This window comes from Pseudomonas extremorientalis, from assembly GCF_024584605.1.
Lineage (GTDB): Bacteria > Pseudomonadota > Gammaproteobacteria > Pseudomonadales > Pseudomonadaceae > Aquipseudomonas > Aquipseudomonas extremorientalis.
The window spans coordinates 4,586,084-4,643,083 of the sequence record NZ_CP089519.1 but is presented as its reverse complement, the minus strand read 5'-3'; the positions used below and the strand labels follow the sequence as shown (position 1 = coordinate 4,643,083).

Annotated in this window: 54 protein-coding genes (2 of these 54 only partly in view); 40 read left to right on the top strand and 14 right to left on the bottom strand. The window is 61.0% G+C overall.

The annotated features are described in order from the left end of the window. Both LUU92_RS20815 and LUU92_RS20810 read left to right on the top strand, forming a co-directional pair. On the top strand, positions 1-564 hold the final stretch of the coding sequence (locus LUU92_RS20815) for an MFS transporter (protein ID WP_162276405.1). 636 nt of this gene lie to the left of the window's left edge; only the last 564 of its 1,200 coding nucleotides appear in the window; its start codon lies off the left edge, out of view; its stop codon occupies positions 562-564. A gap of 150 nt (positions 565-714) precedes the next feature. Then, on the top strand, positions 715-1,266 hold the full coding sequence (locus tag LUU92_RS20810) for a glutathione peroxidase (RefSeq protein WP_257102578.1): 552 nt from the start codon (positions 715-717) through the stop codon (positions 1,264-1,266). A 65-nt stretch (positions 1,267-1,331) separates the two neighbouring features. Here LUU92_RS20810 and LUU92_RS20805 read toward each other — a convergent pair whose 3' ends face one another. The 4 genes from LUU92_RS20805 to LUU92_RS20790 form a co-directional block, all read right to left on the bottom strand. After that, a complete protein-coding gene (locus LUU92_RS20805; protein WP_257102577.1) occupies positions 1,332-2,615 on the bottom strand; it encodes an OmpP1/FadL family transporter in 1,284 nt (427 codons plus the stop codon). A gap of 146 nt (positions 2,616-2,761) precedes the next feature. Then, positions 2,762-3,244 carry a hypothetical protein gene (locus tag LUU92_RS20800; protein WP_092242982.1) on the bottom strand — a complete coding sequence of 161 codons (483 nt, stop codon included), beginning with the start codon at positions 3,242-3,244 and terminating at the stop codon, positions 2,762-2,764. A 280-nt stretch (positions 3,245-3,524) separates the two neighbouring features. Next, entirely contained in the window at positions 3,525-3,749 is a 225-nt protein-coding gene (locus tag LUU92_RS20795; protein WP_005790139.1) for a hypothetical protein, read from the bottom strand. 444 nt (positions 3,750-4,193) lie between these two features. Further along, positions 4,194-4,499: a hypothetical protein gene (locus LUU92_RS20790; protein ID WP_058424938.1), complete on the bottom strand. Its 306-nt coding sequence runs from the start codon at positions 4,497-4,499 to the stop codon at positions 4,194-4,196. A 457-nt stretch (positions 4,500-4,956) separates the two neighbouring features. On the opposite strand from LUU92_RS20790, the gene LUU92_RS20785 reads away from it, so the two are divergent. Further along, complete coding sequence (locus LUU92_RS20785; protein ID WP_025855837.1) at positions 4,957-5,280, top strand: SEL1-like repeat protein; 324 nt, start codon at positions 4,957-4,959, stop codon at positions 5,278-5,280. A 175-nt stretch (positions 5,281-5,455) separates the two neighbouring features. Then, on the top strand, positions 5,456-6,820 hold the full coding sequence (locus LUU92_RS20780) for a DNA recombination protein RmuC (protein WP_170856059.1): 1,365 nt from the start codon (positions 5,456-5,458) through the stop codon (positions 6,818-6,820). 24 nt (positions 6,821-6,844) lie between these two features. Here LUU92_RS20780 and LUU92_RS20775 read toward each other — a convergent pair whose 3' ends face one another. The 3 genes from LUU92_RS20775 to LUU92_RS20765 form a co-directional block, all read right to left on the bottom strand. Next, positions 6,845-10,315, bottom strand: coding sequence for a hybrid sensor histidine kinase/response regulator (locus LUU92_RS20775; protein ID WP_257102576.1), 3,471 nt, complete (start codon positions 10,313-10,315; stop codon positions 6,845-6,847). Positions 10,316-10,432: 117 nt separating this feature from the next. Continuing rightward, the gene (locus LUU92_RS20770) at positions 10,433-10,816 is read right to left on the bottom strand and encodes a YbaN family protein (protein WP_071491302.1); all 384 of its coding nucleotides are present in this window, start codon (positions 10,814-10,816) and stop codon (positions 10,433-10,435) included. A gap of 20 nt (positions 10,817-10,836) precedes the next feature. Beyond that, a complete protein-coding gene (locus LUU92_RS20765) occupies positions 10,837-11,424 on the bottom strand; it encodes a UPF0149 family protein (RefSeq protein ID WP_058424934.1) in 588 nt (195 codons plus the stop codon). Positions 11,425-11,689: 265 nt separating this feature from the next. Between LUU92_RS20765 and recQ the strand changes: the two genes are divergently transcribed. Together recQ and LUU92_RS20755 are read left to right on the top strand one after the other, a co-directional pair. Further along, positions 11,690-13,816 (top strand): DNA helicase RecQ, encoded by a 2,127-nt coding sequence (recQ, locus tag LUU92_RS20760; RefSeq protein ID WP_071491301.1) that lies wholly within the window; start codon positions 11,690-11,692, stop codon positions 13,814-13,816. A gap of 121 nt (positions 13,817-13,937) precedes the next feature. Continuing rightward, positions 13,938-14,372: a MarR family transcriptional regulator gene (locus LUU92_RS20755; RefSeq protein ID WP_058424932.1), complete on the top strand. Its 435-nt coding sequence runs from the start codon at positions 13,938-13,940 to the stop codon at positions 14,370-14,372. 229 nt (positions 14,373-14,601) lie between these two features. Here LUU92_RS20755 and LUU92_RS20750 read toward each other — a convergent pair whose 3' ends face one another. Further along, positions 14,602-16,791 (bottom strand): patatin-like phospholipase family protein, encoded by a 2,190-nt coding sequence (locus LUU92_RS20750; protein ID WP_071491300.1) that lies wholly within the window; start codon positions 16,789-16,791, stop codon positions 14,602-14,604. Between the two features lie 84 nt (positions 16,792-16,875). On the opposite strand from LUU92_RS20750, the gene LUU92_RS20745 reads away from it, so the two are divergent. Further along, positions 16,876-17,163, top strand: coding sequence for an Rdx family protein (locus tag LUU92_RS20745; protein ID WP_058424930.1), 288 nt, complete (start codon positions 16,876-16,878; stop codon positions 17,161-17,163). Between the two features lie 42 nt (positions 17,164-17,205). Here the strand turns inward: LUU92_RS20745 and LUU92_RS20740 are convergent, their stop codons facing one another. The 3 genes from LUU92_RS20740 to LUU92_RS20730 all read right to left on the bottom strand — a co-directional run bounded on the left by LUU92_RS20740 (position 17,206) and on the right by LUU92_RS20730 (position 19,353). Next, on the bottom strand, positions 17,206-17,487 hold the full coding sequence (locus tag LUU92_RS20740) for a hypothetical protein (RefSeq protein WP_071491299.1): 282 nt from the start codon (positions 17,485-17,487) through the stop codon (positions 17,206-17,208). A gap of 132 nt (positions 17,488-17,619) precedes the next feature. Continuing rightward, positions 17,620-18,504: a DMT family transporter gene (locus LUU92_RS20735; protein WP_092242999.1), complete on the bottom strand. Its 885-nt coding sequence runs from the start codon at positions 18,502-18,504 to the stop codon at positions 17,620-17,622. 99 nt (positions 18,505-18,603) lie between these two features. Continuing rightward, complete coding sequence (locus LUU92_RS20730) at positions 18,604-19,353, bottom strand: helix-turn-helix transcriptional regulator (RefSeq protein WP_071491297.1); 750 nt, start codon at positions 19,351-19,353, stop codon at positions 18,604-18,606. A gap of 137 nt (positions 19,354-19,490) precedes the next feature. On the opposite strand from LUU92_RS20730, the gene LUU92_RS20725 reads away from it, so the two are divergent. Continuing rightward, positions 19,491-20,300, top strand: coding sequence for a UDP-2,3-diacylglucosamine diphosphatase (locus LUU92_RS20725; protein ID WP_257102575.1), 810 nt, complete (start codon positions 19,491-19,493; stop codon positions 20,298-20,300). 61 nt (positions 20,301-20,361) lie between these two features. Here LUU92_RS20725 and LUU92_RS20720 read toward each other — a convergent pair whose 3' ends face one another. The 3 genes from LUU92_RS20720 to phhA form a co-directional block, all read right to left on the bottom strand. Further along, a complete protein-coding gene (locus LUU92_RS20720) occupies positions 20,362-21,555 on the bottom strand; it encodes an amino acid aminotransferase (RefSeq protein ID WP_257102574.1) in 1,194 nt (397 codons plus the stop codon). Continuing rightward, positions 21,555-21,911, bottom strand: a complete 357-nt coding sequence (locus tag LUU92_RS20715; RefSeq protein ID WP_010208721.1) for a 4a-hydroxytetrahydrobiopterin dehydratase — start codon at positions 21,909-21,911, stop codon at positions 21,555-21,557. Before LUU92_RS20715 ends, LUU92_RS20720 begins: the two co-directional genes overlap by 1 nt. 97 nt (positions 21,912-22,008) lie before the next feature. Then, a complete protein-coding gene (gene phhA / locus LUU92_RS20710; protein ID WP_071491294.1) occupies positions 22,009-22,800 on the bottom strand; it encodes a phenylalanine 4-monooxygenase in 792 nt (263 codons plus the stop codon). A gap of 257 nt (positions 22,801-23,057) precedes the next feature. Between phhA and LUU92_RS20705 the strand changes: the two genes are divergently transcribed. From LUU92_RS20705 to fliP, 32 genes are all read left to right on the top strand, one after another. Then, positions 23,058-24,620, top strand: coding sequence for a sigma-54-dependent transcriptional regulator (locus tag LUU92_RS20705; RefSeq protein ID WP_071491293.1), 1,563 nt, complete (start codon positions 23,058-23,060; stop codon positions 24,618-24,620). Positions 24,621-24,867: 247 nt separating this feature from the next. Then, on the top strand, positions 24,868-25,608 hold the full coding sequence (locus LUU92_RS20700; RefSeq protein ID WP_071491292.1) for a flagellar basal-body rod protein FlgF: 741 nt from the start codon (positions 24,868-24,870) through the stop codon (positions 25,606-25,608). 58 nt (positions 25,609-25,666) lie between these two features. After that, positions 25,667-26,452: a flagellar basal-body rod protein FlgG gene (gene flgG, locus LUU92_RS20695; RefSeq protein ID WP_025855853.1), complete on the top strand. Its 786-nt coding sequence runs from the start codon at positions 25,667-25,669 to the stop codon at positions 26,450-26,452. A 53-nt stretch (positions 26,453-26,505) separates the two neighbouring features. Beyond that, positions 26,506-27,201, top strand: a complete 696-nt coding sequence (gene flgH, locus LUU92_RS20690; RefSeq protein WP_015885208.1) for a flagellar basal body L-ring protein FlgH — start codon at positions 26,506-26,508, stop codon at positions 27,199-27,201. Between the two features lie 27 nt (positions 27,202-27,228). Next, a complete protein-coding gene (locus LUU92_RS20685; RefSeq protein WP_033901075.1) occupies positions 27,229-28,317 on the top strand; it encodes a flagellar basal body P-ring protein FlgI in 1,089 nt (362 codons plus the stop codon). Between the two features lie 4 nt (positions 28,318-28,321). Then, positions 28,322-29,593, top strand: a complete 1,272-nt coding sequence (gene flgJ, locus LUU92_RS20680) for a flagellar assembly peptidoglycan hydrolase FlgJ (RefSeq protein ID WP_257102573.1) — start codon at positions 28,322-28,324, stop codon at positions 29,591-29,593. A gap of 10 nt (positions 29,594-29,603) precedes the next feature. Continuing rightward, positions 29,604-31,658: a flagellar hook-associated protein FlgK gene (flgK, locus tag LUU92_RS20675; protein WP_071491290.1), complete on the top strand. Its 2,055-nt coding sequence runs from the start codon at positions 29,604-29,606 to the stop codon at positions 31,656-31,658. 14 nt (positions 31,659-31,672) lie between these two features. Then, on the top strand, positions 31,673-33,274 hold the full coding sequence (locus tag LUU92_RS20670; RefSeq protein WP_071491289.1) for a flagellar hook-associated protein 3: 1,602 nt from the start codon (positions 31,673-31,675) through the stop codon (positions 33,272-33,274). Positions 33,275-33,550: 276 nt separating this feature from the next. Then, complete coding sequence (locus LUU92_RS20665) at positions 33,551-34,480, top strand: ketoacyl-ACP synthase III (protein ID WP_058424918.1); 930 nt, start codon at positions 33,551-33,553, stop codon at positions 34,478-34,480. 266 nt (positions 34,481-34,746) lie between these two features. Beyond that, a complete protein-coding gene (locus LUU92_RS20660) occupies positions 34,747-36,162 on the top strand; it encodes a flagellin N-terminal helical domain-containing protein (protein ID WP_071491539.1) in 1,416 nt (471 codons plus the stop codon). A 74-nt stretch (positions 36,163-36,236) separates the two neighbouring features. After that, entirely contained in the window at positions 36,237-36,587 is a 351-nt protein-coding gene (locus LUU92_RS20655) for a flagellar protein FlaG (protein WP_071491288.1), read from the top strand. 81 nt (positions 36,588-36,668) lie between these two features. After that, a complete protein-coding gene (gene fliD, locus LUU92_RS20650; protein ID WP_071491287.1) occupies positions 36,669-38,072 on the top strand; it encodes a flagellar filament capping protein FliD in 1,404 nt (467 codons plus the stop codon). A gap of 141 nt (positions 38,073-38,213) precedes the next feature. Then, the gene (gene fliS, locus LUU92_RS20645) at positions 38,214-38,618 is read left to right on the top strand and encodes a flagellar export chaperone FliS (protein WP_058424915.1); all 405 of its coding nucleotides are present in this window, start codon (positions 38,214-38,216) and stop codon (positions 38,616-38,618) included. Between the two features lie 26 nt (positions 38,619-38,644). After that, positions 38,645-38,941, top strand: a complete 297-nt coding sequence (gene fliT / locus LUU92_RS20640; RefSeq protein ID WP_071491286.1) for a flagellar protein FliT — start codon at positions 38,645-38,647, stop codon at positions 38,939-38,941. Between the two features lie 170 nt (positions 38,942-39,111). After that, positions 39,112-40,587, top strand: a complete 1,476-nt coding sequence (locus tag LUU92_RS20635) for a sigma-54 dependent transcriptional regulator (RefSeq protein ID WP_071491285.1) — start codon at positions 39,112-39,114, stop codon at positions 40,585-40,587. Between the two features lie 110 nt (positions 40,588-40,697). Then, positions 40,698-41,909, top strand: coding sequence for a sensor histidine kinase (locus tag LUU92_RS20630; RefSeq protein ID WP_093514081.1), 1,212 nt, complete (start codon positions 40,698-40,700; stop codon positions 41,907-41,909). Positions 41,910-41,915: 6 nt separating this feature from the next. Then, positions 41,916-43,292: a sigma-54-dependent transcriptional regulator gene (locus LUU92_RS20625; protein ID WP_257102572.1), complete on the top strand. Its 1,377-nt coding sequence runs from the start codon at positions 41,916-41,918 to the stop codon at positions 43,290-43,292. 132 nt (positions 43,293-43,424) lie between these two features. Beyond that, positions 43,425-43,754: a flagellar hook-basal body complex protein FliE gene (fliE, locus tag LUU92_RS20620; protein ID WP_015885194.1), complete on the top strand. Its 330-nt coding sequence runs from the start codon at positions 43,425-43,427 to the stop codon at positions 43,752-43,754. 16 nt (positions 43,755-43,770) lie between these two features. Then, positions 43,771-45,552 carry a flagellar basal-body MS-ring/collar protein FliF gene (gene fliF, locus LUU92_RS20615; RefSeq protein ID WP_092243027.1) on the top strand — a complete coding sequence of 594 codons (1,782 nt, stop codon included), beginning with the start codon at positions 43,771-43,773 and terminating at the stop codon, positions 45,550-45,552. Continuing rightward, entirely contained in the window at positions 45,545-46,564 is a 1,020-nt protein-coding gene (gene fliG, locus LUU92_RS20610) for a flagellar motor switch protein FliG (protein ID WP_010208743.1), read from the top strand. The genes fliF and fliG overlap by 8 nt, the downstream gene beginning before the upstream one ends. A 10-nt stretch (positions 46,565-46,574) precedes the next feature. Next, positions 46,575-47,339 (top strand): flagellar assembly protein FliH, encoded by a 765-nt coding sequence (gene fliH, locus LUU92_RS20605; RefSeq protein WP_257102571.1) that lies wholly within the window; start codon positions 46,575-46,577, stop codon positions 47,337-47,339. Beyond that, positions 47,329-48,687: a flagellar protein export ATPase FliI gene (gene fliI / locus LUU92_RS20600; RefSeq protein WP_071491281.1), complete on the top strand. Its 1,359-nt coding sequence runs from the start codon at positions 47,329-47,331 to the stop codon at positions 48,685-48,687. Before fliH ends, fliI begins: the two co-directional genes overlap by 11 nt. Positions 48,688-48,690: 3 nt before the next feature. Continuing rightward, positions 48,691-49,140, top strand: a complete 450-nt coding sequence (gene fliJ, locus LUU92_RS20595; protein ID WP_071491280.1) for a flagellar export protein FliJ — start codon at positions 48,691-48,693, stop codon at positions 49,138-49,140. Positions 49,141-49,205: 65 nt separating this feature from the next. Then, positions 49,206-49,508 (top strand): STAS domain-containing protein, encoded by a 303-nt coding sequence (locus LUU92_RS20590; protein ID WP_058424909.1) that lies wholly within the window; start codon positions 49,206-49,208, stop codon positions 49,506-49,508. Beyond that, positions 49,505-51,223, top strand: coding sequence for an ATP-binding SpoIIE family protein phosphatase (locus LUU92_RS20585; RefSeq protein ID WP_071491279.1), 1,719 nt, complete (start codon positions 49,505-49,507; stop codon positions 51,221-51,223). Before LUU92_RS20590 ends, LUU92_RS20585 begins: the two co-directional genes overlap by 4 nt. 30 nt (positions 51,224-51,253) lie before the next feature. Continuing rightward, complete coding sequence (locus LUU92_RS20580) at positions 51,254-51,601, top strand: Hpt domain-containing protein (RefSeq protein ID WP_071491278.1); 348 nt, start codon at positions 51,254-51,256, stop codon at positions 51,599-51,601. 691 nt (positions 51,602-52,292) lie between these two features. After that, complete coding sequence (locus LUU92_RS20575) at positions 52,293-53,633, top strand: flagellar hook-length control protein FliK (protein WP_222540180.1); 1,341 nt, start codon at positions 52,293-52,295, stop codon at positions 53,631-53,633. A gap of 209 nt (positions 53,634-53,842) precedes the next feature. Beyond that, complete coding sequence (fliL, locus tag LUU92_RS20570) at positions 53,843-54,343, top strand: flagellar basal body-associated protein FliL (RefSeq protein WP_092243038.1); 501 nt, start codon at positions 53,843-53,845, stop codon at positions 54,341-54,343. Positions 54,344-54,352: 9 nt separating this feature from the next. Further along, positions 54,353-55,321: a flagellar motor switch protein FliM gene (fliM, locus tag LUU92_RS20565; RefSeq protein WP_071489822.1), complete on the top strand. Its 969-nt coding sequence runs from the start codon at positions 54,353-54,355 to the stop codon at positions 55,319-55,321. Positions 55,322-55,363: 42 nt separating this feature from the next. Then, positions 55,364-55,831 carry a flagellar motor switch protein FliN gene (fliN, locus tag LUU92_RS20560; protein ID WP_058427232.1) on the top strand — a complete coding sequence of 156 codons (468 nt, stop codon included), beginning with the start codon at positions 55,364-55,366 and terminating at the stop codon, positions 55,829-55,831. Position 55,832: 1 nt separating this feature from the next. Further along, the gene (gene fliO, locus LUU92_RS20555) at positions 55,833-56,276 is read left to right on the top strand and encodes a flagellar biosynthetic protein FliO (protein WP_071489821.1); all 444 of its coding nucleotides are present in this window, start codon (positions 55,833-55,835) and stop codon (positions 56,274-56,276) included. After that, positions 56,276-57,000, top strand: partial view of a flagellar type III secretion system pore protein FliP gene (gene fliP / locus LUU92_RS20550; RefSeq protein ID WP_016976565.1) — the 5' portion only. The gene runs 19 nt beyond the window's last position; the window shows 725 of its 744 coding nt (coding positions 1-725); it begins with the start codon at positions 56,276-56,278; its stop codon lies beyond the right edge, outside the window. Before fliO ends, fliP begins: the two co-directional genes overlap by 1 nt.

Genomic DNA, 57,000 nt, shown 5'->3' with positions numbered 1-57,000 from the left:
CTGGCGTTCGGCTTTTTTGTCTGCGGTTTTCAAGTAGTGTTTATCGGCGTGCACCTGCCGGCTTACCTCGTAGACCAGCACTTGCCGGCCACGGTTGGCACCACGGTGCTGGCCCTGATTGGCCTGTTCAATATCTTCGGGACCTACACCGCCGGCTGGCTCGGCGGGCGCATGTCCAAACCGCGCTTGCTGACGGGCTTGTACCTGCTGCGTGCGGTGGTGATCGTGCTGTTTCTGTGGGCGCCGGTCACCGAGATCACGGCCTACCTGTTTGGCATGGCGATGGGCTTCCTGTGGCTATCCACGGTACCGTTGACCAACGGCACCGTGGCAACGCTGTTTGGTGTGCGAAACCTTTCCATGCTGGGTGGGATCGTATTCCTGTTCCACCAGTTGGGTTCGTTCCTGGGTGGCTGGTTGGGCGGGGTGGTCTATGATCGAACCGGCAACTACGATTTGATCTGGCAGGTGGCGATTCTGTTGAGCCTGCTCGCCGCCGCCCTGAACTGGCCGGTGCGTGAGCGGCCGGTGGCGCGCTTGCAGGCGCAGATGGAGGCGGCATGAGTGTAGCGTTACGCGGTCTGATCCTCGTCGCGGGACTGATCCTGGTGCTGCTGGCCTGGTGGGGCTGGCAGCATGGCGGGCTGGCGTTGATGCAACTGGGTATGGCGATCTGTTAAGTTCGTGGTCTGAATACTTTTAAGGACACACGACATGCAGATGCGTTGGCTCGCTGTACCCGTCCTGATGGCCATTGGCAGTGCCGCCCTGGCCGCCAGTTGCACGCCGCTGCTGGAGGGCCAGTTGCCCAAGCTGCGCGCCAAGGAATCCATCGACCTGTGCCAGCGTTTTGCTGGCAAGCCGCTGGTTATCGTCAACACTGCCAGCTTCTGCGGGTTCGCCCCGCAGTTCAAAGGCCTTGAGGCGTTGTACCAACGCTACAAGGGCCAAGGGCTGGAAGTGATCGGCGTGCCGTCCGATGACTTCAAGCAGGAAGCCAAGACTGGCGAAGAGACTGCCAAGGTCTGCTACGTGAATTACGGCGTGACCTTCACCATGACCGAGCCACAGAAGGTCAAGGGACCGGATGCGGTGCACCTGTTCAAGGTGCTGGCGCAGCAGACCGACACGCCGCCGAAGTGGAATTTCTACAAGTACGTGGTGGATCGGCAGGGCAAGGTGATTGCCAATTTCTCCAGTTTGACCAAGCCGGACAATCCGGATCTGATCAAGGCGGTGGAACAGGCGATCGCCTCCAAACCTTGAGGGCCAGCCATTAAAAAACCCCGCTTCCTTTGCAGGAGAGCGGGGCTTTTTCACACCCGTCTGGATCAGAAGGTGTAGGTCATGCCCAGGCCGAAACCGTTGGCGCTGTTTTCATACTTGGCGCGGTAGCTGGCGGTTGAAGGAGCGGCAGCGGTCTGGTTGACCTTGACGTCCTCTTCCTTCAGGTACGAGTAAGCCAGGTCGATCGTCATGTTATCCATGACTTTGTAACCAAGGCCCACACTGAAGATCGTGCGGTCGCCTGTAGGAATCCGCGGAGAACGATTGGTGTTGTTGGTGGGTGACTGGTCGAAGGTCAAACCGGTGCGCAACACCACTTGGTTGGTCAACTGGTAAGAAGTACCCACTGCGTAGGCCCAGGTATCGTGCCAGTTCTGTTCTTCGGTGATCGCGCTGAGTTGGCTCGGTGCCAATAAACCACCTGCCCCCGTTACACCTTTGTTGTTGACGGTGATCTCTTTCAGGCGACTCCAGCGCGTCCAGGTAGCACCGCCATACAGTTTCCAGGCGTCAGTCAGGTCTTGTGTAACCGACAGGTCGTAGGACTCTGGGGTATCGATTTTCAGCGACGCGTCATAACGGTTGTTACGCAGGAACGGTTGAGTGGCGGCGGGACCACTCACGGTGGTGTGGCCGTCCAGCTTGTACTTGACCTTGGAGTGGTAGGTCAGGCCAACACGTGTGGTATCAGTCGCTTGGACCAATACACCGACATTGAAGCCCAGTGCCGTATCATCGCCCTTGATTTTGACGTTGGTATCGCTGACGGCAGGGTTAAGGGTCTTGTCCGATTCCAGCACACCGGAGATCCGGTTGATGGTCGGGCCAAAGCCGACCGATACGCGGTCGTTGAATGCATAGCTGACAGTTGGCTGGAAGGTGATGACCTTCACTTCGCTCTTGCTGCCGAAACCACGGCCCTGAAAGCCGCTTTCGTAGTCAGTCACCAGGCCGAACGGTGCGTATACACCGAAGCCAACGGCCCACTGATCATTGAGTTTGTTGGTATAGAAACCAAATGGCACTGCGGTGAACGGAACCATGTCACCTTTGTTGGAGCCGCGAGAATTACCACCTGTGTTACTGATATCGGTCGACGCATCAATGGCAGCAACACCGCCCGTGATTTGCTGGCCATTCAAGCGGGACATACCGGCAGGGTTACCGTAAACCGTGCTTGCATCATCGGCAGAAGAAGAGCGACCTGCGAAACCCGTACCCATCCCGCTGACGCTCTGTTCGTTCAGTGCAAAACCGCTTGCAAACAGTTGGGAGGATGACATGGCAACGGCGAGGCTAAGTGTGGTCTTGAGCATTACTTTTTTCATTATTAGAACTCCGTGGTGATCACCGCTGCGGAAAGTAACAATAAATTTAACATCGCGCTATAGGCTGTAATGCAGGAGATAGAGCGGTTTTGTAGGACAATCCGACCAAATTTCAGGTTTTTTGGCGAATCTTGCAAATTGCCCGGTCAGCAAACCACCTGATTCATGGGTGAAACACAGGTTTGCCAGGCTTGAGTGAAATCGCGCAGCCTTCCTTGTGGATGAAAAATTTCTTTCCAGATACGTGCCATGCCCAGCACATCACCGGGCGGGGGCAGTGCAGGGGTGTGTTGTTCCACCAAAAGCCAGGCGATGGCCGTGGCATAACGCAGGTTGACCGTCAGCTCAAGTTGCGGTGCGCTGAGGAACGCGTGCTGGCTGGCGAGGCCGCGTACCAGGCTGGCGCGCTCGGGGTCCAGCGCCAGGTAGTCGTCCCACAACGCGCGGTGGCGCGGTTCGGTGATGCTGTACAGGCCGTGTCCACGCCGGTCGTGCAAGGCGGAACCGAGTTCCGACTGGCTGGCGGCAATGCCCAGCAGCAGTGACTCGGCCGTCGGGTTATGTCGGCCAAGGTACATCAACGTCGGCCTGATCACATAACGACACAATTCGCTGGCAGCGATACCCATACAAGCCTCAATCCGTGAAAGTGGACGACGAGGCCTGAGAAGGTGGGGGCTTGGCAGCAGTGGATCGGATCTCAGGCTCGCCGGAAGCGGATCATGCCGCTTGAGTTGAAGTGTAGTGTCATATTTGCGATGTAAAGGACTGTTTTTAAAACATCTTCTTCATTTAGTTATAACGTTTATATCTATTTGAACTTAGTGCAAAAGCTCGGTGGGCAAATTCCGGGCAATAAAAAACCCTGCTTTTTAAACAGGGTTTTTGTGTTTCAGCGACTCAGGTCGATCAGGCAGTCAGTGCCTGACGGGTACGCTCGATCACGGCCTGCAGCGGTTCTGCGCTGGAGTATTGATCGGGGTACAGGCGTTCGCTGTGACGAGCGATGCCGTGTTCGTTGACCAGGGTGAAGCTGAAGCAGCCTTTGCGAGCGGCCATGATCAGGCAGTTCATTGGAGCAAAAGCGTTGGTGAGGGTGCGAATGGCATCCTGAGTATGGATTTGAGCGTTCATAATTATTGGTGTTCCTACAAATGACACAGATAAGAACTGTGCCGTATTAAAACGTTCCAGTGACGTTGATCACCATTGATCGAACGAAGAACCCGACTGGAACAAAGCAGCCAGTTTGAAGCGCTATTAAGTTAGGCGCGCTTGGGCTGGCAGGTAGGTACTTAGGAGGGCAGGCGACACAACAGGGGCAAAGGTTCTGGGCCCAGGGTGAAGATCCTGATCAATTTGCAGGTTGGTTCGGTCAGAGTATGGAAACTTCGCGGCACCCTTTGCTTGTTCAAAGGCAGTGTCGTCGCAAGTAATACCTGGAAACCATCGAGGTGGTCGATCCCGTGTTGTACAAGGGAGTTGTTCGACCAGAATTGACTTTCAGCTTGGTACTAACGCCGCGGATAGTAACGGATTGAAACGGGTAAGGGAAGTGTGTTAGCGAAAAAACTTCAATCAGCCGCCCAGCAGGCCCCGATAAACCAGTACCGTGGCTGCCGCTGCCAGCGAGCAACCCAGGCCGTAGGCGGCAAGGGTCAAGCGCAGGGATTGGCCGGTCTCGACCACTTTCATCACGTCACCCATATCGTTGATCCGGCCTTCGCCGAGCTCAATGCACAAGCTCACGGCCGTGAACGCCGCCGACAGCAAAATGGCGATGGCGAACAGTGCCCCGTCCGGAGAGGGCAGCGCCGCATTGATTCCCAAGGAAATGGCACAGATGGCCAGGAGCAGCACCGCGAACAACAGAATTCCCTTCATCGACCCCTCCACCCATGCGCTGTAGGTCGGGGAGTGTGGCGAGCCCGGCAAGATTTGAAAAGTCCCTGGTTGGCCTTGGCGGTAACATCTTTGCAGCAAGTTGCTTCAAAAAACGCCGGTGATATAACCGTCGGATGGGTACTTGTGCACATTAGTTGCGGGGTGTGTAACCGCGTTGTCAACTGCTCTGAGGGGCTGCCATTTGCCTGCAATGGAAATTTAAGTCAATGAAAAATCTGGCTTTTTTTTATTGGTGAAAAAATCGTCAGTTTGACTGCGACCCCCATTCCATGGGGCTTTGCGCGAGTTAAAGGGGGGTTGTCCACTGAGTTATCCACAGCTTCTGTGGATTGTCCCAAGCGCTTGCTCTAGAACGGGCGTGCAGAGTTTTTTCAGCTTTACCTGTACGAAAAAAAGAGTAGAGTGGCGCGCCTTCCGATCTGTCCCACAGTGCTTTATGAAGTTTCGCTCAGTATCACCTTCTGTTACCGATACCCCTCAAACTGTTACCGCCCCCAAGCGCTTCTCCTTGAAAGTTGCCTTGTGGCTGCTCGACAGTCCGCGCCTGGGTCATAACACCAACGTCAAACACTTCGCCGGGCGCTTGCTCAAGCAGCCCGCCCGTGAAGGCGTGGTCGCTGCCCAAAGTCGCCTGGGCCAACTGATGTGCCGTGAATGTGGGAATGCCCGCGACCGCCGCATCGGCCACGACCTGTTGCGCCTGGCGGCCCGTGCCGGCGACCGTCGCGCCCAGCGTGAACTGGGCCAGGTCGAAGACTGAGCTGTCCTCAGGCCCTGGGCTCCGCTAACCTTGCTTTTTTTCGGTGATGGCAGACATGTCTATGGTTTTTGACTGGACCAGTATCGCCCTGGGCCTCGCAGGCGCTGCCGTGCCTTTATTGGCGGTGTGCTGGCAGCTTCAGCGGCGTCTGACCGCACGCATGACCGGCTGGGAACTGCTCGAAGAGCGCCTGGCCACCGCACAACTGGCCCAGGAGGGCCTCGCCGCGCAGTTGGATGCCAGCCGCGACGAGATCAGCGATCTGAGCCAGGCCAACGCCGCCAAGCAGGCCGACCTGGCTGCCTTACGCCGCGAAGTCGAGCTGCTGCAGATCGACCGCGACAATGCCCGCGACGCCGCCCACGCCTGGAACCTCGACCGCAGCGCCAAGGAGACTGAGCTGCGCCGCCTCGACGCTCTTTCAGCTGCCTTGCGCGCCGAATTGCGCGAACAACAGGACAGCCATCAACAACGCCTGACCGACCTGCAAGGCTCGCGGGATGAGCTGCGCGCGCAGTTTGCCGAGCTGGCCGGCAAGATCTTCGATGAGCGCGAACAGCGCTTTGCCGAAACCAGCCAGGAGCGCCTGGGCCAATTGCTCGACCCGCTGAAGGAGCGCATTCAGTCTTTCGAAAAGCGCGTGGAAGAAAGCTATCAGAACGAGGCGCGCGAGCGTTTTTCCCTGGCTAAAGAGCTGGAGCGCCTACAGCAACTGAACCTGCGTCTGTCGGATGAAGCCACCAACCTGACCCGTGCGTTGAAGGGCCAGAAAACCCAAGGCAACTGGGGTGAACTGATCCTCGAACGGGTATTGGAGCACGCGGGCCTGGAAAAAGGCCGTGAGTACCAGACCCAGGTCAGCCTCAAGGGCCCGGATGGCGAGCGCTTCCAGCCGGACGTGCTGATCATGTTGCCTGGTGACAAGCAGGTGGTGGTGGATTCCAAGGTCAGCCTCACCGCGTATCAACAATACGTGGCGGCGGATGATGAGGTCATCGGCCAGGCGGCCCTGAAACAGCACGTACTGTCGCTGCGTAATCACGTCAAGGGGCTGGCGAGCAAGGATTACAAGCGCCTGGAGGGCCTGCACAGCCTGGATTTCGTGTTGCTGTTCGTACCTATTGAAGCAGCGTTTTCCGCTGCGTTGCAGGCCGAGCCGAACCTGTTCCAGGAAGCCTTCGACCGCCATATCGTGATCGTCAGCCCGACCACGTTGCTGGCCACCCTGCGCGTGATCGACAGCCTGTGGAAGCAGGAACGTCAGAGCCAGAATGCCCGGGAAATCGCCGAGCGCGCCGGTTGGCTGTACGACAAGTTCGTATTGTTTATCCAGGACCTGGATGAAGTGGGTAACCGTTTGCAGCAGTTGGATAAGGCTTACAGCGCGGCGCGTAACAAGCTGACAGATGGGCGCGGAAATCTGGTCAGCCGGACTGAGCAATTGAGGTTGCTCGGTGCGCGGGCCAGCAAGAGTCTTCCTGCTGATTTGCTGGAACGGGCGATGACCGACTCAGATGGCGTGGCCCATCTGCCCGAGTAACGGTAGGCGTCGGCCTGCCGTCTCCTACAAAGGCAGATGCCGACTCAACAATGCTCGCAACGCTGCCGGTTTCACCGGCTTGGCCAGGTAATCCAACCCCGCCGCATGCACCTCGGCCACCATCTCCGGACGGCCGTCGGCGCTGATCACCACGCCGGGAATCGGCTCCGCCAATTGCGCACGCAGCCAACCCATCAATTCAGTCCCGGTTTCGCCATGGTCCAGATGGTAGTCCACCAGCGCCAGTTGCGGACGCACGCCATCGGCCAGCAATGCCGCGCATTGCGCCTGGTCGGTGGCGGTCCAGACTTCGCAGCCCCAGCGCGTCAGCAGGCTGCGCATGCCGAGCAGGATGCTTTCTTCGTTATCCACGCACAGCACCTGCGCACCGCTCAGCGGCAGGCCGGTTTCCTGCGGCGTCCTGACCTGCGGGCTGGTCTGGTTACGGGCCAGCGGCACGCGCACGCTGAATACGCTGCCCTTGCCGGGCCATGAACGCACACTCAGGCGGTGGCCCAGCACGCGGCACAGGCCGTCGGCGATCGCCAGGCCCAACCCCAGGCCTTTCTCGGCGCGGGTCTGGTGGCTGTCCAGGCGCTTGAATTCCTCGAAGATCACCTTTTGTTTATCCGGTGGGATTCCCGGGCCACGGTCCCACACTTCCAGGCACAGCGCGTCTTTACGTCGGCGTACGCCGAGTAGCACCGGGCCGTCGGCATAACGGAATGCGTTGGTAAGAAAGTTCTGCAAAATCCGGCGGAGCAACTTGATGTCGCTGTCCACGCGCAAACGACTGCCGCGCAGGCGGAAGCGCAGACCTTGCTCCTGGGCCAGCGCCTTGAACTCGGCGCCCAAGGTGTCGAACAGTTCGTTAAGCACAAAAGGCTGGCGCTGCGGATTGATCTTGCCGTTTTCCAGGCGTGAAATATCCAGCAGGTCGCTGATCAGGTCTTCGGCGGAACGCAGTGAGCTGTCCAGATGCTGCACCAATTGCCGGGCTTCGCTGGAGAGGCCGTCCTGCTGGTGGGAGAGGGCGGCGGAGAACAGGCGTGCGGCATTCAGGGGTTGCATCAGGTCATGGCTGACCGCCGCCAGGAAACGCGTCTTCGACTGGCTGGCGGACTCGGCCACGCCCTTGGCGTCGGTGAGCGCCACGTTCAACTGCGACAGTTCGTGGGTGCGCTCGGTGACCCGTTGTTCCAGGCCTTCGTTGGCCTCTGTAAGAGCTTGCTCGGCTTCACGGAACGCAGTGATGTCGGTGAAACTCATCACGAAGCCACCGCCGGGCATCGGGTTGCCGATCAGCTCGATCACGCGACCATTGGGAAACAAGCGTTCAGACGTGTGCGCACGGCCCTGGCGCATCCAGTGCAGGCGTCGCGCCACATGCACTTCGGCCTCACCTGGCCCGCACAAGCCACGTTCGGCGTTGTAGCGGATGATGTCGGCAATCGGCCGACCGACGCTGATCAGTCCATCCGGGTAGTTGAACAGCTCCAGGTAGCGCCGGTTCCAGGCCACCAGCTTGAGGGACTGGTCGACCACGCTGATACCCTGGGTGATGTTCTCGATAGCGCCTTGCAGCAAGGCGCGGTTGAACTGCAGCACTTCCGAGGCTTCGTCGGCGATGCGTACTACGTCCTCCAACTGCATTTCCCGCCCTTCAATGGCGGCTTTCACCACGGCGCGGGTCGAGGAGGCACCGAGTACACCGGCCAGCAACCGCTCTGTGTGCGCGATCCAGTCGTTGTCGGCATTCTGGTTGGGGTTGAAGCCTTTGCCCTGGCGATAGGCGAAGCGGATAAAACTCTGCTGGGCGCGTTCTTCACCCACAAAGCGCGCGGCCAGGCTGAGCAAATCACTGATCTGCACCGACAGCATCGAGCGGGCGCTGGCGCGTTGGCTGATTTCCTGGCCAATAAAACGCCCGGCTTGCCAGTGTTCGGAAACCCGTGTGCGCGACAGCATCGACACCCACACGAACAGCGTGAAGTTGCCCGCCAGCGAGAACACGGTGCCCAGGGTCAACGACGTCACGGACAGACCCAGTGGATGGGAATGCATCCACGTCAGTCCTGGGAAAAGGCTGAGGGACCAGCCCAGGCTTTTCGCCGTTACCGGTAGGACCAAGGTGTAGAACCATAGGAAAGTGCCCGCTGCCAGCCCGGCAAACACGCCGCGTCGGTTGGCCTGTTTCCAATACAGCGCACCGAGCATCGCCGGTGCCAGTTGAGTCACGGCGGCAAAGGCGATCTGGCCGATGGTCGCCAGGCTCGCGGTGGAGCCCAGCAGGCGGTAGCTGACGTAGGCCAGCAACAGGATGATGACGATGCTGACTCGGCGTACCGACAGCATCCAGTGGCGGAACACTTCGAACGGGCGCTCGGCACTGGAGCGGCGCAGCAGCCACGGCAGTAGCATGTCGTTGGAGACCATGGTCGACAGGGCGATGCTCGCCACAATCACCATGCCGGTGGCCGCCGAGGCGCCGCCGATAAAGGCCAGCACCGCCAGCGCCGGGTGGGCTTCGGCCATGGGCAGGCTGATCACGTAGGAGTCCGGCAGCACCGAGCCCGGCAACATCATCTTGCCGCCCAGGGCGATCGGTACTACAAACAGAGCGGCCAGGATCAGGTAGGCGGGGAACACCCATTTGGCCAGACGCAGGTCCTGAGGGTCGATATTTTCCACCACCGTGACATGAAACTGCCGCGGCAGGCAGATGATCGCCATCATTGCCACGCCGGTCTGCACCACCATCGACGGCCAGTTGACGGTCTCTTTCCAGTATTCCTCCAGCCGTGGCGCCAACATGGCCTGGCTGAACAGGTCGCCGAAACCGTCGTACAGGCCGTAGGTCACAAACGCGCCGACCGCCAGAAAGGCGAACAGCTTGACCAGGGATTCAAACGCGATCGCCAGCACCATGCCCCGGTGGTGCTCCGTCGCGTCGAGGTTGCGCGTACCAAACACGATGGTGAACAGCGCCAGCACCAGCGACACAATCAACGCGGTGTCCTGGGCGCGGGTGCCGGTGGTGTCCGCGCCCGCGCCGATCAACAGGTTCACCCCCAGCACGATGCCTTTGAGTTGCAGGGCGATGTAAGGCAATACGCCGACCAGGCAGATGAGTGCTACCACCACCGCCAGCGATTGGGATTTGCCGTAGCGTGCGGCAATAAAGTCGGCAATGGAGGTGATGTTTTCCTGCTTGCTGATCAGAATCATCTTCTGCAGCACCCAGGGTGCCAGCACCAGCAGCAGCACCGGCCCCAGGTAAATCGGTAAAAACGCCCACAGCTGTTCGGCGGCCTGGCCTACGGCGCCAAAGAAGGTCCAACTGGTGCAATAAACTGCCAGCGACAGGCTGTACACCCAGGCACGCATGCGCGGCGGCAGTGGCGCACGGCGACGGTCACCGTAGAAGGCGATGGCAAACATAATGGCCATATAGGCCAGGGCAACGGCGGCGATCAGCCCGCTGGACAGCGTCATGGTAACTCCGAGCATAGGAACGCCCGGGCATTCCAGGCCCGGTTGGACAGTCTCGCATGATGCCTGGGGTTAGTCAGTGTCGACCAAGGTCGTGTGGGATCGAATGTCGCAGGTCATTCAGCGCGGTGGCAGGGTTTTCTGGCGCAGGATGTAGATTGTCACCAGCACGGCGCTGGTCAGCATGAAGCCGCGCGCCCACGGTAGGGGCACTAAATAGCAGGACACGCCGATGCTCAGCCACATCAAGCCGATGGCGTAGACCTTGCCCTTGAGCGGGATGCCGTTGCCGTCCAGGTAATCACGGATCCACGGGCCAAGGCGCGGGTGTTGCACCAGCCAGTGGTAGAAACGCGGGGAGCTTCGGGCGAAGCAGGCGGCGGCGAGCAGCAGGAAGGGCGTGGTCGGCAATACCGGTAGGAAAATGCCGATGACCCCCAGCGCTACGCTCAGCCAACCAATGGCCAGCAGCAGGTAGCGCAGGAGCAGCGGACGGTTGCCCATGGGTGTCACGGGCAAACGACTCAGTGGTGACGTGGCTTGAGGATCGCCGGTTTTTCGTCAGGGGCGTTGCACAGCAGGTACAGCGCGGTGAGGGCTTCCGGGATCTGCACGATCATGTCGTCCATCAGGTTGGCGTCGGCGGCGATGTCGGAGAACTCCGGCTGGTCGTCGAACAGACCCGAACCGACCATGATCGGCAGCAGCATTTCGCTGACTTCTTCCTCGGCGGTTTCGAACCAGGCGGCTTCGCGCAGGAACACGCCTTCCATGAAGCCGATGCACCAGCCGCGCAGGTCGGAGTCATCCGGCTCTTCGCCCAGGTCCAGTTCGCACGGCAGCTCGAACTCTTCGTCGGAGGCCAACTGGCGACCGATGTGGGCCTTGAGGGCCAGCAGGGTGGCTTCGATTTCTTCGCGTTGGGCGGCGTCGGTGTAGTGCGGCTCTTCGGCGAACAGCGCGTCGATCCATTCACGGTCAGGCACGACCTCGGAGCAGATCGACAAGGCGGTCAGGTAGCCGTGGGCGGCCACGTAGTCCAGCGCCTCGTCATGCAGCTCATCGGCGTCGAGGAAGGCTTGCAGGCGGGTTAGTTGCTCAGCGAAGGACATTGAAGAGTTACCTTGGGAATAAACGATGCTGAATTCTAGGCTTTCTTGAGCGCCCAGGCCAGCCGCACGGCATTTTAGATCGTGGCGGCTATTCGTCAGTGATGCCCTTTGCCGCAGATCGCTCGGGTATACTGCCGCGTTTTGTGATGCCCTTGCAGGCCAAGCGCCAGCCCGCGAAAACTTCGCTTACGGATTATTTCCCGTGAAAGCGTGTTTTTTCGGCCAGCCTGTACAGAGGGATTTCGGCACCATTTTGGAGTTTTACATGCTCGAGCAGGCTCAACGCGTCCTCAAGGACATCTTCGGCTACGACAGTTTTCGTGGCCGCCAGGGTGCGATCATTGAGCGCGTGGCCAGTGGCGGTGATGCACTGGTCCTGATGCCTACCGGTGGCGGCAAGTCATTGTGCTTCCAGGTGCCGGCGCTGTTGCGCAATGGCTTGGCGGTGGTGGTATCGCCTTTGATTGCATTGATGGACGACCAGGTGGCAACCCTGGAAGAGCTGGGTGTCGCCGCCGCATCGTTGAATTCCACCCTCAGTGCCGAACAGCAGCGTGACCTGGCCGCTCGCATCAAGCGCGGTGAAGTGAAGATGCTCTATCTGGCGCCCGAGCGCCTGGTACAGCCGCGCATGCTGGCGTTTTTGCAGAGCCTGGAAATCGCCCTGTTCGCCATCGATGAAGCCCACTGCGTATCGCAATGGGGTCATGACTTCCGCCGCGAGTATTTGCAGCTCGGCCAATTGGCGGAGCTGTTTCCCGATGTGCCGCGCATTGCGCTGACCGCGACCGCCGACAAGCGCACCCGGGAAGAAATCGTCGAGCGCCTGCATTTGCAGAACGCCGAACGCTTCCTCTCAAGCTTCGACCGACCGAATATTTTCTATCGCATCGTGCCCAAGGAGCAGCCGCGCAAGCAGTTGCTGGCGTTCCTCTCCGAGCGGCGCAGCGACGCGGGCATCGTCTATTGCCTGTCGCGCAAGAAGGTCGATGAAGTGGCTGCGTTTCTCTGCGAGCAGGGCTACCCGGCGCTGCCGTACCACGCCGGCCTGCCCAACGAAACGCGTTCGGCGCACCAGAAGCGCTTTCTCAACGAGGAAGGCCTGATCATGGTGGCCACCATCGCGTTCGGCATGGGCATCGACAAATCCAACGTGCGCTTCGTGGCGCACATGGATTTGCCCAAATCCCTCGAGGCGTACTACCAGGAAACCGGGCGTGCCGGCCGTGACGGTTTGCCGGCGGATGCGTGGATGGTCTACGGCCTGCAAGACGTGGTGATGCTCAAGCAGATGTTGCAGAACTCCGAAGGCGACGAGCGACACAAGCGCCTGGAGCAGCACAAGCTCGACGCGATGCTCTCGCTGTGTGAGGAAACCCGCTGCCGGCGCCAGACCCTGCTGGCATATTTCGATGAAGACATGCCTGAACCCTGTGGTCATTGCGATAACTGCGTCGATGGCGTGCAGACCTGGGATGCCACCGAGCCGGCGCGTCAGGGCTTGTCCGCTATCTACCGCACCGGTCAGCGTTATGGCGTGGGCCACTTGGTGGATGTCTTGCTGGGTAAGGACAACGAGAAAGTGCGCAGCTTTGGTCATGAGAAACTCTCGGTCTTTGGCGTTGGCAAGGCCCGCGCCGAAGGCGAATGGCGTTCTCTGTTCCGGCAGATGGTCGCGCGTGGATTGGTAGACATCGACATCGAAGGATTCGGCGGCTTGCGTCTGAATGACAGTTGCCGGCCCTTGCTGAAAGGCGAGGTCAGCCTGGAATTACGCCGCGACCTCAAGCCGCAGACCACCGCCAAGACCAGCACCAGTCAGGCCAGCCAACTGGTGCGTGGCGAGGAACGCGAACAGTGGGAAGCCCTGCGCACCCTGCGCCGCAAACTGGCCCAGGAACACAGCGTGCCGCCGTACGTCATTTTCCCCGACTCGACGTTGTTGGAAATGTTGCGCGAACAGCCCACCACCATGGCCGAGATGGCGCGCGTCAGCGGCGTGGGTGCGCGAAAGCTGGAACGTTACGGCCAGGCGTTCCTCGAAGTGCTCGGCGGCCAGGCCGAAGCGCCAAAGGAGGTCGCCGATATCCGCCACGAACTGATCAGCCTGGCACGCGCCGGCATGACCCCGATCCAGATCGCCGGTCAGTTGCAATGTTCGGAAAAAAACGTCTACACCTTGCTTGCCGAATCCATCGGCAAGCAGCAGTTGTCGTTGGAGCAGGCCCTTGATTTGCCAGAGGATCTGCTCGGTGAGATCCAGGATGCGTTCCTCGACGGCGAGGGCGAATTACCACCTGTTGCGGAGATTGCGCCGCTGTTTACCGGGCGTGTTCCAGAGGGGGTTTTGTACTGCGTGCGCGCGGCTTTGCAGTCTGAGTTCGAAATTTAGTGTGGCAATTACGACAATGTAACGAATCAGTACATAGCAACTCTTGCCTATGGGCAAAGCTCATGCTTAGCTGACTAATAATTAGCCACACTTTATTTTCAGTCTAAACAATGAGTTTTTTATGTCTTTAACCGATCAACATCGTTTTGGCATGCAGCTGGCGCAAATGTCCCGTGGGTGGCGCGCCGAGCTGGACCGCCGTCTGGCGGGGCTTGGTTTATCCCAGGCGCGCTGGCTGGTTCTGCTGCACTTGGCTCGTTTTGAAGAGGCACCCACCCAGCGTGAGCTGGCGCAAAGCGTCGGCGTCGAAGGGCCTACACTGGCTCGCCTGCTGGACAGCCTTGAAGGCCAAGGCCTGGTGCAACGCCAGGCGGTGGTGGAAGACCGTCGTGCCAAGCGCATCGTGCTGTGTGATACCGCACGCCCCCTGATCGAACAAATCGAAACCATTGCCACCGCCCTGCGCCACGAGCTGTTTGTGGGGGTGGACGAAGCCGACCTGAGCGTGTGCATGCGCGTGCATGGGCACATCCTGGCGAATCTGGAAAAGTCCTGAAGAAACCACCGGGCGGGCTTGCTGTGGCCAGCGGTGCTGTGGTGGTGAGCAGATTTGTTGTGGCGAGCGGGCTTGTCCCGCGTTGGGCTGCGAAGCAGCCCCACTAAAGTCACCGCGTTTTTTCAGCTAGAAATCAGTCGTCTGTTTTTGGGGCCGCTTCGCAGCCCAACGCGGGACAAGCCCGCTCGCCACAATAGCGCCGCTCTCCACACGGGTTCTGTGCAAGACGCTAAAACGTCTGCCCCAGGTTCAGATACACCGCCTTCTGGTTGTCATCGTTGAATCCATAGCTGAAATTCAGCGGCCCCAACGGCGTATCGAACCCCAGGAAAATACTCGCCGCGTTGATATAGCCGCTGTCGAATTCGTTGTCGTTGTTCCACGCCCGGCCGCGTTCAAGTGAAGCGCCCAGGTACAACGGGAAATCCAGTGGCAAGTACGAACGGGGCGTAAGCCTGCGGTAGTACACCGCCCGCATCAGGCTGATGTTCTGCCCCGAGATCGCATCCTGGCGAAAGCCCGATAGCTGTCGCGCCCCGCCCAGCAGGAAGCTGGAAATCACCACATCCGAATCATCCAGGGTGCGCCCGTAGCGTCCACCCAGCACCAGGGTGTCCGGGCCGTGGCTCATGGCTTTGTCGAGCTTGAACTCCCATTGGCGGTAGCGCTGGTCCGAGCCCAGGCCAGGTTCGAACTCGCGGTAGGCCAGGCCGATGTCTTCGCCGGTGTGGGGGAAGTACACGTTGTCCAGGGAATCGAAGGAGTACTTCAGTTCATAGAAGCCTTCGCTGAAACTCACGCTGGGCAGGTCGCGGTCGCCGATGCGCACGTCCGCCTTGCCCCAGGCTTCGCCGACGCCGAAGCGGATCTCGCCGCTGTTGCCGATCTGGCGGCCGACGTTCAAGCCAAAACCGTAGCGTTCCAAGCGGTATTCGGAGATGGGGTCGTTGTCCAGGATCAGCTCGACGTTCTGCGCCTGGGCCCTGATGTACGGTGCGACAAAGTAGCGCGAGCCGGTGTCCATCGGCTGGTAGAACTCGCTGTACAGCTCCTGGCGATCCCCGATCTGCACCCGCGTGAGCCATTCCGCACCGAGCCGGTTGATGCCATTCATGCGGTAGCTGGCGCCGAGGTTGAAGGCGCTGTCGCCGCGCATGTCATCCGACAGGTTCAGGCCCAGGCGCAGGTAGTCGGTGCCGCTGCGCTTGCCCCGCGCGCTGATCACCAGCGTGTTGTCCTGGCCCTTCTTGACCACGCGGTATTGCACCTGCTCGAAATAATCCAGGCCGTACAGGGTGCCCATGTCCGTTTGCAGGCGTCCCAGGTTGAGCGGTTCGCCCAGGGGTTGGCGAATGTAGTAGCGGATCACGTCGTCGCTGACTTTCGAGTCGTTCTCCACGCTGATTGCGGTGATCACCGGGGTGCGTTCGCCCGGCGTGCGCGCGGCCACCAATTGCGGGTCGACCGGCTCGGCGGGGCGCAGGTGGGCCAGGCGCATGTCAAGGGCACGGGTGGCGCGGTAACCGGCGTCGATCATGTCCTTGGCGCGGCCGAAGTCGGTCACGCCATAGGCGGCGAGAGGCGGCTGGATCAGCACGTCCTTGGGGTGCAGGTCCTTGAGTTGTTCCTCGGAATTGCGCCGAGTCATCAAGGTGATGGACTGGTTGAGCACGTCCACCACCGTGGCCAGTTGCTTGCGCGAACGCAGCGGGGTGCCGATGTCCACGACTATGGCGATGTCTACGCCCATCTCTCGCGCCACATCCAGCGGGATATTGTCGGTCATGCCGCCGTCCACCAGCAGCCGACCGTCCAGTTCCACCGGTGCGAACACCGCCGGGATCGACATGCTGGCGCGGATCACCTGGGGCAGGTGGCCCTTGCGGAACACCACCTTCTCGCCGGTGGTGATGTCGGTCGCCACCGCCCGGAAGGGGATGGGCAACTTGTCGAAGTTACGCGTGTTGCTGGTGTGGGCGAACATGCTTTCCAGCAGCAGCGCCAGGTTCTGGCCCTGGATCACACCCAGTGGCAGGCCCAGGCTGCCGTCGTCGCGAAAGCTGAGTTTCTGCTTGACCAGGAAGTCCCGGTCATCCTGTTTGCGCCGGAACGGCACGTCTTCCCGCGGCGGTGCGTCGGACAGGGCCTGTTGCCAGTCGATACTCAGCGCCAGCTTTTCCAGTTCATCGATCTTGTAGCCAGAGGCATACAACCCACCGATCACCGCGCCCATGCTGGTGCCGGCAATCGCGTCGATCTGGATGCCTTGTTCTTCCAGCGCCTTGAGCACGCCGATATGGGCCAGGCCTCGGGCGGCGCCGCCAGACAGCACCAGGCCGATTTTCGGACGGGGCGGTTCAACGGCGTCGGCAAGCAGAGGGAACAGGCACAGCAACAGGCAGGACAGCAGGCGGCGCATCAGGAATCTCGGGGCTGGGCGATAAAGGCCGGTATTATAGCCACTCGATCCGTCGAGCCCGTCATGCCAGGAGCCTTTCAAATTATGTCCACAAGCAAACCCGAGATCGTCATCACCTATTGCACCCAGTGCCAGTGGCTGCTGCGTGCCGCGTGGCTGGCGCAGGAACTGTTGAGTACGTTTGCCGATGACCTGGGCAAGGTCTCACTGGAGCCGGCCACCGGCGGCGCGTTTCGCATCACCTGTGATGGCGTGCAGATCTGGGAGCGCAAGGCGGACGGGGGCTTTCCCGAAGCCAAGGTGCTCAAGCAGCGCGTACGCGACCGGATCGACCCGCAGCGTGACCTGGGGCACAACGACCGTACGCAGTGAACGTCACCGCCCTATCAAGGGCGGTGACCCTCTCGTGCGGCCCTATTTGGCGGCCATCTTTTGTTTGATGAAGCCAATCAGCCACGTCAGTATGAGGCCGCCTATACCACCCCCCACAATGTTGCTGCCAACTGCCGCCACATCCAGCGCTTCACCGCCCGAGGTGCCCGTGAATGCCGCGAAGACCTGGCCCAACACCAGTCCGCCGACACCCCCGATCAGTGTATTGAGCCCGGTCCCGAGGCTCTGTTTGGTCATGCCGGCGACGTTGCCGCCGACTGCCCCGCTGATGATCTGTACCAATAAGCTGATGAGCATTTCCATGGTAAAGCTCCCGCATCGCGTTGAGGTTGTGACCACTCGCTTGCAGCAACTTCAGAACACACCCAGGCTGTCATCGAGCTGTCGGATATCCGTTGAACGACTGCTGACTGTTGCGGATGTTTAAAGTATAGATCAGGCCGTTGCAGTGGGCTGTTTGGCCTGGCTGGCGCTGCCCATCAACCCCGACAGCACAATGGCGACGATGATCAGTGCGCCGCCCAGCAGCATGCGCAGCGTCGGCGTTTCGGCAAACAGCAACCAGGCAGCGGTGATGCCGTAGACCGGCTCCATGGCAAATACCACCGAAGCCGTGCGCGCCTTGATCACCGCGAGGCTGGCGACAAACAGGCTGTGGGCCAGGCCCGTGCAGAACACGCCGAGCAAACCGATCCATAGCCAGTCGATTGCCCGTACCTCGGTTAACCCCGGTGCCGCCACCGGCAACAGGCAAACCGCGACCACCACGTTCTGGCACAACGCCGCCTGCACTGCGGGGATGCGGCCGGAGCTGGCGCGGTTGTTCAGCGATAACAGTGAAAACAACAGCCCCGAGGCGATCCCCCAGAGCAAGCCGCCCGTGGCTTCACTGGCAAGGTTGAAGTCTGGGGTGACCAGCACCAGCCCGACGCTGACCAGCGCCACCAGTACAATTTCGTTGGTGCGGATCCGCTCGCGGAAAATCAGCCCTTCGAGGATTACGGTAAACGCCGGGAACGCGGTGAAGCCCAAGGTTGCGACGGCCACACCGGCTACCTTGACGGCAATAAAGAAGGTCACCCAGTGCGCCGCCAGCAACACACCGCTCACCAGCAGCCGGCGCCAGTCGCGCAGCTCCAGTATCTTCCACGCCGTGTTGCTGGCGAACCGGGCAAACACCGCCAGGGCCACCACGGCAAACGCCGCGCGACCAAACACGATGATGGCTGGCGAAGCGGCCGCGAGTTTGCCGAATACGCCGGTTAGGCCAAACATCAATGCGCCGATATGCAGGGCGCCGAGGGCTGAGCGGGGAGTCATTGCGATCCTTGAGACAAGCGGGTGGCAAGTGCGCAGTCTAGTGGGGCGCCGGTGCGGATGTCTGTCGTGCGGCTCGCGTTTTTTATCGCAGGACTCTTCCTACGCGTTGCGTCGCAAAGCCCCCGGCGACGCGCCAAACTCACGCAGCATCGCGGCAGCAAAGGCGCTTTGCGAGGTGTAGCCGACGCGATCGGCGATGTCGCCGATGGGCAACGGCGTTTGGCGCAGCAGGTCCAAGGCCATGTGCAGGCGCCGACTGCGGATGTAGTCCATCGGCGTTTGTCCGCATTCGGCGATGAAACGGGCATGCAAGCGTGCCACCGACAGGTCAGCGATGCGCGCCAGGTCCGCCACCTGCAGCGGGTGCGCAAGGTGGCGCTCGATGTGCGCATTGAACGCCGCGTACGGCAGACGCCGTGCCGAAAGGGGTTGGGCCTGGGGATGATTGAGACTGGCCAATAACAGCACGGCGCCTTGCTGGACGATCAGCGGGTCATCCACCGGGCTGTGCGCCAGCCATTGCACCAACTGGTTCTGCCGCGTATCCAGGGCCAGCCGCGCCGGTTGGTCGAGCAAGCGGCGGCTGGCGTCGGCATGTTCGCCCAGCGATTGCAGCAACCAATGCTCGGTGGGCACATCCAGCACCAGGCAGCGGCTGCCATCACGGCTGCCGCACGCATGGTGGGCGGAGAAGGGCAGCACCATCACGCTGCTTTCGCGGACCTGGCTGCCACGCCCATCGACTTCCAGGTCCAGGTGCCCGGACAGGCCGAACACCAACTGCGCATGGTCATGGCTGTGGGCGAGGGGCGCTTCGAGGTAATGGCGCAGGGTGAGGGCGGGTCCCATAGTGGTCTCCATGCTGGCAAGCCGGCAGTCTACAACGCTTTGCGGCCGGCAGGCGCTGTCATCAGACTGACGCACAGTTGTCATGGGCTATTAATCGCCAGGGCGCAAGCTCGCGAAAACACCGTCGAGGGATGCCCATGACCAGTGCCGAGTTCACCAAGCCCAGCCGCAAGCAACGGGTGCGTACCCTGTGGATTTCCGATGTGCACCTGGGCACGCGGGATTGCCAGGCTGAGCATCTGTCGCAGTTCCTCAAGGGCTATCACGCCGACAAGGTCTACCTGGTGGGCGATATCATCGACGGTTGGAAACTGCGTGGCGGCATGTATTGGCCCCAGGCTCACACCAACGTGATCCGTCGCCTGCTGACCATGGCCAAGCGCGGCACCGAGGTGATCTACGTCACCGGTAACCACGACGAATTCCTGCGCCGTTATTCCAAGCTGATCCTGGGCAATATCCAACTGGTAGACGAAGTCATTCATGTGACTGCCGATGGCCGCCATCTGTTGGTGATCCACGGCGACCAGTTCGACGTGATCACCCGCTATCACCGCTGGCTGGCATTCCTCGGCGATTCGGCCTACGAATTCACCCTCACGCTCAACCGCTGGCTGAACCATTGGCGGGCGCGCTATGGCTATGGCTACTGGTCGCTGTCGGCGTACCTCAAGCACAAGGTCAAGACGGCGGTGAATTTCATCAGCGATTTCGAAGAAGCCATCGCCCACGAAGTGACCAAGCGCGAGCTGCACGGGGTGGTCTGCGGGCATATTCATCATGCGGAGATCCGCAAGGTGGGCGAGGTGGACTACCTCAACTGCGGGGATTGGGTGGAGTCGTGCACGGCATTGATCGAGCACTGGGATGGGAGTATCGAGTTGTATCGGTTGGCGGATGCGCAGGCCAGGGAAGCGCAGCTCAAGGCCGAAATGGTCGCGGGCTGAAGTTGCACACAAGCCAGATGTGGGAGGGGCAAGCCCTCTCCCATATTCATTCCGGGTTTCGTCAGCGGGAAACGTCGGCGATGGCTTCGGCCAGCAGCGTCAACCGCGTGGCATCAATCCCTGCCACATTCGCCCGTCCAGAACTCACCATATACACGCTGTGTTTCTCCCGCAGTTGTTTAACCTGCTCGGCACTCAGGCCGGTATAGGAAAACATCCCACGCTGCGCCCCAATGTGCGCAAACCGCTCCGACAGACCATGGGGGGCCAACGCCTCCACCAGCCCGGAACGCAGGTGCGCGATCCGCGAGCGCATGGCCTCGACCTCGTCGCTCCACTGCTTTTTCAGCTCGGCATCACCCAGGATCGTCGCCACCACCGCCGCGCCATGGTCCGGCGGCGTTGACCACAGGTTGCGCGCCGTGTTCGCCAGTTGGCTGCGCACATCCGTCAGTTTCTCGGCATCCGCTGCGCACACGATCAGCGCGCCGACACGGTCGCTGTACAACCCGAAGTTTTTCGAGCAGGAGCTGGTGACCAGCACTTCCGGCAACTCGGCCGCGAACAGTCGCACCGCCCAGGCATCCTGCTCCAGGCCATCGCCAAAGCCCTGATAGGCGAAGTCGATCAGCGGCAGCAGTTGGCGCTCGCGCACGATCTGCAGCACCTGGCGCCAGTCATCCTGGGACAGGTCAAAACCGGTCGGGTTGTGGCAGCAGGCGTGCAGCAGCACGACATCGCCCTGGGGCACGCGGGACAAAGTGGCGAGCATCGCCGCCACGTCCAGGCGATTGTCAGCGCCCACGTAGGGGTAATGACTGACCGGGAGGCCGGCCTTGGCGAAGATGGTTTCGTGGATCGGCCAGGTCGGGTTGCTCAGCCACACGCCACGGCCCGGTAGGTTTTGCGCAATAAAGTCGGCGCTCAAACGCAGGGCACCGGTGCCGCCTGGGGTCTGGGTGGCGCCGGCACGACGGTCGCGCAGCAGCGGGGAGTCGGCGCCGAGCACCAGTTCGCTGATCAGCTTGCCGAATGCGGCATTGCCGTGGCCGCCGATGTAGGTCTTGGTGGTCTGTGTGTCAACCAGGCGCTGCTCGGCCAGTTTCACCGAGTGCGGAATCGGCGTCAGGCCCTGGTCGTCCTTGTAGACGCCCACGCCCAGGTCGAACTTGTTCGGGTTGGCGTCCTGGGCGTACAGGTCCATCAGTCCGAGGATCGGGTCGCCGGGTACGCGGCCAATGGCATCGAAGTGCATTACTTGCGGCCCTCGGCGTCCTTGGCCACTTCGTCGGTGCGAGCGGCCATGATGAAGTCGTTGCGATGCAGGCCCTTGATGGAGTGGCTCCACCAGGTCACGGTGACTTTGCCCCACTCGGTGAGCAGGCCAGGATGATGGCCTTCGGCTTCGGAGATTTCACCCATGGCGTTGGTGAACGCCAGGGCAAATTTGAAGTTCTTGAACAGGAAAACCTTTTCCAGTTGCATCACGCCGTCGCGGACTTCGATGTTCCAGTCAGGGATCTGCTTGAGCAGTACCGGCAGTTCTTCATCGCTGACTTGCGGGGCATCGGCGCGGCAGGCTTCGCAATGGGCTTGGTTCAAGGTGGTCATGATGGTGTCCTGAATTCGAGTGTTTGAAGATCAGTAGCGTCACCCTAAAGCAACGCGCGGCCAGGGAACAGACTCACCTGGCCTGAAGATGTAAGGTTCAAGCCGCTTTGGGTTTCGGTGGAAACTTCGGCGCGTGCAGACCCAACTGCATACCGCGCTCGACCATGCCCATGATGTCTTCCTGCGCCACTTCGAACAGGCGCTTCAGATCGGGCAACACGAAATACAACGGTTGCAGGATGTCGATGCGGTAAGGCGTGCGCATGGCTTCCAGCGGGTCGAACACCTGGTGTTCGGGCTCGGACGACAGGCTGTACACGGTCTCCTTGGGCGATGACAGAATGCCGCCGCCGTAGATGCGCCGACCTGCGGGCGTGTCCACCAGGCCGAATTCGATGGTCATCCAGTACAGGCGCGCCAGATACACCCGTTGCTCCTTGGTGGCCGCCAGGCCGAGCTTGCCGTAGGTGTGGGTGAATTCGGCGAACCAGGGGTTGGTCAGCAGCGGGCAGTGGCCGAAAATCTCGTGGAAAATATCCGGCTCTTGCAGGTAGTCCAGTTCTTCGCGGGTACGAATAAAGGTCGCCACTGGAAACTGCTTGCTGGCGAGCAATTCGAAGAAGGTCTGGAAGGGAATCAGCGCCGGCACACGGGCGACCTGCCAGCCGGTAGTCTCGGCCAGCACCTTGTTGATTTCACCCAGTTGCGGGATGCGATCGTGTGGCAGGCCGAGCTTGTCAATGCCGTCCAGGTATTCCTGGCAGGCGCGACCCTCGATCACCTTCAACTGGCGAGTGATCAGGGTGTTCCACACCGCGTGTTCTTCCGGCGGGTAGTGGATAAAACCTTGCGCGTCGGGCTCGCGGGCCACGTACTGCGTCTGCTTCATACGGCTCTCCTGCTAGGCATTCGTTCTTGTTATGTCCTGCGATGAGCCTATTGATAACCCGGGCGAGGCCGGATTCCATCTGTTTAAAACGCCTTGGCGTAGGAAAACTTACCATTTTCCGTAAAGTATTCGTTACGCTTGTGGGGCTGGCCGTTGCATTGGGCTGGGAAAGTCACTCCGCCTGTCACATAATCTTGACGACTATCTGCGCCCAGCGACAAAAAGACGCGGCGCTTCCCCATTTTTCGGGCCTCCTCATGCGTATCAAAGTGCATTGCCAGAACCGTATCGGCATCCTGCGGGACATCCTGAACCTGCTGGTGGAATACGGTGTCAACGTCGCCAAGGGCGAGGTCGGTGGGGAGCATGGCAACGCCATTTACCTGTACTGCCCGAACCTGGTGAACATGCAGTTTCAGGCCCTGCGCCCGCAATTCGAGGCGATTGCCGGGGTGTTTGGCGTCAAAAGAGTCGGGCTGATGCCCAGCGAGCGCCGGCATATGGAACTCAATGCACTGCTGGGCGCCCTGGAGTTTCCGGTGTTGTCCATCGACATGGGCGGCTCCATCGTCGCCGCCAACCGCGCGGCGGCGCAGTTGCTCGGGGTGCGGGTGGATGAAGTGCCGGGCATTCCGTTGTCGCGCTATGCCGAGGACTTCGACTTGCCGGAGCTGGTGCGCGCGAGCAAGTCGCGGATCAACGGCCTGCGGGTCAAGGTCAAGGGCGACGTGTTCCTGGCGGACATCGCGCCGCTGCAATCCTCCGAGCATGACGACAGCGAGGCCATGGCCGGTGCTGTATTGACCCTGCACCGCGCCGATCGCGTCGGTGAGCGCATCTACAACGTGCGCAAGCAGGAACTGCGTGGCTTCGACAGCATCTTCCAGAGCTCCAAAGTCATGGCCGCGGTGGTGCGCGAAGCCCGGCGCATGGCGCCGCTGGACGCGCCGCTATTAATAGAAGGCGAAACCGGCACCGGCAAGGAACTGCTGGCGCGGGCCTGTCACCTGGCCAGCCCGCGTGGGCAATCGCCGTTGATGGCGCTCAACTGCGCCGGCCTGCCTGAGTCGATGGCCGAAACCGAGCTGTTCGGCTACGGCCCTGGCGCGTTTGAGGGCGCGCGGGCCGAAGGCAAGCTCGGCCTGCTGGAGCTGACGGCGGGCGGTACCTTGTTTCTCGACGGTGTAGGGGAAATGAGCGCGCGCTTGCAGGTGAAACTGCTGCGCTTTTTGCAGGACGGTTGCTTCCGTCGCGTCGGCAGCGATGAAGAGGTGTACCTCGATGTGCGGGTGATCTGCGCCACCCAAGTGGATTTGTCCGAGCTGTGCGCCCGTGGCGAATTTCGCCAGGACCTCTATCACCGCCTCAATGTGCTGTCCCTGCATATCCCGCCGTTGCGCGAATGCCTGGACGGCCTGGCGCCGCTGGTCGAGCACTTTCTCGACCAGGCCAGCCGACAGATCGGTTGCCCGCTGCCCAGGTTGGCGCCCGCCGCAATGGAGCGCCTCAGTCATTACCACTGGCCAGGCAATGTGCGGCAGTTGGAAAACGTGCTGTTCCAGGCGGTGTCGTTGTGCGACGGCGGGACGGTCAAGGTCGAGCACATCCGGTTGCCGGACTATGGCGTGCGTCAGCCGCTTGGCGATTTTTCGCTGGAGGGTGGCCTGGAAGAAATTGTCGGGCGGTTCGAGAAGGCGGTGCTGGAAGCCTTGTACGCCGAGCATCCCAGCAGTCGGCAGATGGGCAAGCGCCTGGGGGTGTCGCACACCACCATCGCCAATAAGCTGCGCGACTACGAAATCCTCAAGACCGATAAATAACCCAATGTGGGAGGGGGCAAGCCCCCTCCCACATTTGATCTTTGTCGTTTTCAAGGACGGGGCTTGCCGCAGGCGGCAGTAGTCCGCCGTTTTTTCGACTCGTGCTCAATGCGGAATTCACCCCACCTCACGGCAAAGCCCCGCCCCGCCTGCACTTCTCGCTATTTTCAAAAGTTGGTTCGCAAATTGCTTAAGCCTCATCAGTACAGCGGTGGGCGGCAAGCGTCCGTCAGAAAGAGGAAGAAGCGTGGACAAGTACCTTTATGTGGCAATGACCGGCGCCAGCCAGAATGCTCTGGCGCAGAAGGCCCATGCCAACAATCTGGCGAACATTTCCACCAATGGTTTCCAACGTGACCTGGAGCAGGCGCGTTCGATGCCGGTGTTCGGTGACAGCTTTCCGGCGCGGGCGTTTGCCATGACCGAGCGTCCGGCCACCGACTTCACCCCTGGCGCCATGATCGAGACCGGCCGTGACCTGGACGTGGCCGTCAACGGTGACGGTTGGTTGGCCGTGCAGACCCCTGACGGCAGCGAGGCCTACGTGCGCAGCGCCAGCATGAACGTCGATGCGTTGGGCGTGCTGCGCGCTGGCAACGGCATGCCGATCATGGGCAACGGTGGCCCGATTGCCGTGCCGCCCCAGCAGAAAATCGAAGTGGGTGCCGACGGCACCATCAGCATCCGCGCCATGGGCGAAGGCCCGCGGGTGATGGCCGAAGTGGACCGCATCAAGCTGGTCCAGCCGGACCTGAAGAACATGAATAAAGGCCTCGACGGCACCATCCACACCAAGGATGGCCAGCCGGCCCAGGCCGACGCGAACGTCAAGCTGACCTCGGGCTTCCTGCAGGCGAGCAACGTCAATGCCGTGGAAGAGATGACTGCGGTGCTGGCGCTTTCCAAGCAGTTCGAGCTGCACATCAAGATGATGAACAGCGCTAAAGAAGACGATCAGGCCATGACACGCGTCATGCAGATGAGCTGATCCAACACACTAATTTTGCGGCGCAGCGCCAACAAACAGGCGCACGAAGGAGAACAGCATGCTTCCGGCTCTATGGGTTGCCAAAACAGGTCTGTCCGCCCAGGACACCAACCTGACCACCATTTCCAACAACCTGGCCAACGTGTCGACCACGGGTTTCAAACGTGACCGTGCCGAGTTCCAGGACTTGCTCTATCAGATCAAGAAGCAGCCAGGCGCCCAGTCGACCCAGGACAGCGAACTGCCGTCCGGCCTGCAATTGGGTACCGGTGTGCAGATCGTCGGCACCCAGAAGAACTTCAGCGCCGGTAACCTGCAGCAGACCGGCCAGCCGCTGGACATGGCCATCAACGGCCGTGGTTTCTTCCAGATCCTGCAACCGGACGGCACTACTTCCTACACCCGTGACGGTACTTTCCACCTGGACTCCAACGGCCAGATCGTGACCGCCAACGGTTTCGCCCTGGAGCCGGCCGTGATCGTTCCAGCCGACGCCAAGACCTTCACCGTCGGTAACGACGGTACCGTGTCGATCACCGTGGCCGGCAACCCCGCGTCGCAAGTGATCGGCAACCTGCAGACCGCCGACTTCATCAACCCGGCCGGCCTGCAGGCCATGGGTAACAACCTGTTCCTGGAAACCGCCTCCAGCGGCGCGCCGCAAATCGGCACCCCTGGCCTGAACGGTTTCGGCACCACGCTGCAAAGCACCCTGGAAACCTCCAACGTGAGCACCGTTGAGGAGATGGTCAACATGATCACCACCCAACGCGCCTACGAGATGAACTCCAAGGTGATCTCCACCGCCGACCAGATGCTTTCGTTCGTAACGCAGAATCTGTAATCAAGTCTATGGGGCGCTCTTGAGGGCGCCTGCAACACCGTGAGGTAAGGGTCATGAATCGCTATGTTTCTGTTCTGGCATTGAGTGGCATTGCCGTGCTTGCGGGCTGTGTCGCCCCGACGCCAAAACCCAATGACCCGTACTACGCGCCGGTGTTGCCACGCACGCCGTTGCCGGCGGCCGCCAACAATGGCTCGATCTACCAGGCCGGTTTCGAACAGAACCTGTACAGCGACCGCAAGGCGTTCCGGGTCGGTGACATCATCACCATCACCCTGAACGAGAAGACCCAGGCCAGCAAGAACGCCAACTCCCAGGTGGGCAAGACCAGCAAGACCGGTATCGGCCTGACCTCGTTGTTCGGTGCCGTGCCGAACACCAACAACCCGCTGGGCGATGGCGACCTGAGTCTGAGCGCCGGCTACAGCGGTGATCGCGCCACCAACGGTAAGAGTTCGGCGGGGCAGGGCAACAGCCTGACCGGTTCGATCACCGTTACCGTGGCCGATGTGCTGCCCAACGGCATCATCGCCGTGCGCGGTGAAAAGTGGATGACCCTCAACACCGGTGACGAGCTGGTGCGCATTGCCGGTATGGTCCGTGCCGATGACATCTCCACCGACAACACTGTGCCGTCCACACGGATTGCCGATGCACGCATTACCTACTCGGGTACGGGTTCGTTTGCTGATGCAAGCCAGCCGGGCTGGTTCGACCGTTTCTTCCTTAGCCCGCTGTTCCCTTTCTAGGTGGCCACTTTGAACTTCAAACAGCTGATGGCGGCCGCACTCCTGCTTTCCTTGAGCGCTGTCGCCCAGGCCGAGCGCCTGAAGGACATCGCCAGCATCTCCGGCGTGCGTTCCAACCAGTTGATCGGCTACGGCCTGGTGGTGGGGCTCAACGGTACGGGTGACCAGACCACCCAGACCCCGTTCACCCTGCAGACCTTCAACAACATGCTCTCGCAGTTCGGCATCAAGGTGCCGGCGGGGTCGGGCAACGTGCAGCTGAAAAACGTCGCGGCAGTGTCGATCAGCGCCGACCTGCCGGCGTTCTCCAAACCGGGTCAGGTGGTGGACATCACTGTGTCGTCCATTGGTAACTCGAAAAGCCTGCGCGGCGGCACCTTGCTGATGACGCCGCTCAAGGGTATCGATGGCAACGTCTACGCCATCGCCCAGGGCAACCTGGTGGTAGGCGGGTTTGACGCCGAAGGTCGCGACGGTTCGAAGATCACCGTCAACGTGCCGTCGGCCGGGCGTATCCCGGGCGGCGCCACGGTTGAACGTACCGTGCCAAGTGGTTTCAACCAGGGCAACAGCCTGACCCTGAACCTCAACCGCTCCGACTTCACCACCGCCAAGCGCGTGGTCGACAAGATCAACGACATGCTCGGCCCAGGCGTGGCTCAGGCCATCGACGGCGGCTCGATCCGCGTGACGGCGCCGCTGGACCCGAGCCAGCGCGTCGACTACCTGTCGATCCTGGAAAACCTTGAAGTCGACCCCGGCCAGGCCGTGGCCAAAGTCATCATCAACTCGCGCACCGGCACCATCGTGATCGGCCAGAACGTCAAGGTCTCGCCTGCGGCCGTGACCCACGGTAGCCTGACCGTGACCATCACCGAAGACCCGATCGTCAGCCAGCCTGGCCCGTTGTCCAACGGCCAGACGGCGGTGGTGCCGCGTTCGCGGGTGAATGCCCAGCAAGAAGCCAAGCCGATGTTCAAGTTCGGCCCTGGCACCACCCTGGATGAGATTGTCCGCGCGGTGAACCAGGTGGGCGCAGCGCCCGGCGACTTGATGGCGATCCTCGAAGCATTGAAACAGGCCGGCGCCTTGCAAGCCGACCTGATCGTGATCTGAGGCCATGGTCATGGATATGCGCAAGAGCGGGATCAGCAGCACGGCGGATTCGGGGTCTTACTCCGACCTGAACCGGCTTAACCAGCTCAAGGTCGGTGCCGACAAGAACAGCGAAGGCAACATGCGCAAGGTCGCGCAGGAGTTCGAATCGCTGTTCTTGAGCGAGATGCTCAAGTCCATGCGTTCGGCTACCGAGGCGCTGGGTAAAGACAACCCGATGAACACGCCGGCCGCCAAGCAATACCAGGAAATGTACGACCAGCAGCTGGCCGTCTCGATGTCCCGCGAGGGCGGTGGTATCGGCCTGGCCGACGTGCTGATGCGCCAGATGCAGAAAAACAAACCGGTGGAGGCCCAGGCCGCCACCCTGCAGGGGCCGGCAGGCGCTGAACCCGGGAAGAAGGTCGACGTGCCGACGGAAATCGCGGCAGGCACCCAGGCCGAAGGGCCGCTGGGCCGCTCCAATGGCCAGCGTCCGTTGTGGGCGTATCGCGTGGCTGAGCCACAGGCCGGCGCTGCGGCGTCCCACAGCAACGACATGGAGCTGATGAACCAGCGTCGCATCGCCTTGCCGAGCAAGCTGACCGATCGCCTGCTGGCCGGCATCGTGCCGAACGCGCCCGTTGCTATCGATGCCAAAAGCGCGCCGCTGCGTAACAGCGTGGCCGATGACAACGTGATCAACAGCAGCGCGCGCACCTTCGCCGTGCCGAGCGGGCGCATGCAGGTGTACGGTCGCGCCGTGGCCCAGCCACCCTTGGCGCCGGCGAAGAAAGCCTTCAGTTCGCAGGATGAATTTGTCGCCACCATGTTGCCGATGGCCAAGGCGGCCGCGGCGCGCATCGGCGTCGATCCGAAGTACCTGGTGGCCCAGGCTGCGCTGGAAACCGGTTGGGGTAAATCGGTGATGCGCGCCGAAGACGGCAGCAGCAGCCACAACCTGTTCGGCATCAAGGCCGGCCAGAGTTGGCAGGGCGGCCAGGCGCGTGCAATCACCAGCGAGTTCCGCGATGGGGCGATGGTCAAGGAAACGGCGCAGTTCCGTTCCTACAACTCCTACCAGGACAGCTTCCATGACCTGGTGACCTTGCTGCAAAGCAATGATCGCTATAAAGAAGTCATCAAATCGGCCGACAACCCGGAACAGTTTGTCCGCGAGTTGCAAAAAGCCGGTTACGCCACCGACCCGGCCTATGCCAGCAAGATTTCGCAGATCGCCAAAACGATGGACAGTTACCAGAATTACGCTGCCGCTGGCGCAACCACACATTTATAAGGTCTGAACCATGAGTTTGCTCAGTATCGGGATGTCAGGGCTCAATGCCTCTCAAGGATCGCTGTCGGTCTTGAGTAACAACATTGCCAACGCCAATACTCCGGGTTATTCGCGTCAGCAGACCACCCAGAATGCCAGTGCGGCCAACCAGTACGGTGGTGTGTACATCGGCAGCGGTACCACCCTGGCCGATGTGCGCCGGGTGTATAACGAGTTCCTCGACGCGGCGTACCAGAACAGCACCTCGCTCAACAGCGATGCCAAGGCTTACCTCGACCAGGTCAGCGCTGTCGACAAGACCCTGTCGGACAAGACCACCGGTATGTCGGCTGTGCTCAGTGAGTTCTTCTCGGCCGTGCAGACTGCCTCGGCCAACCCGAGCGATGTCTCGGCCCGCCAGGTATTGATCACCAAGGCGCAGACGCTGAGCAATCGCTTCAACTCGATCTCTACACAGTTGGGCCAGCAGAAAGAAACCATCAACAGCCAGCTGTCGTCGATGAGTGATCAGGTCAACAAGCTGACGTCGTCCATTGCCTCGCTCAACAAGCAGATCGCCCAGGTGCAGGGTTCGTCGAACACGGCCCCGGCCAACCTGCTGGACGCGCGTGCCGAAGCCGTGCGTTCGCTGAACGAGTTGGTCGGTGTGACCGCCACCGAGAAGAATGGCATCTTCAGCGTCAGCACCGGTTCCGGCCAGTCGCTGGTATTGGGTGACCAGTTCAACACCATCTCCGCCGTACCGAGCAAGAACGACACCAGCCAGTTCACCATCCAGCTCAACGTGGGCGGCGGTGAGTCGCTCGATCTGGGCAACGTGCTCAGCGGCGGTAGCATCGGCGGTCTGTTGCGTTATCGCAGCGATGTCCTGATGCCTGCCATCAATGACCTGGGGCGCATCGCCATCGCCACCGCAGACACCATCAACAACCAGTTGGGCCAGGGCCTGGACCTCAACGGCCAGTTCGGCAGCTCGCTGTTCAAAGACATCAACAGCGCCGCGGCCATTGCCCAGCGCAGCCAGGCTTCGGGTGGCAACAGCGCGGGTTCCGGCAACCTGAACGTGTCGATCAAGGACAGCAGCAAGCTGACCAATTTCGATTACAAGGTCACCTTCAACGACAGCGCCAACCCGAACAACGTCACCGTGGTGCGTTCCGATGGCAAGGCCATGGGGACCTTTGACGTCACCGCCACGCCACCGGCCGTGATCGATGGTTTCACGTTGGCGCTCGACGGCAAGGGGCCGATGGCTACCGGGGACAGCTTCAAGGTCAGCCCGACCGCCAATGGTGCCAAGGACATTGGCACCGTGATGACGGATCCGAACAAGATCGCTTTTGCCGCGCCACTATCCGGGCAGGCCAGTAAGACCAACGAAGGTACTGGCACGTTTACCCCGCCGACCCTGACGGTGCCTTTGGATATCCAGGGCGGCGCCGCCACTGCCCAGTTGCGCACGGGGATTGAGCATTCGATGCCGGTGAAGATGGTATTCGGCAAGCCGGCAGCCGACGGCACCCAGCCGTACACACTCAATGATGCCCAGGGCAACCCGATCGGCACCGGCAGCATTGTTCCGGGACAGGGCAACAAGGTCACGATCAACGTGCCGATGCGCGATGCCAACGGTGCCCTGGTGGTGCCGGCCAAGAGCTTCAGTTTCGACACCACGGTGGGCGGTTCGCCGGCCAACGGCGACAGCACGACGTTCTCGTTCAATGCCTCCGGCAAGTCCGATAACCGCAACGCCCTTGAGCTGCTCGGCCTGCAAACCAAGGCGACCATCGGCACGGCCGCCGATGGCACCGGCGGCACCAGCCTCGTAGGGGCCAACAGCAAGTTGGTATCTACCGTCGGCGCGAAAGCGGCGGCTGCCGGTACGGACAGCACGGCGACGAACGCATTGCTGACCGCCAACAAGAATGCGCGCAACTCGGTGTCCCAGGTCAACCTGGACGAAGAGGCGGGCGACATGATCAAGTTCCAGCAGTACTACACCGCATCGTCGCAGATCATCAAGGCTGCGCAAGAAACCTTCAGCACATTGATCAATAGTCTTTAAGGGAGCCTGGGACGATGCGTATTTCTACACAGCAGTATTTCGAGACCAGTTCCGCCAAGTATTCGGATAACTATTCGGGTGTGGTGAAGGCCCAGGACCAGGCCAGTTCCGGTGTGCGCGTACAGACCGCCGCGGATGATCCTGTGGCGGCGGCGCGGTTGTTGATGCTGCAGCAGCAGAAAGACATGGTGGCCCAGTCCACTGGCAACATCACCAGCTTGAAAAACTCGCTGACTAACGAAGAGAGTGTTTTAGGTGCGATCAGTGAAGCCATGCAGCGTGCCACGGAGCTGGCACTCAAGGCCGGTGGTGTCGGCAGTGATGCTGATCGTCGCTCGATTGCCAGTGAGGTCGGTGCGATTGAAGATCAGGTCCTGGGCCTGCTCAACAGCAAGGACTCGGCCGGCAACTACTTGTTTTCCGGCTCCAAGACCCAGACGCCGCCGTATGCGCGCAACAACGATGGCACCTACAGCTACCAGGGGGATGAAACCCCGCTGAGCCTGCAGATTTCCAATACGCTGAATGTCAGCGCGGGTGATACCGGCAAGACCATCCTTGAAGGCGCGGCCAACGCCGGTCGCACCCAGGCCCCCTGGGTTGCGCCGAACCCGCAGACCGTGCCGCCTACGGTCAATGACCACAAGGTGGCGCTTTCGGCCGGGCTGGTGACATCGAGCGGCGACTACGCCAACAAATTCGCCGACGGCCAGCCTTACAAGCTGACGTTTACCAGCAGCACGCAATACAAGGTGTCTGACAAGAACGGCAATGACGTGACTTCCGAGATACCGGGCAATGGCACGTTCGACGCCACCAAGGAAGGCAGCACCAGCGTTGCACTGCGGGGGGTGAAATTCGACATCACCATGAACCTCGGGGACGTGGCGCCGGGCGCCAACTCCGATGCGTTGGTCAAGGACCGTACCTTCAGCCTGGAGGCCAAGCCGGACACGTTCAGCGTGTCGCGCACGCCGAGCAATACGTCGAGCGCACAGCTGACCGGCGCGCAGGTCACCAACCAGGCGGACTATGCCAGCACGTTCCCGTCCAACAGCGGGGCGATCATCAAGTTCACCAGCGCAACGGCCTATGAGGTGTATGCCCAACCCTATTCGAGCGCCAGCAAGGCGATCGCCACTGGCGATACCGGTGGCGGTACCACGGTGACGGCGGCCGGCGTGACGTTTGACGTGAGCAGCGGCCCGCCGCAGCCAGGCGATCAGTTCTCGGTGGGTGCCAACACCCAGAAGACCCAGAATGCGCTGGATACGCTTGGCCAATTGCGCAAGGCGCTGGAGGCACCGGCCGACGGCAATCCGGCAGCGACGGTCAAGCTCAAGGATGCCATTGATTCGAGCATCGCCAACCTGGCCAATTCGATGTCCCAGATCGTCAATGTGCGGGGGTCCGTCGGGGCGCGGCAGAATGCCTTGGAGATCCAGGCCACTGAGAATTCGAGCATCAGCATTGCTACGACCAGCACGATGAGCGATCTGGCTAACATCGACATGGGTGAAGCGGCCATCAACCTGGCTCTGCAACAGACCATGCTGCAAGCCTCCCAGCTGGCGTTCGTGAAAATCTCGCAGTTGAGCCTGTTCAACAAGATGTAAGTGGCTTCATGTCAAGCGGCCCGCCCTGGAAACAGGGCGGGCCGTTGTCGTTTTTGGGACTTAATTGTTTGAAGGTTTTGCATAAAGCACACAAAATTGAGTGACCTGTGAGTCATAAAGCGCATCTTCACTGTATCGTGTGAAAAGGATAAGTCGTCACAGGGTCCTTGCGTGGCGGCTTTCAGCGGGATTTTTATGGGGTTATCCCCTTTATTGTCAGCACTCCGGGCGTAGTCCCTGGGGTGTTCTCCAGCTATTTAGTATTGGGAAGCCACAATGATTGGCATAAAAAGCATCGCCAGTTACGTGCCGGCAGACGGGATCGATAACTACGCCCAGGGTGCCAAATTCGCCAAGGATGAAGAATTCATCATTGGCAAGATCGGGTCGGCGTTCCTGCCGCGCAAGGAAGCCGCGCAGGAAACCTCCGATCTGTGTGTCGAGGCGGTCAACGCTTTGTTTGCCAACAACCCGGATCTGAAACGCGAGTCCATCGACGCGCTGATCGTCGTCACCCAGAACGGCGATGAAGAGGGCCTGCCGCACACGGCTGCCATCGTCCAGGACAAGCTCGGCCTGCCGACCCACGTTGCAGCCTTCGATATTTCCCTGGGCTGTTCCGGCTACGTCTACGGCATCTACGCGATGAAGGGTTTCATGGAAGCCGCTGGCCTGAAGAATGGCCTGCTGGTCACTGCCGACCCGTATTCGAAGATCGTCGACCCGGAAGACCGCAACACCACCATGCTGTTCGGCGATGCCGCCACCGCCACCTGGATGGGCGAAGATGCGCCGTGGTTGCTCGGCAAGTCCAAGTTCGGCACCGACGGTTCCGGCGCCCCGCACCTGAAGGTCAGCGACGGTGTGTTCTTCATGAACGGCCGCCAAGTGTTCAACTTCGCCTTGCTCAAGGTGCCGGCGCATTTGCATGAGCTGCTCGATGAGTCGGACCTAAAGGCCGACGACATCGATGCCTTCTGCATTCACCAGGGCAGTGCGGCGATTGTCGACGCCGTAGCGCGTCGTTTTGAAGATGCGCCGGTGGACAAGTTCATCAAGGACATGGTCGAGACCGGCAACACGGTGTCGTCGAGCATTCCGCTGCTGCTGGAAAAGCATGTGATGGACGCCACCTGGAAACGCGTGGCCATCAGCGGTTTTGGTGTGGGCCTGTCGTGGGGCTCGGCGATTCTCTATCGCCCGTGACACCTTGAACCGGTAGCACAAAAAAACGCCGATGCTTGAAAGAGCATCGGCGTTTTTTATTTGGCGCCAGAAAACCCAATGAAATCGGGCTTTTTTGCCTGCGTAAGCCCTTGAATTGCAAGGAGTGGCACGACGCCAGCAAAAAAATCGAAAAAAATCCTCAAGCAACCGGCTACCACGACGATAACTATTACGTAGGTTCTCAGGCCACACCCGGCGGTTGCCAGGGCCGGAAGCCGCAGTATCCATCCAACGAGGATTTCGTCATGGCTTTAACAGTAAACACCAACATTGCTTCGATCACTACTCAGGGCAACCTGAACAAAGCTGGCGGCGCCCTGGCCACTTCCATGCAGCGCCTGTCTTCCGGCCTGCGTATCAACAGCGCTAAAGACGACGCCGCCGGCCTGGGTATCGCCACCCGTATGACCAGCCAGATCAACGGCCTGGGTCAAGCTGTAAAGAACGCCAACGATGGTATCTCCATCGCGCAGACTGCTGAAGGCGCAATGCAGGCTTCGACCGACATTCTGCAAAAAATGCGTACCCTGGCTCTGTCCTCGGCGACCGGCTCCCTGAGCACCGACGACCGTAAGTCGAACAACGACGAATACCAGGCCCTGACTTCGGAACTGACCCGTATCGCCCAGACCACTACTTTCGGTGGCCAGAAGCTGCTGGACGGTTCGTACGGTACCAAGTCGATCCAGGTTGGCGCCAACGCTAACGAAACCATCAACCTGTCCCTGGACAACGTTGCTGCCAACAACATCGGTTCGCAGCAAATCAAGAGCATCGGTATCGCTCCAGGTGCTGGTGTAGCTGGCGGCGCAATCGCAGTAACCGGTAACGGCCAGACTGCCAACGTCACTGTAGCAGCTGCTGCTTCCGCTAAAACCATCGCCGCACAACTGAACGGCGCCATCGGTGGCCTGAACGCTACCGCCAGCACTGAAGCTCAGTTTGTAGTTGGCGCCGGTGCTGCTACCGCTCCAGCTTCGTTCACCATGACCGTTGGCGGCCAAGCCACCACGTTCGTCGGCGTCACCGACACTGCCAGCCTGGCTGATCAGTTGAAGTCCAACTCCGCCAAACTGGGCATCAGCGTTAACTACGACCAGTCCAAAGGCACTCTGTCGGTTAAATCCGACACCGGTGAAAACCTGGCCTTCAGCGCTTCGACCGCTGCCGGCACCATCACTGTTGCCACCAAAGACGGTTCGGGCACCTACGGCACTGCTACTGCCCTGGCTGACGGCATCATCGCTACCGGTGCTGTGAACATGGACTCCGCCAAGGGTTACTCCCTGGAAGGCGCTGGTGTGACCGGTATCTTCGGTGCCGCTACTTCGGCTGCTTCGACCAAGACCGCCGTTTCGCAAACCGACGTGACTGACGCCACCAAGGCCCAGAACGCTGTGTCCGTGATCGACCAGGCTATCGCTACCATCTCCAGCTCCCGTTCGGGCCTGGGTGCGGTACAGAACCGTCTGACCAGCACTGTAGACAACCTGTCCAACATCCAGAAAAACAGCACCGCTGCCCGCTCCACCGTTCAGGACGTCGACTTCGCTTCCGAAGCCGCTGAACTGACCAAGCAGCAAACCCTGCAGTCGGCTTCCACTGCGATCCTGTCGCAGGCTAACCAACTGCCATCCGCTGTACTGAAGCTGCTTCAGTAATAGCGGCACGTGGTGAATGACGGAAGGGCGCGTTTACGTGCCCTTTCGTCTTTTCCAATCAGAGGAGATTGGGCATGGACATGAGTGTAAAACTGAACTTGTCTTATCCGCCGCTGGCCCCTCAAGGCTCGCCGGCACCTGTGGTTGCGGATAAAGACAAGACTAAGGTTGAAGCGGCCGCGCCAACCGCAGGCAAGTCCCAAAAGGACAGCCTGGAAAAAGCGGTCACCGATATTAAAGAATTCGTACAAGCGGCCCAGCGCAACCTGGACTTTTCCATTGACGATTCCACCCATAGGGTTGTGGTCAAGGTCATTGCCACCGACACCGGTGAAGTGATCCGACAGATTCCTTCGGAAACGGCCTTGAAACTGGCACAGAGTCTGGCCAGCGCCAGTCATGTGTTGTTTGACGACAAGGCGTGAACTGGCATGAAACTTGTTGCTGTCACCGCTTGAAGCGCTAGTCGTCAAGATAACGGCAGCCACCGGAACAGGAGAAAGATGATGGCGGGTACAACGATTACCGGCGTGGGGTCGGGTTTCGACACTCAGGCGATTGTGAAATCCCTGGTGGATGCCGAGCGAGCGCCTAAGCAGGCTCAGATCAACATCCAGTCGCAAAAGGCAACCACCCAGCTGTCGTCGATCGGCAAGATCCAGGCAGCCCTGGATGCCTTCCGGGGTGCGCTGGCCAACATGGGCACCGATAACAGCTTCAGTGGCTTGACCGGTACGTCTTCGGACGAGAAGGTCGCCACCATGACGGCCAACCAGGGTGCGGCGAGCGGTAGCTTCTCGCTGGTCGTCAACCAGTTGGCGACGCCGTCGAAGCTGTCGACCAAGAGCTTCGCCGGTGGCCAGTCGACGGTCGTGAACAGTGGCACCACCCCAACGACGCTGACGATCAGCCAGTCGGGCAAGAACTTCGACCTGAAGGTGCCGGCCGGCGCGACCCTGCAACAGGTGCGTGACTCGATCAACTCGCAGTTCGGCACCGCAGGCCTGAGTGCCAACATCCTTACCGACTCCAACGGTTCGCGTCTTATCCTGACCTCCACCAACTCCGGTGTTGGTTCCGATCTGACGATGTCGGGCAACTCGGGGATTGATACCGGTTACACAGTGGTCAGCGAGCCGAAGAACGCCAAGTACACCATTGACGGTATTGCTGCAGAGTCCAAGACCAACAGCATCACGGATGCAGTGAGTGGTGTAAGTATCAAGTTGCTCTCTGTGTCGCCCTTGACCACGCCTTCGGATACCGCGTCTACGGCTCGCAATGCTTTGACCATTTCCGTCAGCACCAGCACCACCGCCCTCAAGTCCGGGGTCAAGGGCTTCGTCGACACCTACAACGCCCTGCTCAAGGCGATGAACGCCGAGACCAAGGTGACCAAGGATGCCGCCGGTAACTCCGTCGCCGCCACCTTGACCGGCGACTCGACCATGCGCACCTTGCAGGCGGCGATCCGCAACGAGTTCAACGCATTGTCCGGCAACGGCACCTTGAAATCCCTGGCCCAGTTCGGTGTTACCACCGACCAGGACACCGGCGCGCTGAGCATCGATGCCAAGCAGTGGGACAAGGCCGTACTGACCAACGCTGCCGACATCAACAGTATTTTCAGTGGCAAGAACGGTTTGCTTGCGCGCCTGACAGCGGCGACCGATGGTTATGCCAAGGCCAGTACGGGGATTCTGGCGACGCGTTCGGCATCCTTGTCGGACAGCCTCAAAGACCTGAACAAACAGCAGGTCGCCCTGGATGATCGCCTCACCACCATGCAAGACGCCTTGACCCGCAAGTACACCGCCATGGATACGCTGGTGGCGCAACTGCGCCAGCAGAGCAACAGTATCCTCGGTACGCTAAATGCCATCAGCAAATCACAAAGCAGTGATAGCTGATTGAATGCGGATTGAAAAAGCCCGGGTCCATTGACCTGGGCTTTGTTCTTCATAAGGCCGACGGGTTAAAGTTTTTTGCGATCCAGTCGACATAATGGTTACTGCAACCCATCTCGCTGTTGCCTGTCACGAGGTAGAAAAATGAATCCCATGAGAGCCCTTCGCCAATACCAGAAGGTCAATTCCCATGCCCAGATCTCCGAAGCCAGCCCGCACCGCCTGGTGCAAATGCTGATGGAGGGTGGGCTCGACCGTATGGCGCAGGCCAAAGGTGCGTTGGCGCGTGGTGATATCGCCGCGAAGGGCCTGATGCTGGGCAAGGCCGCCGACATCCTCATCGGGCTTCGTGATGGCCTGAGCGCGGAAAAAAGCGACAACAAGGAATACGTTCAGCAACTGGAAGGTCTGTACGTGTACATGACCAACCGTTTGATGGAGGCCAATCTGCACAACGACGCCGACATGATTGACGAAGTCGCCCGTTTGCTGATTACCGTGAAAGAAGGCTGGGATGCCATCGGCGCGCCACAAGGCGCTGCACAATAAGGCCAAGCGGCCTTGAGGAGCACGTCATGAGCCAAGCATTGCAACGCATTGATGAAACCCGTGAGGCGCTGATGGGCGCGCTGGCGGACCGCAACTGGGACGCCATCGGCGAACTGGACCTGGGCTGTCGTCATGTCATCGACGAGGTGCTCAGCGAAGCGCCGGTAGACGAGGATGCGTTGCGCGAAAAGCTTGAGGGGCTGCTGGCGGTTTACCAGCAATTGCTCGAGGTGACGACGGGCGAGCGGCAGGCGATTTTCGAGGAGATGTCGCAGATCAACCAAGCGAAAAATGCGTCAAAGGTTTACCATCTGTTCGGCTGAAGAGCCGCAGTTGGTCCGATGGGCGCGTCATATATTTGACTGTGCCAGCATTTTTGACTTAACTAGTGCTGTTTTCAGATTTCAGACGTCTAGTAAGGTACAAAGTCGTACAGGCGTCTCGATTGCCCTCACTTCGGGGCAGGAAGTTTTACTAGGGAAGTTGCTATTGCATGTGGCGTGAAACCAAAATTCTGCTGATTGATGACGATAGCGTCCGCCGCCGCGATTTAGCGGTGATTTTGAATTTTCTTGGCGAAGAAAATTTGCCCTGCGGCAGCCATGACTGGCAGCAGGCGGTCAGCTCATTGTCATCGAGCCGTGAAGTCATTTGTGTGCTGATCGGGACGGTAAACGCTCCTGGCGCTGTTTTGGGCTTGTTAAAGACACTGTCAACCTGGGATGAGTTCCTTCCCGTGTTGCTGATGGGCGATATTTCTTCTGTCGAACTGCCAGAAGACCAGCGCCGCCGGGTGCTTTCCACCCTTGAAATGCCGCCCAGCTACAGCAAATTGCTCGACTCCCTGCACCGTGCCCAGGTCTATCGCGAGATGTACGACCAGGCCCGCGAGCGCGGTCGCCATCGCGAACCCAACCTGTTCCGCAGCCTGGTCGGCACCAGCCGCGCCATCCAGCACGTGCGCCAGATGATGCAGCAAGTGGCCGATACCGACGCCAGCGTGTTGATCCTCGGCGAGTCGGGCACCGGCAAGGAAGTGGTTGCGCGCAACCTGCACTATCACTCCAAGCGCCGCGACGGGCCCTTTGTGCCGGTCAACTGCGGGGCGATTCCGGCAGAGCTGCTGGAAAGCGAATTGTTCGGCCACGAGAAGGGCGCCTTTACCGGGGCGATCACCAGCCGTGCCGGGCGTTTCGAGCTGGCCAACGGCGGCACCCTGTTCCTCGACGAGATCGGCGACATGCCGCTGCCGATGCAGGTCAAGCTGCTGCGCGTGTTGCAGGAGCGTACCTTCGAGCGCGTGGGCAGCAACAAGACCCAGAGCGTCGACGTGCGCATCATCGCGGCCACCCACAAGAACCTCGAAAGCATGATCGAGGTCGGCAGCTTCCGCGAAGACCTGTACTACCGCCTCAACGTATTCCCGATCGAGATGGCCCCGCTGCGCGAGCGCGTGGAGGACATCCCTTTGCTGATGAACGAACTGATCTCGCGCATGGAGCACGAAAAGCGCGGTTCGATCCGTTTCAATTCCGCCGCGATCATGTCCCTGTGCCGCCACGGTTGGCCGGGCAACGTGCGCGAGCTGGCCAACCTGGTGGAGCGCATGGCGATCATGCACCCCTACGGTGTGATCGGCGTGGTCGAGCTGCCGAAGAAATTCCGCTACGTCGACGACGAAGACGAGCAACTGGTCGACAGCCTGCGCAGCGACCTGGAAGAACGGGTGGCCATCAACGGTCATACCCCGGACTTCGGCTCTACCGCTATGCTGCCGCCCGAAGGCCTGGACCTGAAGGACTACCTCGGCAACCTGGAACAAGGCCTGATCCAGCAGGCTCTGGACGATGCCAACGGCATCGTCGCGCGTGCCGCCGAGCGCCTGCGCATCCGTCGCACTACCCTGGTGGAGAAGATGCGCAAGTACGGCATGAGCCGCAAAGAAGGTGACGAACAGGCGGATGATTGACGCCTGTTTTTTAAACCACTGAAACTTCAGTGGTTTTTTTTCGGCACGGGTATTGCTACAGCCCTCGCAACGTTCCGTTTAACTGACGGTCAGCCAAGCGAGAGAGCATGATGCCCCACGCCGCCCAACATTCTTCCAGTCCTGCCATTGCAGGCCTGGTTCCCTCTGTAGAACAGCAAAGCCGCCAGGGCCTGGAGCAGGCGTTTTCGCTGTTCAACCAGATGTCCAGCCAATTGACCGATTCCTACAGTCTGCTCGAAGCCCGTGTTTCGGAGCTCAAGGGCGAGTTGGCGGTGGTCAGTGCCCAGCGCATGGAAGAGTTGGCCGAGAAGGAGCGCCTGGCCAACCGCCTGCAAAACCTGCTGTCGCTGTTGCCCGGTGGCGTGATCGTCATCGACGAAGAAGGCCGCGTGCGTGAAGCCAACCCGGCGGCCTGTGACATGCTTGGCCTGCCTCTGGAAGGCGAGCTGTGGCGTCACGTAATCACCCGCTGCTTTGCGCCGCGTGAAGACGATGGCCATGAAATTTCGCTCAAGGACGGTCGCCGCTTGTCCATCGCCACGCGCGCCCTGGACGCGGAGCCGGGCCAGTTGGTGCTGCTCAACGACCTGACTGAAACCCGTCACCTGCAAGATCAATTGGCGCGCCACGAACGTTTGTCCTCGCTGGGGCGCATGGTCGCTTCCCTGGCGCATCAGATCCGCACGCCACTGTCGGCGGCGTTGATCTACGCCAGTCATTTGACTGACGAACAATTGCCCGCGGCCACTCACCAGCGTTTTGCCGGGCGCCTCAAGGAGCGCCTGCATGAGTTGGAGCACCAGGTGCGCGACATGCTGGTGTTTGCCCGTGGTGAATTGCCGCTGACCGACCGCATCACGCCTACCGAGTTGATGCAGGCGCTGCAAGCGGCGGCTGCCACCCACATTCAAGACGTGCAAGTGCGTTGGCAGTGCGACAGCCATCTCGGCGAGCTGCTGTGCAACCGCGACACCCTTGTCGGTTCGCTGCTCAACCTGATCGAAAACGCCACCCAGGCCAGCGGCCCTGGTGCGCGGCTCAAGGTGCACCTGTACAACCGCGAGCAAACCCTGCGCCTATGCATCAGCGACAGCGGCAGCGGTATCGAGCCTGCCGTATTGCAGCGCCTGGGCGAACCTTTTTTCACCACCAAGACCAACGGTACCGGGCTGGGCCTGACCGTGGTCAAGGCAGTGGCGCGTGCCCATCAGGGAGAATTGCAGCTGCATTCCCGTGTCGGGCGTGGCACCTGTGCATTGATGACCTTGCCGCTGTTTTCATGCGCGGCAAGCACGGAGTAAGAGGTTATGGCTATCAAGGTTCTGTTGGTGGAAGACGATCGCGCGCTGCGTGAAGCATTGGCTGACACGCTGCTGTTGGCGGGCCATGACTACCGGGCGGTCGGTTCTGCCGAGGACGCCTTGGAGGCGGTGGAGCAAGAGTCCTTCAGCCTGGTGGTGAGCGACGTGAACATGCCGGGCATGGACGGCCACCAGTTGCTCGGTGTGCTGCGCGCGCGTCAGCCACAGTTGCCGGTGTTGCTGATGACCGCCCACGGCGCTGTGGAACGTGCAGTCGACGCGATGCGCCAGGGTGCGGCGGATTACCTGGTCAAACCGTTCGAACCCAAAGCCTTGATCGAACTGGTCGCACGGCATGCCCTGGGCGTGGTCCCGGCCAGCGACGGCGAAGGTCCGATTGCCTTCGAACCGGCCAGCGCACAATTGCTGGAGCTGGCTGCCCGCGTGGCGCGCAGTGATTCCACCGTGCTGATTTCCGGCGAGTCCGGCACCGGCAAGGAGGTGCTGGCCCGCTACATCCACCAGCAATCGACCCGCGCCAAGCAGCCGTTTATCGCAATCAACTGCGCGGCGATCCCCGACAACATGCTCGAAGCCACGCTGTTCGGCCACGAAAAAGGCTCGTTCACCGGCGCTATTGCGGCTCAGGCGGGCAAGTTCGAGCAGGCGGATGGCGGCACGATTTTGCTCGATGAAATTTCCGAGATGCCCCTGGGCCTGCAAGCCAAGTTGCTGCGGGTGCTGCAAGAGCGCGAAGTAGAGCGCGTCGGCGCACGCAAGCCGATCCAGCTGGATATCCGCGTGGTCGCCACCACCAACCGTGACCTGGCGGGCGAAGTGGCGGCGGGGCGCTTCCGTGAAGACTTGTTCTACCGTCTCTCGGTCTTTCCCCTGGCCTGGCGCCCGTTGCGCGAGCGCCCGGCGGACATCATTCCACTGGCCGAGCGCCTGCTGGGCAACCACGTCAAAAAAATGAAGCATGCCCAGGCACGCCTGTCGGCCGAGGCCCAGGCTTGCCTGGTCGCCTATCCGTGGCCGGGAAACGTCCGGGAACTGGACAACGCCATCCAGCGTGCGTTGATCCTGCAGCAGGGCGGCCTGATCCAGCCCCAGGATTTCTGCCTGGCCATGGGCAGCGGGGTTGCGCCGCTGCCGACCCTGGCGCCTGCGCCCGTGATGGTCGAAACCGAAACCGCCGGTGCGTTGGGCGACGACCTGCGTCGTCGCGAATTCCAGATGATCATCGACACCCTGCGCGCCGAGCGCGGCCGCCGCAAAGAGGCCGCCGAGCGCCTGGGGATCAGCCCGCGGACCTTGCGCTACAAGCTGGCGCAGATGCGTGACGCCGGCATGGACGTCGAGGCGTATCTGTTCGCCACATAATCGGTAACAAGGCGGACAAGGTTTGTCGCCTTTTCTTACGAGTTGAACCAGAGCTGGCACCCTTGTTGCTACTTCACCTAGTAATTGCGGCGTAGCGTCAAAAAACATGCGGGTTGTCGGAGAGAGAAGTTCATGAGCCAGGGTATTGAGTTCAATCGGTTGATGTTGGATATGCGCTCCATGCAAATGGATGCCATGGCTCAACCGAAATCCGTCGCGCCTGCGCCGGAATTGGGCCAAAGCAGCTTCGCCGACATGCTCGGCCAGGCCATCAACAAAGTCAGTGATACCCAGCAAGCCTCCAGCCAATTGGCCAACGCGTTCGAGATCGGCAAAAGCGGCGTGGACCTCACCGATGTGATGGTCGCCTCGCAAAAGGCCAGTGTGTCGTTCCAGGCGTTGACCCAGGTGCGTAACAAGCTGGTTCAGGCTTACCAAGACATCATGCAGATGCCGGTTTAAGGACGAGATTTAAGTCATGGCAGAAGCAGTCGTGGACAACGCACCCGCCAAGGCAGACGGCAAGCCGCCGCTGTTTGGCCTGTCGTTCCTGGAAAACCTCTCCGAAATGACCATGTTGCGTCAGGTGGGCCTGATGGTCGGCCTGGCAGCGAGCGTGGCGATTGGTTTTGCCGTGGTGCTGTGGTCGCAGCAACCGGATTACCGGCCGCTGTACGGCAGCCTGGCGGGCATGGATTCCAAGCAGATCATGGAAACCCTGGCCGCCGCCGACATCGCCTACACCGTGGAGCCCAACTCCGGGGCGCTGCTGGTCAAGGCCGACGATGTGGCCCGTGCACGCATGAAACTCGCGGCGGCCGGCGTTACCCCGTCCGACGCCAATATCGGTTTCGAAATCCTCGACAAGGACCAGGGCCTGGGCACCAGCCAGTTCATGGAAGCCACCCGCTACCGTCGCGGTCTGGAAGGCGAACTGGCGCGCACCATCTCCAGCCTGAACAACGTCAAGGGTGCCCGCGTGCACCTGGCCATTCCGAAAAGCTCGGTGTTTGTGCGCGATGAACGCAAGCCCAGTGCCTCGGTATTGGTGGAACTGTTTGCCGGCCGCTCCCTGGAGCCAGGCCAGGTGCTCGCGATCGTCAACCTGGTCGCCACCAGCGTGCCTGAGCTGAGCAAGTCGCAAATCACCGTGGTCGACCAGAAGGGCAACCTGCTGTCCGACCAGGCGGAAAACTCCGCGCTGACCCAGGCCGGCAAGCAGTTCGACTACAGCCGCCGTGTGGAAAGCATGCTGACCCAGCGTGTGCACAACATCCTGCAGCCGGTGCTGGGCAACGACCGCTACAAGGCGGAAGTGTCCGCCGATGTGGACTTCAGCGCCGTCGAATCGACCTCCGAGCAGTTCAACCCGGACCAGCCGGCGTTGCGCAGCGAGCAGTCCACCAGCGAACAACGCACCGCTGCCAACGGCCCGCCACAAGGCGTACCGGGCGCCCTGAGCAACCAGCCGCCGGCCCCGGCCTCGGCTCCGCAAACCACCGGTGGCGCTACGGCCAGCGCTGGCGCCATCCAGCCAGGCCAGCCGCTGTTGGACGCCAATGGCCAACAGATCATGGACCCGGCCACCGGGCAGCCGATGCTCGCGCCGTACCCGGCGGACAAGCGTAACCAGTCGACCAAGAACTTCGAACTCGACCGTTCCATCAGCCATACCAAGCAGCAACAAGGCCGCGTCAATCGCCTGTCGGTATCGGTGGTAGTGGATGACCAGGTCAAGGTCAATGCCGCCGATGGCGCCGTTACCCGTGCCCCATGGAGCGCCGACGAATTGGCGCGCTTCACGCGCCTGGTGCAGGACGCCGTCGGTTTTGACGCCAGCCGGGGTGACAGCGTCAGCGTGATCAACATGCCGTTCTCTGCCGAGCGTGGCGAAGTGATCGCCGAGCCGGCGTTCTACTCGCAGCCGTGGTTCTGGGACATCGTCAAGCAGGTGCTGGGTGTGTTGTTCATCCTGGTGCTGGTGTTCGGCGTGCTGCGCCCGGTGCTCAACAACATCACCGGCAACGGCAAGAAACAACTGGCGGCCTATGGTGGCAGCGACGTCGAGTTGGGTGGCATGGGCGGCCTGGACGGCGAACTGGCCAACGACCGCGTCAGCCTCGGCGGCCCGCAAAGCATCCTGTTGCCAAGCCCGAGCGAGGGTTACGACGCTCAGCTGAACGCAATCAAGAGTCTGGTGGCAGAAGACCCGGGCCGTGTGGCCCAGGTCGTGAAAGAGTGGATCAACGCAGATGAGTGATAATCGAGCCGCTGTTGCCAAGCTCACCAAGGTCGACAAAGCCGCAGTCCTGCTGCTGTCCCTGGGTGAAACCGACGCCGCCCAAGTGCTGCGCCACATGGGGCCCAAAGAGGTTCAACGGGTGGGCGTGGCCATGGCGCAGATGCGCAATGTGCACCGTGAGCAGGTCGAGCAGGTGATGAGCGAGTTCGTCGAGATCGTCGGCGACCAGACCAGCCTGGGCGTCGGCTCCGACAGTTACATCCGCAAGATGCTCACCTCGGCCCTGGGCGAAGACAAGGCCAACGGCCTGATCGACCGCATCCTGCTCGGTGGCAACACCAGCGGCCTCGACAGCCTGAAATGGATGGAGCCGCGTGCCGTTGCCGACGTGATCCGCTACGAACACCCGCAGATCCAGGCGATCGTGGTGGCGTATCTCGACCCCGACCAGGCCGGTGAAGTGCTCGGCCACTTCGACCATAAAGTGCGCCTGGACATCATCCTGCGCGTGTCGTCGCTGAACACCGTGCAGCCGGCGGCGCTGAAAGAACTCAACACGATTCTGGAGAAGCAGTTCTCCGGCAACTCGAACGCCTCGCGCACCACCCTGGGTGGTATCAAGCGTGCGGCAGACATCATGAACTTCCTCGACAGCTCGGTCGAAGGCCAGTTGATGGACTCGATCCGCGAGATCGACGACACCCTGTCCGGCCAGATCGAAGACCTCATGTTCGTGTTCAACAACCTCTCCGATGTCGACGACCGCGGCATCCAGGCGTTGCTGCGCGAAGTGTCCTCGGACGTGCTGGTGCTGGCCCTCAAGGGTTCGGACGAAAACGTCAAAGAGAAGATCTTCAAGAACATGTCCAAGCGTGCCTCGGAACTGTTGCGCGACGACCTGGAAGCCAAGGGCCCGGTACGCGTCAGCGACGTGGAAACCGCGCAGAAAGAAATCCTCACCATTGCCCGCCGTATGGCCGAAGCCGGAGAAATCGTTCTCGGCGGGAAGGGCGGCGAAGAAATGATCTAAGGCGCTTCCCATGTCGAACAAAGATGAGGCGCCCAGCGATCTGATTCGCGCACGGGACGTCGGTGGGTTCGACATCTGGTCGTTGCCCAGCTTCGACCCGCATGTGCCCGAACTCGAGCCGGAACCGGTCGAAGAACCTCCGGTGGAAATGGAAGAAGTGCCACTGGATGAAGTCCAGCCACTGACCCTGGAAGAGCTGGAAGCCATCCGCCAGGAGGCCTACAACGAAGGCTTCGCGGCGGGTGAAAAAGACGGTTTTCGCAGCACCACCCTCAAGGTTCGCCAGGAGGCCGAAGAGGCCCTGAGCGTCAAGCTGGCCAGCCTGGAACGCTTGATGGGCACGCTGTTCGACCCCATCGCCGAGCAGGATTCGCAGATCGAAAAGGCCATGGTCGACCTGGTACAGCACATCGCCCGCCAGGTGATCCAGCGCGAATTGGCGCTGGATTCCAGTCATATCGAAAGCGTGATGCGCGAAGCCCTCAAGCTGCTGCCCCTGGGCGTCGGCAACGTGCGGCTGTACATCAACCCGCAGGATTTCGAACAGGTCAAGGCCCTGCGCGAGCGTCATGAAGAAACCTGGCGCATCGTCGAAGACGCGTCGTTGCAGCCCGGTGGTTGCCGCGTCGAAACCGAACACAGTCGCATCGATGCCACGGTGGAGACCCGCATCAGCCAGATCATGGCCAAGCTGTTTGATCAGCTCCACGAACAGGCCCTGCACCCGGCCGAGCCTGATCTGAGCGTGGACCTGGACGCCGTCGATGCGCCTTGACCGCACCAGCTTCGCCAAGCGCCTGGCCGGTTACGCCGAGGCCACGGAGTTGCCCGGCCAGCCGATCCTCGAAGGACGCCTGCTGCGCATGGTCGGCCTGACCCTTGAGGCCGAAGGCCTGCGCGCCGCCATGGGCAGCCGCTGCATGGTGATCAACGACGACAGCTACCACCCGGTGCAGGTCGAAGCCGAAGTGATGGGCTTTTCCGGTAGCAAGATTTTCCTGATGCCCGTGGGCAGCCTGGCGGGCATTGCCCCTGGTGCCCGCGTGGTGCCGTTGGCCGACACCGGCCGCCTGCCGATGGGCATGAGCATGCTCGGTCGCGTACTCGACGGCGCCGGTCGTGCGCTGGACGGCAAGGGCGGCATGAAGGCCGAGGACTGGGTGCCGATGGACGGTCCCACTATCAACCCGCTCAACCGCAACCCCATCAGCGTGCCGCTGGACGTTGGCATTCGCAGCATCAACGGATTATTGACGGTCGGTCGTGGCCAGCGTCTGGGCCTGTTCGCCGGTACCGGCGTGGGTAAATCGGTGTTGCTGGGCATGATGACGCGCTTTACCGAGGCCGACATCATCGTGGTCGGGCTGATCGGCGAACGGGGCCGCGAGGTGAAGGAATTCATCGAGCACAGTCTCGGCGAAGAAGGCCTCAAGCGCTCGGTGGTGGTTGCCTCCCCAGCCGACGATGCGCCGCTGATGCGGTTGCGCGCCGCCATGTACTGCACGCGCATCGCCGAATATTTCCGCGACAAGGGCAAGAACGTCCTGTTGCTGATGGATTCGCTCACGCGTTTCGCCCAGGCCCAGCGGGAAATCGCCCTGGCCATCGGCGAACCGCCGGCGACCAAGGGTTACCCGCCGTCGGTGTTCGCCAAACTGCCCAAGCTGGTGGAGCGCGCCGGTAACGCCGAGGCCGGTGGTGGCTCGATCACCGCGTTCTACACGGTATTGTCCGAAGGCGATGACCAGCAGGACCCGATTGCCGACTCGGCGCGGGGCGTGCTCGACGGCCACATTGTGCTGTCACGGCGCCTGGCGGAAGAAGGGCACTACCCGGCCATCGACATCGAAGCGTCCATCAGCCGGGTGATGCCAGCGGTGGTTACGCCGGAACACATGGCCCGGGCGCAACAGTTCAAGCAGCTGTGGTCGCGCTACCAGCAGAGCCGCGACTTGATCAGCGTCGGCGCCTACGTGGCGGGCGGTGATCGCGACACCGACCTGGCCATCGCCCTGCAACCGCAGTTGGTGACGTACCTGCGCCAGGGCCTCAACGACAAGATCAGCATGGGCGAAAGCGAAGCGCACCTGCAGTCGATCTTCGCCCCGGCACCGGGCGGCTAAGCCATGGCCAACAGCCGCGCCGCGCGCCTGGCTCCGGTGGTGGACATGGCCGAAAAGGCCGAGAAAACCGCCGTGCAGCGCCTGGGTTACTTCCAGGGGCAAGTCCGCCTGGCGGAAAGCAAGCTGGGCGACCTGGAGCGTTTTCGCGGCGAGTACCAGCAGCAATGGATCGAGCGCGGCAGCAAGGGCGTGTCCGGCCAATGGCTGATGGGTTACCAGGGCTTTCTCAACCAGTTGGAAACCGCCGTCGGCCAGCAGCGCCAAAGCCTGGCGTGGCACCAGAACAACCTCGACAAGGCGCGTGAGAGCTGGCAGGCCGCGTTTGCCCGGGTCGAAGGTCTGCGCAAGCTGGTGCAGCGCTATATCGACGAAGCGCGGGCGCTTGAAGACAAGCGCGAGCAGAAGCTGCTCGACGAGCTGTCCCAGCGCTTGCCGCGCAAAGACGTCTATTGAAGGTTGCCCACATCCCCTGCACCTGCTAAACCTTGTGTCATTGCCAATGACAAGGAAGCAGTCACATGTCAGTCGAGTCAGAAGTATCCCTGGATGGGAATAAGTTGACGATCGCGGTCAAGGGCCGGTTTGATTTCGGCAGCCATCAAGCGTTTCGTGACGCCTACGAGCGTTTCTACAAGGTGCCCACTACCTACGTCGTGGACTTGAAAGAGACGACCTACCTCGACAGCTCCGCCCTCGGCATGCTGTTGCTGCTGCGCGATCATGCCGGCGATGACGCCGATATCCGGGTGATCAACAGCAATTCGGATGTGCGCAAGATCCTTGGTATCTCCAACTTCGACAAACTGTTCGACATCAGTTGAGCGTCCTGGCCCCGGTCCTTGAGCCGCTGACGATCCTGATCGCCGAAGACAGCGCCGCCGACCTGCTGTTGCTGTCGACCATCATCCGACGCCAGGGCCACCAGGTGCTCACGGCCACCAACGGTGCTGAAGCGGTCGCGGTGTTTACCCGTGAGAGACCGCAGTTGGTGTTGATGGATGCGCTGATGCCGGTGATGGACGGTTTTGAGGCGGCGCGTCGGATCAAGCAATTGGCGGGTGAAGAGCTGGTGCCGCTGATTTTCCTCACCTCCCTGCGCGAGAGCGAAGCGCTGGCCCAGTGCCTGGATGCCGGTGGTGATGACTTCCTGCCCAAGCCCTACAACCAGCTGATTCTCGCGGCGAAGATCAATGCCATGGACCGCCTGCGTCGGTTGCAGGCAACGGTCTTGCAGCAACGCGACCTGATCGCCAAACACCACGATTACCTCCTGCATGAGCAGCGGGTGGCCAAGGCGGTGTTCGACAAGGTTGCCCATTCCGGTTGTATCAACGCCGCGCCGAATATTCGCTACCTGCAATCGCCCTACGCGTTGTTCAACGGCGATTTGCTGTTGGCTGCCTACACCCCGTCCGGCGACATGCACGTGCTGCTCGGTGACTTCACCGGCCATGGCCTGCCGGCGGCGGTGGGGGCCATGCCCCTGGCAGAAGTGTTCTACGGCATGACCGCCAAGGGCTACGGCCTGGCACAGACCCTGCGGGAGATGAACGCCAAGCTCAAGCGCATCCTGCCGGTGGACATGTTCTGCTGCGCCACCCTGTTGTGCCTGAGCACGCAGCGGCGGGTGGTGGAGGTGTGGAACGGCGGCATGCCCGAAGGCTATGTGCATGAAATCGCCACGGGTAAACGCACGCCACTGGAGTCGCGGCATTTGCCGTTGGGTGTGCTGTCGGCGCAAGCCTTTGATGATCGCACCGAGGTCTGGCCCATGGCCCTGGGTGACCGGGTGTTCCTGTTGTCCGATGGCGTGCTGGATACCGCTGACGCCAATGAGCAGCTGTTTGGCGCTGAACGTTTGCAGCAGGTGTTCGCCGCCAACCGCGAGCCTGATCGGCTGTTTGAAGATATCGAACAGGCGCTGGCGGCCTTCCGAGGCAAAGCGCGGGATGACGTGAGCATGGTGGAGATCACCCTGCAAGTCGACCAGCAACTGCGTGCGAGCGGACCGTTGTATGCCGACAGTGGGCAGTCTTGTCCGCTGGATTGGTCGGTGAGTTTCGAATTCCGTGCAGAGACCTTGAAGCGTTACAACCCATTGCCGTACCTGCTGCAACTGCTGCTGGAGATCCACGGCCTGCGCGAGCAGAGCGGGGCGCTGTACAGCGTGATGGCGGAGCTGTATTCCAATGCGCTGGAGCATGGCGTGCTGGGCCTGGATTCACGGCTCAAGCGTGACGCCCAGGGGTTTGCCGAGTATTACCGTCTGCGTAATGACCGCCTGGCACAACTCAACAGCGGCTATATACGGGTGCATGTGCAGGTGGTACCGACGGAGGCGGGTGGCAGGATGACCCTGCGCGTCGAGGACAGCGGCCCCGGTTTCGATGTGGAACAGGTGCTGGCGCGGCCGTTGGATATCGACCGTCTGTCCGGCCGGGGCTTGAGCCTGGTGCGCCAATTGAGCAGCGATGTACGCTGGTCGGATGGCGGGCGCAGTGTCTGCGTGGAGTTTTCCTGGGAGGCTCTGGCATAATCCGCCGATTCTTGATCAAGGAGCGAGCAAGTGGTTGATCTACATCTGGACCCGGAGGTGCTGTCGGGTTTGCAGGAAGTCATGGAAGGCGAGTATCCCAAGTTGCTTGATACCTTTCTTGATGATTCCCAGAAGCGCGTCGAAGCGCTGCGCAAGGCCAGGGATGATGCGAAGGCGTTGGGGCGGATTGCGCATAGTTTCAAGGGCAGCAGTGGGAACCTTGGGGCGGTGAGGTTGGCGCAGTTGTGTCAGCGGTTGGAGGTTGAGTCCGTTGGGCCTGTGGTTGGGGATCTGGGGGAGTTGGTGGATCAGATTGATCGGGAGTTTGCGTTGGTGAAGCCTTTGTATGAGTCGGAGCGGCAGCGGTTTCAGATGTGATTGAGTACATATCCGTTTTTTATGTAACGGCGGCTTAGGGTTCCGCCCTTACGGCGGGTCACTTTTGGAAAGGCCCAAAAGTAACCAAAAGGCCTTCGCCCCAACACTCGGCACCTCGCCTAGGCTCAGTGTTCCCTCAAGCCTGCGTTCGGCCAGCGTGTTTGACGGGGCGCCGAAGATCAAAAGCAAGAGCGACTCGCTGCGCATCGTAGATACGTTTTTTGTTCTGTGTAACCGACTTACTGTGGCGAGCGGGCTTGCCCCGCGTTGGGCTGCGAAGCAGCCCTAGAACCAGTGAGCGCGCCGCGTTTATCCTGGCTTCCCGCGTTATGGTTAACGACCTTCGCGGGCAAGCCCTGCTCCTACAGGGGAGCGCGTACGCTTCAACGATTCGGTCGGCTATTCGGCCGCCGCGCTTTGCTTTTGATTTTGATCTTAGGCGGCCCCCCAAATCACTGTCGGATTACGGGCACACCGAGCCTAGGCGAGGTGCCGAGTGTTGGGGCAAGAGCCCTTTGCTTACTTTGGGGCTTTTCCAAAGTGAGCCGCCGTAAGGGCGGAACCCTAAGTGGCCGTTACCTAAAAAACGGATATGTACTCAATAAAACCAACCGCCCCCAAACCTGGCCCAACTCTTGCTCTACCTCTCAATACTGCATCCCCGACCCCCATGCAGTGGAGACCTTTACCTATGCCAGTCGCCCCGAATTCGCTCCTTCAGGCTGCCCCCGCGGCCAAGCCTCAAGCGCCCTCTGCCAACCCATCGGCAGTGGCTGCGGACCCACGGGACAAGGGCCCTGGCTTCGCTCAAGTGTTTGCCAGCCAGGCGTCCAAGCCCACGGTCAAGACCGACGACAGCTCGGCCAAACCCACCGCAACCAAGTCGTCCGATGCCAGCGCCAAGCCTGCAGCGGGCAATGACAAGCCTGCCGCCAGCACGCCAGCCGTTGCCGATAGCGGCAATACCTTGCCTGCCACGCCGCCGGCCAAAACCGACGACAGCGCGAGCAAGGATGACGACGCGCCAGCCGACCCTGCCTTGGTGCAGCAACCTCCGGCTGACCCGGTGGTCGACCCGGCACTGATTGCCACCGTCACCCCGGTAGCCGTGCCGGTGCCGGTTGAAACACCTGCGCCCGCGACCACGACCAAGGATGACAAGGCTCAGCCGGTGGTTGCTGCGCCGGTCGCAGCGACCGAGGAAGCCAAGCCGGCTTTCGATCCTGAAGCAGATCCCCTGGATGCCATGCCCGCCGTGCGCCTGGCGATGGAGCAGGGCGGTCACGTATCGGCCAGCAGCCAGGCCCAGGCAAAAACCGCTCCGGCACCGACTCAGGATCAACCCACTGCCGCACAGAATTTCGCCGCCGGCCTGGCCAATATGGTCGACCAGCAAGCCACCAAGGACAGCACCGACCAGGGTGGCGACAAGGCCTTCAGCGGGTTGATCGAAGACGGTCTCAAGGACCTGAAGAACGCCAGCAGCGACACCCGTGTCGATGACTTCGCCAACCGCCTCGCCGCGTTGACCCAGGCGGCCACGCCGAAAACCGCCAACGCCTTGCCACCGGTGACCAATGCGCCATTGGCCATGCACCAGAGCGGCTGGACCGATGAAATCGTCAACCGGGTGATGTACCTGTCCAGCGCCAACCTCAAGTCGGCGGAGATCCAGTTGCAACCCGCTGAGCTTGGCCGCCTGGATATCAAGGTCAACATGACCGCCGACCAACAGGCCCAGGTCAACTTCATGAGCGCCCACCCGGTGGTACGTGAAGCGTTGGAAAGCCAGTCCGGGCGCTTGCGGGAGATGTTTGCCCAGCAGGGCATGGGCCAGGTGGACGTGAACGTGTCGGACCAGTCCCGTGGGCAGGAGCAACAACAGCAGCAGGCCCAGACCCGTGGTGTGAGCGGTAGCGGCGGGCGCGGTGGTGACAATGGCGACAGCGGCAACCACCTTGATGTGGCTGAAGCCGTGACGCCGGTCACCTCAACCGTAATCGGCTCCAGTGCGGTCGACTACTACGCGTGATCCGGACGAAATGTGGGAGGGGGCTTGCCCCCATGAGGGTGTTTCAGCTGAAACATGGGTGACTGATACACCGCTATCGGGGGCAAGCCCCCTCCCACAATTTGATTTGCTGCGCCCGTACCTCCTCGACTTCCAGACAACTCTGGCATAACACTTGCTCTTGCCTCTCCGTAGATCTATGAATCCCCGAATAGTGACGGATTATTGGCATGGCGAAGAGCGAAGACGCAGCAAAAGCACCCGCAGGCAAAGGCAAGCTCAAGCTTATCCTGTTGATAGTCCTGGGCCTGCTCCTGGCTATCGGCGCCTCGGTGGGTGGCACCTGGTACATCATGCACAGCAGTGCCAGCAAGCCGGCACCCGCCGCCGAAACCGCCACTAACGTCAAGCAACCGGCAATCTTCGAGCCGATGCTTCCGGCCTTTGTCGCCAACTTCAATCAGAACGGTCGTCAACGCTACCTGCAGGTGAGCATCACCTTGCTGGCGCGTAACGCTTCGGACCTGGACGCCCTCAAGGTGCACATGCCCGTGATCCGCAACAACCTCGTCATGCTGTTCTCCAGCCAGAGCTTCGACACACTCGCCACCCCGGTGGGCCAGGAAATGCTGCGCCAGAAAGTCACGGCCAGCGTGCAGGAAGTGGCCCAGAAGGAGCTCGGCAAAGTCGTGGTCGAGCAGGCGCTCTTCACTAACTTCGTATTGCAGTAGGATCACGACATGGCCGTGCAAGACCTGCTGTCCCAGGATGAAATCGACGCGCTGCTGCATGGCGTCGACGATGGTCTGGTACAGACCGAAATGGCTGCCGAGCCCGGCAGCGTCAAAAGTTATGACCTCACCAGCCAGGATCGCATCGTCCGTGGACGCATGCCGACCCTGGAGATGATCAACGAACGTTTTGCCCGCTATACCCGCATCAGCATGTTCAACATGCTGCGTCGTTCGGCGGACGTGGCGGTGGGCGGCGTGCAGGTGATGAAGTTCGGCGAGTACGTGCACTCGCTGTACGTGCCCACCAGCCTCAACCTGGTCAAGATCAAGCCACTGCGCGGCACCGCGCTGTTCATCCTCGACGCCAAGCTGGTGTTCAAGCTGGTGGACAACTTCTTCGGCGGCGACGGCCGCCATGCCAAGATCGAAGGCCGTGAGTTCACCCCCACCGAGTTGCGGGTGGTGCGCATGGTGCTGGAGCAGGCCTTCATCGATTTGAAGGAAGCCTGGCAGGCGATCATGGAAGTCAACTTCGAGTACATCAACTCCGAAGTGAACCCGGCCATGGCCAACATCGTCGGCCCCAGCGAAGCCATTGTGGTGTCGACCTTCCACATCGAACTCGATGGTGGTGGCGGCGACCTGCACGTGACCATGCCGTACTCGATGATCGAACCGGTGCGCGAGATGCTCGACGCCGGTTTCCAGTCCGACCTGGACGACCAGGACGAACGTTGGGTCAAGGCCTTGCGCGAGGACCTGCTGGACGTCGACGTACCGTTGAGCGCCACCGTGGCCCGTCGGCAACTGCGCCTGCGCGATATTTTGCACATGCAGCCGGGGGATATCATCCCCGTCGAACTGCCGGAAGAAATGATCATGCGCGCCAACGGCGTGCCGTCATTCAAGGTCAAGCTCGGTTCCCACAAGGGCAACCTGGCGCTGCAGGTGGTCGAGCCGATCACCCGTCGTTGATGCACCCCTATTTATGAATGTTTGCTCCGCCGAGGACATGTAATGGCTACCGAACACGAAAACACTTCCGCCGAAGACCAGGCCCTGGCTGACGAATGGGCGGCTGCCCTGGAAGAAACCGGCGATGTTGGCCAGGACGATATCGACGCGTTGCTGGCCGCTGACGCCGCCACCGCTCCGGCCGGCAACCGCCTGCCCATGGAAGAATTCGGCAGCGTGCCGAAAAACAACGAGCCGGTGTCCCTCGATGGCCCGAACCTGGATGTGATCCTCGACATTCCGGTGTCGATTTCCATGGAAGTCGGCAGCACCGAAATCAACATCCGCAACTTGCTGCAACTCAACCAGGGTTCGGTGATCGAGCTTGACCGCCTGGCCGGCGAGCCGCTGGACGTGCTGGTCAACGGCACCCTGATCGCCCACGGCGAAGTGGTGGTGGTCAACGAAAAGTTCGGCATCCGCCTGACCGACGTGATCAGCCCGAGCGAACGCATCAAGAAGTTGCGCTGATATGAAGTATTCGATGGCGGGACTGTTTCTGGCGCTGCCATTGAGCGCCCTCGCGGCTGAGCCGGCCGCGCAAGCGACGGCGGCGGCCGCACCGGTGGTGAGCAGCGGTATCGGCGGACAATTGACCCAGCTGGTGCTGGGCCTGTTGCTGGTGGTCGGGCTGATTTTCGTGCTGGCCTGGCTGATGCGCCGCGTGCAGCGCGTAGGGCCGGGCAACGGCCAGGTGATCGAGATGATCGGTTCGCGCGCCCTCGGCCCGCGTGATCGGCTGGTGCTGGTGCAGGTGGGCGAGGAACAGATCCTGCTGGGTATCACCCCCGGCCGCATCACCCCGTTGCACGTGCTCAAGACCCCGGTGAGCGTGGATCAGGGCCAGTCCGCCACGCCAGAATTCGCCCAGCGCCTGATGGAGTTGCTGGGCAAGGATCAGAAGGATAAGAAGTAATGCGCGTTTTATTGACGCTCATGCTGTTGCTGGCCGCGCCATTGGCGTTCGGCGCCGATCCGTTGTCGATCCCGGCCATTACGCTGGGGACCAACGCGGCGGGCGCGCAGGAGTATTCGGTCAGCCTGCAGATCCTGCTGATCATGACCGCGCTGAGCTTTATCCCGGCGTTTGTCATGCTGATGACCAGCTTCACGCGGATCATCATCGTGTTCTCGATCCTGCGCCAGGCACTGGGCCTGCAGCAGACGCCGTCGAACCAGATCCTCACCGGCATGGCCCTGTTCCTGACGCTGTTCATCATGGCGCCGGTGTTCGACAAGGTAAACCAGCAAGCCTTGCAACCCTACCTGGCGGAGAAAATGACCGCCCAGGATGCGATCGACAAGGCCCAGGGTCCGATCAAGGATTTCATGCTGTCGCAGACCCGCTCCAGCGACCTTGAGTTGTTCATGCGCCTGTCCAAGCGCACCGACATCGCCACCCCGGACCAGGCGCCGCTGACCATCCTGGTGCCGGCGTTCGTCACGTCGGAGTTGAAGACCGCGTTCCAGATCGGCTTCATGATCTTTATCCCGTTCCTGATCATCGACCTGGTGGTGGCGAGCGTACTGATGGCCATGGGTATGATGATGCTGTCGCCACTGATCATCTCGCTGCCGTTCAAGATCATGCTGTTTGTGCTGGTGGACGGCTGGGCGCTGATTATCGGCACCCTGGCCGG

Excerpts from the sequence above, each read along its gene's own strand:
- LUU92_RS20810 (WP_257102578.1), top strand. The coding sequence starts at position 715 with ATGCAGATGCGTTGGCTCGCTGTACCCGTCCTGATGGCCATTGGCAGT.
- LUU92_RS20805 (WP_257102577.1), bottom strand. The coding sequence starts at position 2,615 with ATGAAAAAAGTAATGCTCAAGACCACACTTAGCCTCGCCGTTGCCATG.
- LUU92_RS20800 (WP_092242982.1), bottom strand. The coding sequence starts at position 3,244 with ATGGGTATCGCTGCCAGCGAATTGTGTCGTTATGTGATCAGGCCGACG.
- LUU92_RS20795 (WP_005790139.1), bottom strand. The coding sequence starts at position 3,749 with ATGAACGCTCAAATCCATACTCAGGATGCCATTCGCACCCTCACCAAC.
- LUU92_RS20790 (WP_058424938.1), bottom strand. The coding sequence starts at position 4,499 with ATGAAGGGAATTCTGTTGTTCGCGGTGCTGCTCCTGGCCATCTGTGCC.
- LUU92_RS20785 (WP_025855837.1), top strand. The coding sequence starts at position 4,957 with ATGAAGTTTCGCTCAGTATCACCTTCTGTTACCGATACCCCTCAAACT.
- LUU92_RS20775 (WP_257102576.1), bottom strand. The coding sequence starts at position 10,315 with ATGACGCTGTCCAGCGGGCTGATCGCCGCCGTTGCCCTGGCCTATATG.
- LUU92_RS20770 (WP_071491302.1), bottom strand. The coding sequence starts at position 10,816 with ATGGGCAACCGTCCGCTGCTCCTGCGCTACCTGCTGCTGGCCATTGGT.
- LUU92_RS20765 (WP_058424934.1), bottom strand. The coding sequence starts at position 11,424 with ATGTCCTTCGCTGAGCAACTAACCCGCCTGCAAGCCTTCCTCGACGCC.
- recQ (WP_071491301.1), top strand. The coding sequence starts at position 11,690 with ATGCTCGAGCAGGCTCAACGCGTCCTCAAGGACATCTTCGGCTACGAC.
- LUU92_RS20755 (WP_058424932.1), top strand. The coding sequence starts at position 13,938 with ATGTCTTTAACCGATCAACATCGTTTTGGCATGCAGCTGGCGCAAATG.
- LUU92_RS20750 (WP_071491300.1), bottom strand. The coding sequence starts at position 16,791 with ATGCGCCGCCTGCTGTCCTGCCTGTTGCTGTGCCTGTTCCCTCTGCTT.
- LUU92_RS20745 (WP_058424930.1), top strand. The coding sequence starts at position 16,876 with ATGTCCACAAGCAAACCCGAGATCGTCATCACCTATTGCACCCAGTGC.
- LUU92_RS20740 (WP_071491299.1), bottom strand. The coding sequence starts at position 17,487 with ATGGAAATGCTCATCAGCTTATTGGTACAGATCATCAGCGGGGCAGTC.
- LUU92_RS20735 (WP_092242999.1), bottom strand. The coding sequence starts at position 18,504 with ATGACTCCCCGCTCAGCCCTCGGCGCCCTGCATATCGGCGCATTGATG.
- LUU92_RS20730 (WP_071491297.1), bottom strand. The coding sequence starts at position 19,353 with ATGGGACCCGCCCTCACCCTGCGCCATTACCTCGAAGCGCCCCTCGCC.
- LUU92_RS20725 (WP_257102575.1), top strand. The coding sequence starts at position 19,491 with ATGACCAGTGCCGAGTTCACCAAGCCCAGCCGCAAGCAACGGGTGCGT.
- LUU92_RS20720 (WP_257102574.1), bottom strand. The coding sequence starts at position 21,555 with ATGCACTTCGATGCCATTGGCCGCGTACCCGGCGACCCGATCCTCGGA.
- LUU92_RS20715 (WP_010208721.1), bottom strand. The coding sequence starts at position 21,911 with ATGACCACCTTGAACCAAGCCCATTGCGAAGCCTGCCGCGCCGATGCC.
- phhA (WP_071491294.1), bottom strand. The coding sequence starts at position 22,800 with ATGAAGCAGACGCAGTACGTGGCCCGCGAGCCCGACGCGCAAGGTTTT.
- LUU92_RS20705 (WP_071491293.1), top strand. The coding sequence starts at position 23,058 with ATGCGTATCAAAGTGCATTGCCAGAACCGTATCGGCATCCTGCGGGAC.
- flgG (WP_025855853.1), top strand. The coding sequence starts at position 25,667 with ATGCTTCCGGCTCTATGGGTTGCCAAAACAGGTCTGTCCGCCCAGGAC.
- flgH (WP_015885208.1), top strand. The coding sequence starts at position 26,506 with ATGAATCGCTATGTTTCTGTTCTGGCATTGAGTGGCATTGCCGTGCTT.
- LUU92_RS20685 (WP_033901075.1), top strand. The coding sequence starts at position 27,229 with ATGGCGGCCGCACTCCTGCTTTCCTTGAGCGCTGTCGCCCAGGCCGAG.
- flgJ (WP_257102573.1), top strand. The coding sequence starts at position 28,322 with ATGGTCATGGATATGCGCAAGAGCGGGATCAGCAGCACGGCGGATTCG.
- flgK (WP_071491290.1), top strand. The coding sequence starts at position 29,604 with ATGAGTTTGCTCAGTATCGGGATGTCAGGGCTCAATGCCTCTCAAGGA.
- LUU92_RS20670 (WP_071491289.1), top strand. The coding sequence starts at position 31,673 with ATGCGTATTTCTACACAGCAGTATTTCGAGACCAGTTCCGCCAAGTAT.
- LUU92_RS20665 (WP_058424918.1), top strand. The coding sequence starts at position 33,551 with ATGATTGGCATAAAAAGCATCGCCAGTTACGTGCCGGCAGACGGGATC.
- LUU92_RS20660 (WP_071491539.1), top strand. The coding sequence starts at position 34,747 with ATGGCTTTAACAGTAAACACCAACATTGCTTCGATCACTACTCAGGGC.
- LUU92_RS20655 (WP_071491288.1), top strand. The coding sequence starts at position 36,237 with ATGGACATGAGTGTAAAACTGAACTTGTCTTATCCGCCGCTGGCCCCT.
- fliD (WP_071491287.1), top strand. The coding sequence starts at position 36,669 with ATGGCGGGTACAACGATTACCGGCGTGGGGTCGGGTTTCGACACTCAG.
- fliS (WP_058424915.1), top strand. The coding sequence starts at position 38,214 with ATGAATCCCATGAGAGCCCTTCGCCAATACCAGAAGGTCAATTCCCAT.
- fliT (WP_071491286.1), top strand. The coding sequence starts at position 38,645 with ATGAGCCAAGCATTGCAACGCATTGATGAAACCCGTGAGGCGCTGATG.
- LUU92_RS20635 (WP_071491285.1), top strand. The coding sequence starts at position 39,112 with ATGTGGCGTGAAACCAAAATTCTGCTGATTGATGACGATAGCGTCCGC.
- LUU92_RS20630 (WP_093514081.1), top strand. The coding sequence starts at position 40,698 with ATGCCCCACGCCGCCCAACATTCTTCCAGTCCTGCCATTGCAGGCCTG.
- LUU92_RS20625 (WP_257102572.1), top strand. The coding sequence starts at position 41,916 with ATGGCTATCAAGGTTCTGTTGGTGGAAGACGATCGCGCGCTGCGTGAA.
- fliE (WP_015885194.1), top strand. The coding sequence starts at position 43,425 with ATGAGCCAGGGTATTGAGTTCAATCGGTTGATGTTGGATATGCGCTCC.
- fliF (WP_092243027.1), top strand. The coding sequence starts at position 43,771 with ATGGCAGAAGCAGTCGTGGACAACGCACCCGCCAAGGCAGACGGCAAG.
- fliG (WP_010208743.1), top strand. The coding sequence starts at position 45,545 with ATGAGTGATAATCGAGCCGCTGTTGCCAAGCTCACCAAGGTCGACAAA.
- fliH (WP_257102571.1), top strand. The coding sequence starts at position 46,575 with ATGTCGAACAAAGATGAGGCGCCCAGCGATCTGATTCGCGCACGGGAC.
- fliI (WP_071491281.1), top strand. The coding sequence starts at position 47,329 with ATGCGCCTTGACCGCACCAGCTTCGCCAAGCGCCTGGCCGGTTACGCC.
- fliJ (WP_071491280.1), top strand. The coding sequence starts at position 48,691 with ATGGCCAACAGCCGCGCCGCGCGCCTGGCTCCGGTGGTGGACATGGCC.
- LUU92_RS20590 (WP_058424909.1), top strand. The coding sequence starts at position 49,206 with ATGTCAGTCGAGTCAGAAGTATCCCTGGATGGGAATAAGTTGACGATC.
- LUU92_RS20575 (WP_222540180.1), top strand. The coding sequence starts at position 52,293 with ATGCCAGTCGCCCCGAATTCGCTCCTTCAGGCTGCCCCCGCGGCCAAG.
- fliL (WP_092243038.1), top strand. The coding sequence starts at position 53,843 with ATGGCGAAGAGCGAAGACGCAGCAAAAGCACCCGCAGGCAAAGGCAAG.
- fliM (WP_071489822.1), top strand. The coding sequence starts at position 54,353 with ATGGCCGTGCAAGACCTGCTGTCCCAGGATGAAATCGACGCGCTGCTG.
- fliN (WP_058427232.1), top strand. The coding sequence starts at position 55,364 with ATGGCTACCGAACACGAAAACACTTCCGCCGAAGACCAGGCCCTGGCT.
- fliO (WP_071489821.1), top strand. The coding sequence starts at position 55,833 with ATGAAGTATTCGATGGCGGGACTGTTTCTGGCGCTGCCATTGAGCGCC.